Annotated in this window: 35 protein-coding genes (2 of these 35 cut by a window edge); 8 read left to right on the top strand and 27 right to left on the bottom strand. The window is 45.3% G+C overall.

Annotation, left to right across the window (positions count from 1 at the left end):
* The 6 genes from BN3912_RS09805 to aspS form a co-directional block, all read right to left on the bottom strand.
* Positions 1 to 114: the 5' end (the start) of a GDP-L-fucose synthase family protein gene (locus BN3912_RS09805; protein WP_023983423.1), read on the bottom strand. 1,056 nt of this gene lie to the left of the window's left edge; only the first 114 of its 1,170 coding nucleotides appear in the window; the start codon lies at positions 112 to 114; the stop codon falls past the left edge of the window.
* Entirely contained in the window at positions 115 to 1,200 is a 1,086-nt protein-coding gene (gmd, locus tag BN3912_RS09800) for a GDP-mannose 4,6-dehydratase (RefSeq protein WP_023983424.1), read from the bottom strand.
* 9 nt (positions 1,201 to 1,209) lie between these two features.
* Positions 1,210 to 2,277: a mannose-1-phosphate guanylyltransferase gene (locus BN3912_RS09795; protein WP_064972307.1), complete on the bottom strand. Its 1,068-nt coding sequence runs from the start codon at positions 2,275 to 2,277 to the stop codon at positions 1,210 to 1,212.
* A gap of 403 nt (positions 2,278 to 2,680) precedes the next feature.
* Complete coding sequence (locus BN3912_RS09785) at positions 2,681 to 3,037, bottom strand: hypothetical protein (protein WP_023983427.1); 357 nt, start codon at positions 3,035 to 3,037, stop codon at positions 2,681 to 2,683.
* 66 nt (positions 3,038 to 3,103) lie between these two features.
* On the bottom strand, positions 3,104 to 3,412 hold the full coding sequence (locus BN3912_RS09780) for a winged helix-turn-helix domain-containing protein (protein WP_036858986.1): 309 nt from the start codon (positions 3,410 to 3,412) through the stop codon (positions 3,104 to 3,106).
* 138 nt (positions 3,413 to 3,550) lie between these two features.
* Positions 3,551 to 5,320 carry an aspartate--tRNA ligase gene (gene aspS, locus BN3912_RS09775; protein ID WP_036858987.1) on the bottom strand — a complete coding sequence of 590 codons (1,770 nt, stop codon included), beginning with the start codon at positions 5,318 to 5,320 and terminating at the stop codon, positions 3,551 to 3,553.
* Between the two features lie 357 nt (positions 5,321 to 5,677).
* On the opposite strand from aspS, the gene BN3912_RS09770 reads away from it, so the two are divergent.
* The 3 genes from BN3912_RS09770 (at position 5,678) to BN3912_RS09760 (ending at position 9,082) form a co-directional block, all read left to right on the top strand.
* Positions 5,678 to 6,073 carry a DUF1573 domain-containing protein gene (locus BN3912_RS09770; protein WP_004370116.1) on the top strand — a complete coding sequence of 132 codons (396 nt, stop codon included), beginning with the start codon at positions 5,678 to 5,680 and terminating at the stop codon, positions 6,071 to 6,073.
* Positions 6,074 to 6,403: 330 nt separating this feature from the next.
* On the top strand, positions 6,404 to 7,204 hold the full coding sequence (locus tag BN3912_RS09765) for an EFR1 family ferrodoxin (protein WP_023983430.1): 801 nt from the start codon (positions 6,404 to 6,406) through the stop codon (positions 7,202 to 7,204).
* Positions 7,205 to 7,300: 96 nt separating this feature from the next.
* The gene (locus BN3912_RS09760; RefSeq protein WP_023983431.1) at positions 7,301 to 9,082 is read left to right on the top strand and encodes a M6 family metalloprotease domain-containing protein; all 1,782 of its coding nucleotides are present in this window, start codon (positions 7,301 to 7,303) and stop codon (positions 9,080 to 9,082) included.
* 200 nt (positions 9,083 to 9,282) lie between these two features.
* On the opposite strand, the gene BN3912_RS09755 is transcribed toward BN3912_RS09760, so the two are convergent.
* Both BN3912_RS09755 and BN3912_RS09750 read right to left on the bottom strand, forming a co-directional pair.
* Entirely contained in the window at positions 9,283 to 9,957 is a 675-nt protein-coding gene (locus BN3912_RS09755; RefSeq protein ID WP_023983432.1) for a YggS family pyridoxal phosphate-dependent enzyme, read from the bottom strand.
* Between the two features lies 1 nt (position 9,958).
* Positions 9,959 to 10,480 (bottom strand): DUF4494 domain-containing protein, encoded by a 522-nt coding sequence (locus BN3912_RS09750; RefSeq protein WP_023983433.1) that lies wholly within the window; start codon positions 10,478 to 10,480, stop codon positions 9,959 to 9,961.
* Positions 10,481 to 10,592: 112 nt separating this feature from the next.
* Between BN3912_RS09750 and BN3912_RS09745 the strand changes: the two genes are divergently transcribed.
* The 4 genes from BN3912_RS09745 (at position 10,593) to BN3912_RS09730 (ending at position 16,809) form a co-directional block, all read left to right on the top strand.
* Positions 10,593 to 11,798 carry a pyridoxal phosphate-dependent aminotransferase gene (locus BN3912_RS09745; RefSeq protein ID WP_023983434.1) on the top strand — a complete coding sequence of 402 codons (1,206 nt, stop codon included), beginning with the start codon at positions 10,593 to 10,595 and terminating at the stop codon, positions 11,796 to 11,798.
* Between the two features lie 44 nt (positions 11,799 to 11,842).
* Positions 11,843 to 13,090, top strand: a complete 1,248-nt coding sequence (locus tag BN3912_RS09740; RefSeq protein WP_023983435.1) for an ABC transporter permease — start codon at positions 11,843 to 11,845, stop codon at positions 13,088 to 13,090.
* A 323-nt stretch (positions 13,091 to 13,413) separates the two neighbouring features.
* On the top strand, positions 13,414 to 15,087 hold the full coding sequence (locus BN3912_RS09735) for an AMP-binding protein (RefSeq protein WP_023983436.1): 1,674 nt from the start codon (positions 13,414 to 13,416) through the stop codon (positions 15,085 to 15,087).
* A gap of 48 nt (positions 15,088 to 15,135) precedes the next feature.
* Positions 15,136 to 16,809, top strand: a complete 1,674-nt coding sequence (locus tag BN3912_RS09730; protein WP_023983437.1) for an AMP-binding protein — start codon at positions 15,136 to 15,138, stop codon at positions 16,807 to 16,809.
* A gap of 93 nt (positions 16,810 to 16,902) precedes the next feature.
* Here BN3912_RS09730 and BN3912_RS09725 read toward each other — a convergent pair whose 3' ends face one another.
* Together BN3912_RS09725 and lepA are read right to left on the bottom strand one after the other, a co-directional pair.
* Positions 16,903 to 17,499 (bottom strand): Crp/Fnr family transcriptional regulator, encoded by a 597-nt coding sequence (locus tag BN3912_RS09725; protein WP_004370107.1) that lies wholly within the window; start codon positions 17,497 to 17,499, stop codon positions 16,903 to 16,905.
* A gap of 49 nt (positions 17,500 to 17,548) precedes the next feature.
* Positions 17,549 to 19,330 carry a translation elongation factor 4 gene (lepA, locus tag BN3912_RS09720; protein WP_023983438.1) on the bottom strand — a complete coding sequence of 594 codons (1,782 nt, stop codon included), beginning with the start codon at positions 19,328 to 19,330 and terminating at the stop codon, positions 17,549 to 17,551.
* A gap of 535 nt (positions 19,331 to 19,865) precedes the next feature.
* Here lepA and BN3912_RS09715 point away from each other — a divergent pair.
* Positions 19,866 to 20,264 (top strand): hypothetical protein, encoded by a 399-nt coding sequence (locus BN3912_RS09715; protein WP_004370056.1) that lies wholly within the window; start codon positions 19,866 to 19,868, stop codon positions 20,262 to 20,264.
* Positions 20,265 to 20,277: 13 nt separating this feature from the next.
* Here BN3912_RS09715 and BN3912_RS09710 read toward each other — a convergent pair whose 3' ends face one another.
* The 17 genes from BN3912_RS09710 to BN3912_RS09625 all read right to left on the bottom strand — a co-directional run.
* Positions 20,278 to 20,997: a LytR/AlgR family response regulator transcription factor gene (locus BN3912_RS09710; RefSeq protein WP_023983439.1), complete on the bottom strand. Its 720-nt coding sequence runs from the start codon at positions 20,995 to 20,997 to the stop codon at positions 20,278 to 20,280.
* 15 nt (positions 20,998 to 21,012) lie between these two features.
* Positions 21,013 to 22,215, bottom strand: a complete 1,203-nt coding sequence (locus BN3912_RS09705) for a sensor histidine kinase (RefSeq protein WP_023983440.1) — start codon at positions 22,213 to 22,215, stop codon at positions 21,013 to 21,015.
* Positions 22,216 to 22,312: 97 nt separating this feature from the next.
* A complete protein-coding gene (locus BN3912_RS09700; RefSeq protein WP_023983441.1) occupies positions 22,313 to 24,145 on the bottom strand; it encodes a carbohydrate-binding domain-containing protein in 1,833 nt (610 codons plus the stop codon).
* Between the two features lie 253 nt (positions 24,146 to 24,398).
* Positions 24,399 to 26,648 carry a GH92 family glycosyl hydrolase gene (locus BN3912_RS09695; RefSeq protein WP_023983442.1) on the bottom strand — a complete coding sequence of 750 codons (2,250 nt, stop codon included), beginning with the start codon at positions 26,646 to 26,648 and terminating at the stop codon, positions 24,399 to 24,401.
* Between the two features lie 115 nt (positions 26,649 to 26,763).
* The gene (locus tag BN3912_RS09690; protein WP_023983443.1) at positions 26,764 to 28,341 is read right to left on the bottom strand and encodes a RagB/SusD family nutrient uptake outer membrane protein; all 1,578 of its coding nucleotides are present in this window, start codon (positions 28,339 to 28,341) and stop codon (positions 26,764 to 26,766) included.
* A gap of 24 nt (positions 28,342 to 28,365) precedes the next feature.
* Positions 28,366 to 31,506, bottom strand: coding sequence for a SusC/RagA family TonB-linked outer membrane protein (locus tag BN3912_RS09685; protein WP_023983444.1), 3,141 nt, complete (start codon positions 31,504 to 31,506; stop codon positions 28,366 to 28,368).
* 751 nt (positions 31,507 to 32,257) lie between these two features.
* Complete coding sequence (locus BN3912_RS09675) at positions 32,258 to 35,725, bottom strand: alpha-L-rhamnosidase (RefSeq protein ID WP_230204688.1); 3,468 nt, start codon at positions 35,723 to 35,725, stop codon at positions 32,258 to 32,260.
* 431 nt (positions 35,726 to 36,156) lie between these two features.
* Positions 36,157 to 37,227: a thiamine-phosphate kinase gene (gene thiL, locus BN3912_RS09670; RefSeq protein ID WP_004370047.1), complete on the bottom strand. Its 1,071-nt coding sequence runs from the start codon at positions 37,225 to 37,227 to the stop codon at positions 36,157 to 36,159.
* 96 nt (positions 37,228 to 37,323) lie between these two features.
* Positions 37,324 to 38,133, bottom strand: coding sequence for a purine-nucleoside phosphorylase (locus BN3912_RS09665; protein WP_074025018.1), 810 nt, complete (start codon positions 38,131 to 38,133; stop codon positions 37,324 to 37,326).
* The gene (lpxK, locus tag BN3912_RS09660) at positions 38,018 to 39,193 is read right to left on the bottom strand and encodes a tetraacyldisaccharide 4'-kinase (RefSeq protein ID WP_023983448.1); all 1,176 of its coding nucleotides are present in this window, start codon (positions 39,191 to 39,193) and stop codon (positions 38,018 to 38,020) included. Before lpxK ends, BN3912_RS09665 begins: the two co-directional genes overlap by 116 nt.
* A gap of 104 nt (positions 39,194 to 39,297) precedes the next feature.
* Entirely contained in the window at positions 39,298 to 41,067 is a 1,770-nt protein-coding gene (sppA, locus tag BN3912_RS09655; RefSeq protein WP_023983449.1) for a signal peptide peptidase SppA, read from the bottom strand.
* Positions 41,068 to 41,409: 342 nt separating this feature from the next.
* Positions 41,410 to 45,192 (bottom strand): endo-beta-N-acetylglucosaminidase, encoded by a 3,783-nt coding sequence (locus BN3912_RS09650; RefSeq protein ID WP_064972306.1) that lies wholly within the window; start codon positions 45,190 to 45,192, stop codon positions 41,410 to 41,412.
* A 140-nt stretch (positions 45,193 to 45,332) separates the two neighbouring features.
* The gene (locus tag BN3912_RS09645) at positions 45,333 to 48,380 is read right to left on the bottom strand and encodes an endo-beta-N-acetylglucosaminidase (RefSeq protein WP_023983451.1); all 3,048 of its coding nucleotides are present in this window, start codon (positions 48,378 to 48,380) and stop codon (positions 45,333 to 45,335) included.
* A gap of 231 nt (positions 48,381 to 48,611) precedes the next feature.
* Positions 48,612 to 51,644 (bottom strand): T9SS type A sorting domain-containing protein, encoded by a 3,033-nt coding sequence (locus BN3912_RS09640; protein WP_023983452.1) that lies wholly within the window; start codon positions 51,642 to 51,644, stop codon positions 48,612 to 48,614.
* A gap of 113 nt (positions 51,645 to 51,757) precedes the next feature.
* The gene (locus BN3912_RS09635) at positions 51,758 to 53,569 is read right to left on the bottom strand and encodes a SusD/RagB family nutrient-binding outer membrane lipoprotein (protein WP_023983453.1); all 1,812 of its coding nucleotides are present in this window, start codon (positions 53,567 to 53,569) and stop codon (positions 51,758 to 51,760) included.
* Between the two features lie 20 nt (positions 53,570 to 53,589).
* Positions 53,590 to 57,135, bottom strand: a complete 3,546-nt coding sequence (locus tag BN3912_RS09630) for a SusC/RagA family TonB-linked outer membrane protein (RefSeq protein ID WP_023983454.1) — start codon at positions 57,133 to 57,135, stop codon at positions 53,590 to 53,592.
* Between the two features lie 185 nt (positions 57,136 to 57,320).
* Positions 57,321 to 57,671: the 3' portion of a FecR family protein gene (locus BN3912_RS09625; RefSeq protein ID WP_036858997.1), read on the bottom strand. Its footprint extends 633 nt past the window's final position; the window shows 351 of its 984 coding nt (coding positions 634–984); its start codon lies beyond the right edge, outside the window; the stop codon is at positions 57,321 to 57,323.

The raw sequence follows: 57,671 nt of genomic DNA, 5'->3' as shown, positions 1-57,671 counted from the left end.
GTGCGTTCTACCCACGAGATTGCTATACCCGCGCTGCTCGAGATTGTTCCATATCGCAGAGCCTACTAACCCACGGTGCCCTGCAATGTATATTTTATCGTTCTTATTTAACATCTATTCCGGTAATTGAGCTTTGAGATACAACTTCCTAACGAACTTCATATCGTGGGCGACCATCAGTTTTACCAACTCTTCGAACGATGTCTTACGCGGGTTCCAGCCCAGTGTCTCCTTGGCTTTCGTAGGATCTCCGAGCAATTGTTCTACCTCTGCCGGGCGGAAATATTTGGGATCAACCTCAACAAGCACCTTGCCTGTCTTCGCGTCTACGCCTTTTTCGTCTATTCCTTTGCCTTCCCACCGCAGTTCGATGCCCGCTTCTTTGAAAGCCAACGTACAAAATTCACGTACCGTATGCATCTCTCCCGTAGCTATAACGAAGTCTTCGGGCTGCTTTTGTTGCAGGATAAGCCACATACACTCCACATAATCCTTGGCGTACCCCCAGTCGCGGCGGGCATCCATATTGCCCAGATACAGCTTATCCTGATAACCTTGCGCTATTCTGCAGGCTGCCAATGTGATCTTTCTGGTAACGAAATTCTCGCCGCGACGCTCGCTTTCGTGGTTGAAAAGAATGCCGTTGCAGCAATACATGCCGTAAGATTCGCGGTAATTCTTCATAATCCAAAAGCCGTAGAGCTTAGCCACAGCATAAGGAGAGCGGGGATAGAAAGGCGTTGTTTCGCGCTGCGGAACCTCTTGCACCTTGCCGAAAAGCTCTGAAGTAGACGCTTGATAAATCTTACACGTTTTGTCTAAGCCGCATATCCGCACCGCCTCGAGCAACCGGAGCACACCCACGGCATCGGTATCTGCCGTGTATTCCGGCACATCGAAGCTCACTTTCACATGACTTTGTGCCGCCAGATTGTAAATTTCCGTGGGCTTTACCTCGCCTATAATGCGAATTAGCGACGACGAATCGGTCATGTCGGCCCAATGCAGGTCAATCAATCGCTGTTTCTTCATATCGCGTACCCATTCGTCGAGGTACAAATGTTCGATACGACCGGTATTAAACGACGAACTGCGACGCAGCAATCCATGCACTTCATACCCTTTCTCTCCGAGGAATTCGGCCAAATAACTTCCGTCTTGCCCTGTAATTCCTGTTATTAAAGCTACTTTTCTTTCCATATTTTCAATTTATTCTTCTCCGCTGTATTGTTTGATTTTCTGTTCTTCGCTCAACTTGCAAATGAGCAAAGCATCATCTTTCTCGGCAACAATGTAGTTATCCAATCCCTGTATCACTACTTTCTTTTCCTGCGTGGTATGTATGATACAGTTGTGAGAATCGAACAATAGTATATTTTCGCCTATGCAACTGTTGCCGTAGATATCGCGTTTGGTTTGCGCAAGCAGCGATCCCCATGTGCCGAGATCGCTCCATCCGAAATCGGCAGGACATACGAATATCTCTTCTGCCTTTTCCATAATGGCATAATCCACCGATATATTTTCGCACTCAGGATAACGCAAATCGATCATTTCCTGCTCCCTGTCGGTGCCGTAAAAGTCTTTCAAGCCCTCGAACACCTTGGATATAGAGGGGTGATAGATACGGAACGCGTTGACTATCGTACTCACACTCCAGATAAAAATCCCCGCATTCCAGAAATAGTTGTTCTGTCTGATATAGCTCTGTGCCGTGGCTGCATCGGGCTTCTCGCGGAAAGAATCCACACGGAATATCTCTCTGTTGCGTGGAGAGCTGGTGCTTAGGTCGGCTTGAATATACCCGTATCCCGTTTCGGGGCGTGTCGGACGCATGCCCAAAGTCACTATAGCGTCGGTTTCGCTTGTGAATTGCAGACACGAAACCACCACCCGTTGAAACTCGTTGGGACTCGTAACAATATGATCGCTCGGAGTTACTACGATATTAGCATGCGGATCGATCATCTTAATACGCCAACTGACATAAGCGATACATGGTGCTGTGTTCCTTCGACATGGTTCTAAAAGAATATGATCTTGGGGTATTTCGGGTAATTGTTGCTTAACTAAGTCGGCATAACGTCGATTTGTAAGCACCCAAACGTTGTTCGAATTGCAAATACCCTTAAAACGATCGAGTGTAAGTTGTAGCAGTGAGCGCCCTACACCCAGTACGTCAATAAATTGCTTGGGCCGTTCGGCAGTGCTCATCGGCCAAAAGCGACTGCCTACACCACCGGCCATAATAACTAAATGATTACTGTTTTGCGCCATAAGTATATTTCATTTTTCATACAGTATGCTGACAAAGATACAAAAAATAACCGAGTTAAAGTTAAAAAAGACGTTTTTTAAAACTTACCGACCGAAGCTGTTGCACATAAACAACCGAAATTTTCATATTAAAGAAAATAAATCTTTCATTCTTACATCGTTCGAAAAAATGCCTTTTCCTAATATTATTTTATCGACGGCAATAAAGTTTCTATCATACATTCAGCACATTCAGCATTCTAACAATCTATTTCTCAATACATTATATAAACAAGAAAAAGAATATGTACAATTTAGCAAATCAGATAACAAGGATATTTCATTGGGGCACAAGGGTAAGAATGACCGATAAAGATACTTTTGATGATTATTATTAATTGGAGAGAAAAGAATTATTATAGCCTTAATTATTATCTGAAAAATTATCGAACAGCAGCAAAGAATTGTCTTCCTGTCCACGAGAGGTATTCTCATCATCATCGATAGCATGATCGGCAAACTGCAACATCAGCTGCATGGTTTCCTGCGAATTATAGTTCAAACGGTACATACCCCGCCGTTCTGTTCGTTCTATAATCGAATTGCGATTTTTAGAGTTGCGCAAAAGATATTGCGTAACATAAACATGCACCTCTTCAAAATCGAGTATGCAAAACAGCGAATTGCACGCATTGAACACATGGCGTGCAACCTTTTGTACAGACAGGCCTTCACTACCGGCCTCGCAAAGTACTTTGATTATCTCCTTATCGTAATTCATTATAAATAAAAAGAGAGCTGTAGACTTGTTCTGCAGCTCCCTTTCGAATATTCTTAACAATCTTTGTCAAGCCAATACGATGAGATTGTTCTCGCCTTTGACCTTGCCTTCTTTGAAGAGCCAGCCAATACCCAGATAAGCTTCTTCGGTGCTTATCTTAGCCGTTTTAGCAATCTCAGCAATGCTTAGAGCCTTACCTGCTGCAGCTAAAGTCTGATAGACATCGCCTGCACGGAAACCTACGTTCTCTGCATTTACAACTACTTCCGCTTTCGTTGCTACTACTTTCTTCGCTGCAGTGCTCGCTTTTTTAGGAGCAGACACTTTCTTTACCGTAGCGGAGGCCTTCTTTTCTGTTGCTTTCTTTTCTGCCATAACTTGAAAAAAATAAATTCCTTTTAACCTAAGTGGTTTCATTCTCTTTATAGAGACATGGCAAAAGTACTATATTTTTTCTTAATAATCTAATATTTATTATAAAATGTAACCATCGCAGAAGCAACAAAAAGGATTTCAAGCTTTTTCTTGATGTAGGTCAACCTTTATCTGCAATTCGTCGAGTTGCTTATCGTCGATTTCGGAAGGTGCATCAAGCATCACATCGCGTCCGCTGTTATTCTTCGGAAAAGCGATACAGTCGCGAATGCTATCAAGTCCGGCCATGATCGCTACAAAGCGATCCAACCCGAATGCAAGTCCTGCATGAGGCGGCGCACCATACTTGAAAGCATTGATAAGAAAGCCGAATTGCGCCATTGCTCGTTCGGGCGTAAAGCCTAATATATTAAACATCTTTTCCTGAAGTTTACCATCGTGGATACGCAAACTGCCGCCTCCCACTTCTATTCCGTTACAAACAAAGTCGTAGGCTTTAGCTCTAACCCTCTCGGGATGTTCTTCCAACAACGGTATATCGTCGGGATTAGGCATCGTAAAGGGGTGATGAGTAGCCATCAAACGCTGTTCTTCATCGCTCCACTCGAAGAGCGGGAAGTCTACAATCCACAGACATTCGAATTTGTTCTTATCTCTGAGCCCGAGACGTTCTCCCATTTCCAAGCGCAGAGCGCAAAGTTGCGTACGCACCTTATTAGCATTGTCGCCACAGAGTATCAGCACAAGATCGCCATCCTTGGCACCTGTTTTCTCTTTCAAGCTCTCCAGCACCGCTGGAGTATAAAACTTATCGATGCTTCCCTTTACTGTACCATCGGTATTATATTTAACAAACACCAGTCCTTGGGCACCTATCTGCGGACGTTTTACAAAATCGGTCAGTTCGTTAAGCTGTTTACGGCTGTAATCGGCACCCCCGGGCACACAAATTCCGCCGATATATTCGGCATTGTTGAACACACTAAACTCGCCGGAACCTTTGAGTATATCCATCATTTCGACAAATTCCATCCCGAAACGTATGTCCGGTTTATCGCTTCCGAAGCGTTTCATGGCATCATACCATGTCATTTGCTGCAGTTTATCGGGCAAATTCACGCCACGTATCTCCTTAAAGAGGTGACGGGCCATATCTTCAAAGAGACTGATCACATCTTCTTGGTCTACAAAACTCATCTCGCAGTCTATCTGAGTGAACTCCGGTTGACGGTCGGCACGCAGGTCTTCATCGCGAAAACACTTGGCAATCTGGAAATAGCGATCAAATCCGGCAACCATCAACAATTGTTTCAGCGTTTGCGGACTCTGCGGCAAAGCATAGAATTGGCCGGGGTTCATGCGCGAAGGTACCACAAAGTCGCGCGCTCCTTCGGGCGTACTTCCGATCAAGACCGGCGTTTCAACTTCGATAAACCGATGTGAGTCGAGGAAATTACGTATCAAAATCGTCATACGGTGGCGCAGTTCAAGGTTCTTACGAACGGCAGGGCGTCGCAAATCCAAGTAACGGTATTTCATACGGAGATCGTCTCCGCCGTCGGTATCATCTTCTATTTTAAACGGTGGAGTGGCACTCTCGCTCAACACAACGAATTCTGTAACGAGTATTTCTACGTCGCCCGTCTCCATTTTAGCATTCTTACTCTGCCGTTCACTCACAGTTCCACGAACCTGAATACAATATTCTCGCCCCAATTTATTGGCATTGTCGCAAAGTTCTCTGTTATCTGCTTCGTTGAAAACAAGTTGGGTTGTCCCATATCGGTCGCGCAAATCGACGAACGTCATGCCGCCCATTTTCCTCGTACGCTGTACCCATCCCGCCAATGTAACTTGCTTTCCGGCATCAGAGAGGCGCAACTCTCCACATGTGTTTGTTCTGTACATAATCAGTGTTTTGTAAAACAAGGCCCCGGCCGCGATACATTTATCACGACCACCACACCTTAATATATATTATAAAATTACCGCAAAGGTACATTAAATCGGGCGAAGTGCAAAATATATCAGTATTTTTTTAAGCCTCAAACAAAGCGACTTCAAAACACAGAACCATAATAAAACCCACCCGAACAGCAGCCCCGTTTACCGTTTACAATAGCAGCAAAACCATTGGTTCAACTCCCCAACAGCCATAACCGCCTCAGCTCCTTCCGCAACAAATGTTTAATATTTCTTAATAATAAGCCATTCTCATGAATTATTCCTTATCTTTGCACCGTCTTATACTAAACAGAACAGATTATGAAAAAGATTCTTATAATGACAATGATGCTCTTGTTTGTAGTCAACATAGCAAGTGCACAGCAGAAATCTTCCGAAATTAAGTTCGATAAAACATCGCACGATTTCGGTACTTTTAGCGAAGATAATTCCGTACAGAAGTGTACTTTCACCTTTACCAATGTAGGAAACGCACCGTTGATCATCAATCAAGCGGTGGCATCATGCGGATGTGCGGTGCCTTCTTATACCAAAACGCCGATCGCTCCCGGGCAGAAAGGCGAGATAAAGGTTACATATTCGGGTGCCGGAAAGTTCCCCGGGCACTTTAAAAAGACCATCACGGTGCGCACAAACGGCGTTCCGGAAATGACACGCCTTTACATCGAGGGCGATATGACCGAGAGCAAGAAATAACATGCCTTAGGCATAAAGATACAAAAGCGGGCAATCTTCGTTGTAGATTGCCCGCTTTTTCATTGCCATATCGCAGCTACAAAGCAGAAATCTCTTACCCCTACTACCAACAGGCATACCCTCTAAGACAGACATATATAGTTTCTATGGCAGATACTTCTACCGTTTGATCACAACAGACCATACATCTGTTTCCGCCGGCCCTACCCTCAGAAATAACACTCCATATTTTGTAATCTCCTTATTTTAATGTAACTTTGCCCCTCGACAGGCAACATTCGAGCAATCGAAACCGCTTTTGTTGCTTACGAGTTATACGAAATCGGGCAAATGATATTTTATTTTTCGGGAACAGGAAATACGCGTTGGGCAGCTGAAAGTCTTGCCCATGCCACATGCGAGCAGGCGATATTCATCCCCGATGCCCTTACGGGCGACTGTCATTACATGCTTAATGCAGACGAACGCATAGGCTTCTGCTTTCCGGTGCACGGTTGGCGCCCGCCGAACATAGTACGCAAGTTCATCAGCCGGCTCACATTTTCCGCATGCAAGGCTGGCGATGCCGTAACAAACCACTACTGTTATGCGCTTATCACGGCAGGCGACACCATTGGGAAGACGGCTGAAATCTTCGAAAACGACCTGAACGAACGTGGTATATCGACTTCTGCCGTGTGTACGCTTATCATGCCGGAATCGTATGTAGGCCTCCCAACGATGGATGTAGACACACCCGAGAAAGAAATACAGAAGAAAGAAGCGGCACGCCTGCAGTTGGCAGACTTCACAGAAGCTGTACAAGAGCGGCGCAAGGGCTACTCCCATTTGGTCAAGGGTCCCGTTCCGGCATTCTTCAGCGGCCCTGTAGGCGGGTTCTTTATCCGTCATATCATCAGCGACAAGCCTTTCCGTGTAGAGAGCAGCCGCTGTGTAAAGTGCGGTATTTGTGCAGATGTATGTCCTGTGCACGATATCAAAGGCGGATTGGGCTACGAACCGCAGTGGCTGCACAACGGTTCTTGCCTGTCTTGTTTTGCCTGCTACCACCACTGTCCGCACCATGCCATCGAGTACGGCGGGCGTACCAAGCGCAAAGGGCAGTACTTTTTCGGAAGAAAGAAGCGATAAATCGAAGGCCTACACACTCTCCCATCCCACAAAAGAAACGATGTATAAGACAGCATTTACAGTACATTAATATATTAAAACAGACAGAATTCGAATATGAAGAAACTATTACTCATGCTCTGTATGGTGCTCACGGCATCGGCAATAAGGGCAGGCAAAGCAGATACCCGCCCCGTAATCGTTACACAAACCGACGGCTCGAAGCTCACGGTACTGGGGTTCGGCGACGAACACCATAGCTGGTACACCACTACCGACGGCGTTATACTTGCCCATGTGGGCTATTCTTATTACGTTGCAAATATCGACAATGCAGGCAACATCACCCCCTCATCGCAGTTGGCCCACGAGGCCGCCGAACGTTCTGCCGCCGAACAAGCTCTCGTAAAGGCACAAAATCGCGAGGCATTCTTCTCGCCTGTAGCCACAAGAGCCCACAACTCGCGCATGCGCAGGATAAACATAGACAACAATTCCATACCTTATTTTCCCCATATGGGCAGCCCCCAAGCGCCCGTTCTGTTGGTTCAATTTGCCGATGTAAAGTTCTCTTCCGCCGATCCGAAGCGTTCTTTCAACGATTACATGAACGCTGAAGGCCCGCTGACCGACTATGATATGGCCGAAAGCCGGAACTATGGCAGCGTCAGGCAGTACTTCAACGACATGAGTAAAGGTGCTTTTACACCGCAATTCGATGTAATCGGCCCAATTACGGTAAGCAAAAAGTCGGCTTACTACGGCGCAGGAGAAAAAGAAGGCGGAACCCGTATCCACGAAATGATCAACGAAGCGTGTACACAGGCGCAAGCTCTGACCGATTTAAGTCAATACGATGCCAACCACGATGGGCTGATAGATGCAGTGTACATTATTTATGCAGGCTACAGCGAGAGCATGGGTGGCAACTCTGCAGACGACATCTGGCCCAAGGCGGGCTATATTCCAAGCAACGTACAAAAGACTTTCGGCACGGTTAAAGCCGTGCGCTATGCCATCAGTAGCGAGCTTAACTACAATCCGAGCTACACTTTTAAAGAAGCACCTTATAAGCGTATCTGCGGCGTCGGGTTGTTCTGTCACGAGTTTTCACATACTCTCGGACTGCCGGATACCTACTCTGGCTTATACGAAGACAACCAAGAAATGGAATACTGGGACCTGATGGATAACGGAGAATATACCGACATCGGCTATACCCCTACTCCCTACACGCCTTGGGAAAAGGAAACAATGGGATGGACCAAGATAGATACACTTACAGAAGCGGCAAAGGTGACGCTTAACGAGGGCGACTATCGCAAGATTGTAAGCGACGTGTCGAAGGAATATCTTATTGTCGAGAACTTTCAGAAGACGGGATGGGCAAAGAAAATGCGCGGTCATGGTATGCTGGTTTACCGTATCGACTACCCTTACGATAAGGTTAACATGAGCGATTTCCCCAACTCAAAGAAGGGAAAGCCCGCCATTACGGTGGTTCCGGCCGACGGATTGCTCATGTCTTCCTATAAAGTACATGGCAATAATGCTCCTCCTACTACTCTTCAACCCTACAGTCGAGAAGAATATTTAAAGAGTCTCGAAGGCGATCCTTACCCGGGCACCTCGAACGTAACCGAGATATTGAGCGTTCAACTGAACGGAAGTAAGCTGGAAAAGCCTATGTATTACATCAACGAAACGACAAATGGCGTAATTACTTTCAACTTCTTGAAGAAAGACATACCGGCAGGAATAGCACCGATCGTAAAAGAGAATGGCGATACAACGGATAACCGTGTGTTCACCATCGACGGTCGGTTTGTGGGAACCACCACAAACGGTCTGCCTAAAGGTATCTACATCATTAACAAGAAGAAAGTTGTTATAAGATAAGGTGTCGTCGGCAACGGCGCCGCACCCAAGAAACAAGTAAAGCCACCGGCCGTCCCGACAAGGGTAACCGGTGGCTTTACCTTTTACATATGCCTCTTCAGCCACTAATAGAAGTAACGTCTGCTACGGATAGATATGCCATCTATCGTCGATAAGCATGCCGTCTACAGCAGACACATGCCCCGCCTATCTGCCGCAGACTAATAAACCCGCGGGCCGAAGATGCCCGTTCCCACGCGCACCATAGTACTTCCGTGCTTTACGGCTATACGGTAATCGTGGCTCATACCCCAGCTGCGTTCGCAAAAGGCATCGTCGTCGGCAAAGAAACGTTGCTTAACTTCGCGGAACAGGTCTGCCGCCTCGTCGAACTCTTTGGCGATCTGTGCCTCATCATCCACATTAGAAGCCATCATCATCAGCCCGCATATCTGCACATTATGCAGCTCGCGCCACGCTCCGCCGGCCAACATATCCAAGCAACCTTGCCGAGAAAAACCGTATTTAGTTTCCTCCTCGGCGATATGGAGCTCGAGCATAACGCGGATAACACGCCCGCATCGGGCAGCTTGTTTATCAATCTCGCGCAAGAGTTTAAGGCTGTCGACCGCATCGATCATCGAGATGTACGGCGCAATATGCTTCACCTTGTTGGTTTGCAGATGGCCGATAAAATGCCATTCTATATCTTTCGGCAGCGTTGCCGCTTTCTTGGAGAGTTCTTGTTCGTGGCTCTCGCCGAACACGCGCTGCCCCTCTGCGTAGGCCGCTTCTATGTATTCGTCGGGATGGAACTTGCTTACAGCCACCAACTTTACGCCTTCCGGCAGACCGGCAAGTACCTCGTGCAGGCGTTTTGCCACATCTATGTCCATGTTACTCGCCCTCCTTGTTTTCTTTTTCCGGTTCGTCTTGCATGTATTCCGGCTTGTCGTCAACCGGCTGATTGGCCTTGGCGTGATGCTCGAATACGTCCATAATCTGCGTTTCGGCTACCGAAGCGATCACATAATCTATCATCGTACCGCCCATAACCTCGTCGATATGCTTCACTGCACCGTTCAAAGTACCGGCCTGCACAAGGTAAGTAACGGAAGAACGTTTCTCCTTTTCGGTCTTTTCATCAATGGTAATGAACTGCAATTTAGCCTTATACCAACGGTCATCCGATGCTCCATCGCTGAAAAAAATCTCGCCGTAAGCCGCCTTCTTGATATCTGTAACGACGAATTCTCCACTGATGTACGACGACATTTCATCGATAATCATGTTTTCGGCCTCGGTAAAACTCAAGGAATCTACTACATATAACTCGGTTACTTTCTTCTGTAAACCGTCTTCCATCGTCTTTTCGTAACGTATCTTTGTCTCAAACCACGTTGCTGTTCTTGTTCTCATTGTCTGTTATGTTTTAAATTATAGTTGCAAAAGTAATAAAAACATGGCAGACAGAAGTATAAAATAAAAAAAATGAGTACCTTTGCCACGCTAATAAAATAGATAAAAAAACATGCCCGAAATATCTGTCCGCGGCCTTGAGATGCCCGAATCACCAATCCGAAAGCTGGCACCTCTCGCGGCTGCAGCAAAGAAACGTGGTGTGAAGGTCTACCACCTGAACATCGGACAGCCCGATCTTCCTACGCCTAAAGTGGGCCTCGATGCGCTGAAAACCATCGACCGAACGATATTGGAGTATTCTCCCAGCCAAGGTTATCTGTCGTATCGTCAGAAACTTATAGGCTATTATAATAAGTTCAACATAGATGTTACCGCCGATGATATTATCGTAACGTCGGGCGGGAGCGAGGCTGTACTCTTCGCATTCATGTCGTGTCTTAACCCCGGAGATGAGATCATCGTGCCCGAACCGGCCTATGCAAACTACATGGCTTTCGCTATATCGGCAGGAGCCACTATACGTACCATCGCTACAACTATCGATGAAGGCTTTTCGCTGCCCAAGGTAGAGAAGTTCGAAGAGCTGATCAACGAGCACACGCGTGCCATCATGATCTGCAATCCCAACAATCCGACGGGCTATCTTTATACACGTAGGGAGATGAACCAGATACGCGACCTCGTGAAGAAGTACGACCTATACCTGTTTTCCGACGAGGTTTACCGCGAATACATCTACACCGGATCGCCTTACATCAGCGCTATGCATCTGAAAGGCATAGAGAATAACGTTATATTGATAGACTCCGTATCGAAGCGATACAGTGAATGCGGCATCCGTATAGGTGCGCTGATCACCAAGAACGAGCAGGTTCGACAGGCCGTAATGAAGTTCTGTCAGGCACGTCTTTCCCCACCCTTGATCGGGCAGATCGTGGCCGAAGCGTCGTTAGATGCACCGGAAGAATACTACAGAGATGTGTACGACGAGTACGTGGAGCGTCGTAAATGCCTGATAGATGGCCTTAACCGTATCTCGGGAGTATACTCTCCCATCCCTATGGGGGCATTCTATACGGTTGCGAAGTTACCTGTAGACGACTCAGAGAGGTTTTGCAGGTGGTGTTTAGAGACTTTTAACTACAATAACGAAACCGTAATGCTGGCTCCGGCAGCCGGTTTTTATACCACACCGGGAGCAGGTATCAACCAAGTGCGCATAGCCTATGTGCTTAAAAAGACAGACCTTGAGCAAGCACTTGTAGTGTTGGAGAAAGCTCTTGAGGCCTATCCCGGGCGCAAAAACGATATTTAATCCCGCCTGCACCTGTGACGTAAAAAGACTATCCCAAGATTAAAATGAACCTACCTTTATTCATTGCACGGCGTATTTACTCCGACAACGGCGACAAACGCAAGGTGTCGAAGCCGGTAATCCGCATCGCTACGGCCGGTGTTGCCATCGGATTGGCGGTGATGATCGTATCTGTATGCGTGGTATTCGGCTTTAAACATGCCATACGCGATAAGGTAGTGGGCTTCGGAAGCCATATTCAAGTGGCCGATTTTATGACGCTGCAGAGCTCGGAGATGTTTCCTATCGAGATGAGCGACTCGATGTTGAACGTATTGAGACACATACAAGGCGTGCAACACGTGCAGCGCTTCGCCATGAAACAGGGCATATTAAAGACCGACAGCGACTTTCTCGGGGTGATGTTCAAAGGTGTTGACGAGGATTTCGACACCACTTTCATCCATCAGAACCTTATAGAAGGCAGCATCCCCCGCTTCTCCGGCAAGGTTTCTCATAACAAAATCCTCATTTCCGAGGCAATGGCAAACAAGTTAGACCTTAGGTGCGGGCAGCGTATATTTGCTTATTTCATCGACAATAACGGCGTACGCATGCGACGTTTTACCATTTCGGGCATCTACAGAACCAATCTTTCTCAATACGACAAGGTGATGTGTTTCACCGACTTGTACACTGTAGTGAAGCTAAACGGCTGGGAAGCAGACCAAGCCACGGGGGCCGAGCTCACCGTTCGCGACTTCGAGCAGGTGAACACGACCGAAGATATACTGATAAACAAGGTGAACCGCACCATCGACAAATACGGAGAAACCTACTCTTCGAAGACTATACGCGACATAAACCCACAGATTTTCTCGTGGTTAGACCTGCTCGATCTCAACGTTTGGATTATTCTGGCGCTGATGATTGCCGTGGCCGGCGTTACCATGATATCGGGATTGCTCATCATCATCCTCGAACGAACCACGATGATCGGCATACTTAAGGCCCTCGGAGCGCGAAATGCCACCATCAGACGCACGTTCCTTTGGTTCGCGGTGTTCATCATAGGGCGCGGACTGCTTATAGGCAACATCGTCGGAATAGGCCTCGTGGCCCTGCAACATTATACGGGATTGGTGAAACTCGATGCCACTACTTACTACGTAAGCACCGTTCCGGTGGAACTGAACGTACCTCTGCTCCTGCTGCTCAACATTGCTACACTCGTTATCAGCATCGTCGTGCTCATTGCTCCAAGCTATCTAATCTCGCATATCCATCCGGCTAAGTCGATGAGATATGAGTGATAACAAGATTAATCCTACGTTCTATCGGCCTTATACCTATACTTTATCGGGCTTACTCTCACCCCCTGTCGCATCTTCATTTTAAATGTTTATCTGTAAAAAATATCTTTTTACACATTTGCTCTTATGCCCTTTCACTCCTTTACCTTTAGATTTGCCCTTTTACCCCTTCAGTTTTTTACCTTTGTACCTTTATCCCTCCACCTTTATCCAAACCACATGAAAACTCAAAAATATATTTAATTACCCTAAAATACTGCACAATATTTTTTGAATTGTGCAAATAAGATAGTACCTTTGCACACAAATTTGGATATTGTGCAATGGAAACGATACTAAGCTTCAACACATATATTGAACAAAGCATCATCAACAACTGGGACAACGATGCCCTTACAGACTACAAAGGAGTTACTCTTCAATACCACGATGTGGCAAGAAAGATTGAAAAGCTGCACATACTATTTGAAAACAGTGGTGTGCAAAAGGGCGATAAAATCGCAGTATGCGGGCGAAACAGCAGTAATCTGGGCGTTACGTTCCTTGCAATTCTCACCTACGGAGCCGTGGTCGTTCCCATTCAGAACGAGTTTACACCCGATCAAATTTATAACATTGTCAACCATAGCGACTCCCGTCTGTTGTTCGTAGGCGATGTAGTTGCTACCACCATCGATGCCGAACAGATGCCCTCGCTCGAAGGTGTGGTCTACATACCCGACTTTTCCGTAATCGTTTCGCGCAGCGAGAAACTCACTTATGCCCGCGAACATTTGAACGAAATCTTCGGACATAAGTTCCCTAAATATTTCAGAAAGGAACACGTACATTATTATATAGACGAACAACCCGAAGAGATAGCGATGATAAACTATACAAGTGGCACCACCGGATTCTCTAAAGGTGTGATGATTCCCTATCGTGCGTTGTGGGGAAACATAGACTTTACCATACAAGACATAGGTTCGAAGCTGAAACAGGGCAGCAAAATGCTGAGCATACTCCCCATGGCCCACATGTACGGACTGATGGTTGAGTTCTTTTTCGGCTTCTGTTCAGGCTATCATATTTACTTCCTAACCCGCCTTCCAAGCCCGACTTTTATCGCTGAAGCGCTTGCCGAAGTGAAACCGGCCATAGTTGTATCAGTGCCGTTGGTGGTGGAGAAGATCGTCAGGAAGCTCGTCTTTCCCACAATACAGACCAATAAAGTGCGCTTATTGATGAACATGCCCGTTATTAGCAAGAAGGTGAAAGAGAAGATATGCGAACGGGTACGCAACATATTCGGTGGAAATATGTACGAAGTAATCGTAGGCGGAGCCGGTCTCAATCCCGAAGTAGAAGGCTTTCTTTGTAGTATCGGCTTTCCCATCACTATGGGCTACGGCACCACAGAGACGGCTCCGATGATCACATTCAGCGATACATTCGACTTCCAAGCAGGCTCTTGCGGCACTCCTGTACGCCATATGGACGTGAAGATATTAAGTGATGATCCAGAAAATATACCGGGCGAAATCGTTACGCGCGGCATCAACGTAATGAAAGGCTACTACAAAAATGAGGAAGCAACAAGAGCCGTACTCGACAGCGACGGCTGGTATCACACCGGCGACCTTGCTACAATGAGCGCAGACGGACATGTCTTCATCCGTGGACGTATCAAAAACATGCTTTTGGGCTCTAACGGACAGAATGTATATCCCGAGGAAATCGAAAACAGACTTAACTCCATGGCCATGGTAAACGAAAGTCTAATCGTACAAGATGGCGATAAACTGGTGGGACTTGTACATCCTGACATGGACGAAGCTCAATCTATGGGCTTTACAAATAAAGACTTAGAAGACATTATGGAACAAAACAGACTGGAACTTAATGCCTTATTGCCTCCTTTCTGTAAGCTCTCGGCTATCGAACTGCGCGAAGAAGAGTTCGAAAAGACACCCAAAAAGAGCATCAAACGCTACCTGTACCAGAACATTTACAAGTAAACGCATTACATAAAATAGACAAGAACAACTAATTTACGGACAAACATTATGGAGAAAATTCCAAGTTTTAACGCGCTAATCGAAAAGAGTATCGTGGATAACTGGGAACTCGACGCCCTTACAGACTACAAGGGAGCCACCCTACAATACCACGATGTGGCACGTAAAATAGAGAAATTGCACATCATGTTCGAGAATAGTGGCGTGCAAAAAGGGGATAAGATCGCCCTTTGCGGGCGCAACTGTTCGGCATGGGCGTGCGCTTTTCTTGCCACGCTTACCTATGGTGCCGTGGCCGTACCTATACTCCACGAGTTTACGGCAGAACAAATACACAACATAGTAAACCATAGCGAGGCTAAAATATTATTCGTCGGCGACGTAGTGGCTACCACTATAGATCCGATAAAGATGCCGAATTTGGAAGGTATCATATACATTCCAGACTACTCTTTGGTCGTTTCACGCACAGATAAGCTCACTTTTGCACGCGAACACCTTAATGAAATGTTCGGTAAGAAGTACCCCAAATACTTCCGGAAGGAACATGTAAAGTATTATCATGATGAAGATCCCGACGAAATGGCACTGCTCAATTACACCAGCGGCACTACTGGATTTTCGAAAGGAGTAATGATTCCCTACCGTGCCATGTGGAGCAATGCCGACTTTGCACGCAGTGTACTGGCGCCAAAGATCAAGAAGGGCGATAACATCATCAGCATCTTGCCCATGGCCCACATGTATGGAATGGCATTCGAGTTTATATTTGAGTTTATTTCAGGGTGCCACATCTATTATCTTACACGTATCCCAAGTCCGGCAATCATAGCACAAGCCTTCGCTGAAATAAAGCCCTCGGTCATCATCGCGGTACCTCTGATTATCGAAAAGATCATAAAGAAGAAGGTTCTGCCCAAAATACAAAACCATAAGATGCGCTTGCTGCTCAACATGCCGGTTATCAACAAGAAGGTTAATGAGAAAATCTGCGAACAGGTGGTCAGTGCTTTCGGCGGCAAATTCTATGAAGTTATCATCGGCGGAGCGGCATTCAATAAGGAGATAGAGGCATTTCTATATAAGATAAACTTCCCTTTCACAGTGGGATACGGTACTACCGAGTGTGCTCCGATCATCGCCTATTCCGATTACACCACATTTGTACCGGGCAGTTGTGGCCGTGCTGCGCTTCACATGAAGGTAGAAATCGACAGTAATGATCCCGAAAATGTGCCGGGAGAAATCCTTGTAAAGGGCCCAAACGTTATGCTTGGCTATTATAAAAACCCCGAAGCAACCGCCGAGACCATAGATAAAGAAGGCTGGTACCATACGGGTGATCTCGGTACGATGGACAGAAACGGCAATATTTTTATAAAAGGACGCTCGAAAAACATGCTGCTCAGCGCTAACGGCCAGAACATCTACCCCGAAGAGATAGAAGATAAGCTGAACTCGATGCCTATGGTTAGCGAGAGTGTAGTAGTACAAAACGGCGATAAGCTCGTAGGTCTTGTGTACCCAGATTACGAAGAAGCGCAGGCTATAGGCCTCTCCAACGAAGATTTGGAGAAACTTATGGAGCAGAACAGAATGGAACTTAACGAGCAAATGCCGGCCTACAGCAAGATTTCTGTCGTCCGTTTACACGAAGAAGAGTTTGAAAAGACACCCAAAAAGAGCATCAAACGCTACCTCTATCAAAACCGAGAAAGTTAGATGTAATACCGATAACGGCAGCCTATGCCGCCTCTCTGTAGCTGATACCGAAGCCCCCGAAAGCCAATATTTTTTAGGGGCTTCGGTGTTTTATCAATCGATCAGCGTAGACGAACGCACGCGACTCAGCGTTTCGGGCGTCATCTGAAGGTAGTTAGCTATATAGGTCAACGGCGCCCTCAATATTACCTGAGGCGCCAACTTACACATTCTTTTATATCTGCTCTGTGCCGATTCGAACCTTATAAGGTCGGCATGTATCTGAGAGATAATAAGACTTTCTTCCAAAATCTTACGGTATAACATCTGTATATTGACATTATGCAGCGCTACACGTTCCAAGTCGGCCTTAGGAAGGGCATAGATAATCGAATTCTCCAGTGCTTCTACCTGCAAACGAGTGGGCTCTTCCTTAAATAAACTCTCTATACACATGAAGATAGTGTGGTCTTCACCGAGATGTTCGGTTACCTCTTTTTCGTTTTTAAAGTAGAACTGACGTATCAATCCGCGGTCTATATAATAGATATTCCGGCATATTTCGCCCTCACGCAATATCATTTCACCCTTGGCAAACTTTAGGGGAATAAGCACTGCTTCCAATGCATCGAGCTCTTCGTGCGTCATTGTACTGTACTTACGTGCCAGTTCTCTGGCAATATCGCGCGGTGTATTTACAAGTTCTTTCATACAAGGAACCTCCTTATTATAATAGTTAGATTTAATTTCTTCTTATCTATCAATCCAATTTAAGTACGGCAAGAAACGCTTTCTGCGGCACTTCAACGTTACCAATCTGCTTCATTCGCTTCTTTCCTTTCTTCTGTTTCTCAAGTAATTTACGCTTTCTGCTTACATCACCCCCATAACATTTCGCCGTTACATCCTTGCGCACGCACTTCACTGTTTCGCGGGCAACGATCTTAGCTCCTATGGCTGCCTGAATGGCAATGTCGAACTGTTGGCGCGGAATTAGGTCTTTGAGTTTCTCGCACATGCGGCGCCCCAGCGCTACGGCATTATCCTGATGTGCCAAGGCCGACAGTGCGTCTACCGGTTCTCCATTGAGCAAGATATCTAATTTGGCCAACTTCGACGGACGGAACGAATCTATATGATAGTCGAACGAGGCATATCCTTTGGATATAGACTTCAGCTTATCGTAGAAGTCGATCACTATTTCGCCCAAAGGCAGCATGAAATGGAGCTCTACACGGTTGCCGCTCACGTATTCTTGGTTAATAAGTTCGCCGCGTTTATCCAAACATAGCTTCATTATGGGGCCGATATAATTGGCATCAGTGATAATGGTAGCACGGATATACGGCTCTTCGATATGCTCGATCATGGTCTGATCGGGCAATCCCGAGGGATTGTGTACCTCTTTCACATTACCTTGTTTATCGTAAACCATGTACGATACGTTGGGTACGGTGGTTATCACGTCCATATTGAACTCACGGTCGAGACGCTCCTGCACAATCTCCATGTGAAGTAGACCGAGGAAACCGCAACGGAAACCGAACCCTAAAGCCACGGAAGACTCGGGAGAAAACGTTAACGAAGCGTCGTTTAGCTGCAGTTTCTCCAACGAATTACGCAGATTTTCGTAGTCGTTAGGATCGATAGGATACACGCCTGCGAACACCATGGGCTTCACTTCTTGGAAGCCGGCAATAGCTCTATCACACGGGCGATCGGTATGTGTAATCGTATCACCTACCTTCACCTCCTTGGCATCCTTAATTCCACTGATGATATATCCCACTTCTCCGGTAGACAGTTCCTTACGGGGTATCATGTCCATCTTTAGAACACCCACCTCATCGGCATCGTATTGCATACCCGTATTAAAGAACTTCACCTTATCTCCCTTGCGGATAGTACCGTTTTCTATCTTGAAATAAGCAATTATACCACGGAAAGAATTGAACACAGAGTCGAAGATAAGCGCCTGAAGCGGTGCCTGTACATCGCCTACAGGATGTGGAATGCGCTTGATCACAGCCTCCAGAATATCGGCAACGCCCTCTCCTGTCTTGCCTGAAGCACGGATAATGTCGGACCGGCTGCAGCCTATAAGGTCTACGATTTCATCTTCTACCTCGTCTGGCATGGCCGAAGGCATGTCTATTTTATTAATAACAGGAATAATCTCAAGGTTGTGATCGATCGCCATATATAAGTTCGAGATGGTTTGTGCCTGCACTCCTTGCGTGGCATCCACTACAAGTAACGCTCCTTCACAGGCCGCTATGCTCCTCGAAACCTCATAAGAAAAGTCCACATGTCCCGGTGTATCAATCAAATTAAGTATATATTTCTGCCCTTCAAGTTCGTATTCCATCTGTATGGCGTGGCTCTTGATCGTGATACCTCGTTCACGTTCCAGTTCCATATCGTCGAGCATCTGCCCTTCGGTCACCTTTATAGTGTCGGTATATTCCAGCAATCGGTCGGCAATAGTCGACTTCCCGTGGTCTATATGGGCAATGATACAGAAATTTCTTATATTTTTCATACGAATAATATGCTTTAAGTCGCAAAGTTACAAAAAAGGAGTTGAAAAATCAAGCGAATGGAGCAGAATATCTGTAAGAGCCAACCGTGAAGCATAGGTGCTATACGCATCGGCAATAGCCCCTACACCCACCTATGCCGCAGGAAATAAGTATGGATGAGACATGCATAAGAACTTATACAAACTACGCTTATGCAGCTCGGTTAGACCGGTTATCTATCGGGCATACTGGTTACGTCTATTGCACATAAACCATACATTTAATAAAAATATTTTGTAACTATATCTCGGCCTCCCCTATCTTCTTAGGAGGTTGCACGCCGCACCGAAATGCCACCGATCCCCGCTCTGTCTCCCCTTTCCAAGGGGAGAAGTATCGCCATTCGTGAAGCCTGCAGGGTATATTCTCCCCCTACAGGGTGGAGTCAGAAGGGAACCGCAACCGCTATCAGGCAGCCCCGTTCATCATTATTCATTCATTTTTCATCCGTATATCGCATCTTTTATATATCTTTGCCCTACTAAAAAATGCGATATGAGAAAAGTTTTATTGATGATAACGGGCATGCTGATGCTCGCAGCCTGCCAAGAAAGCCTCGAAGACCGTGCTGTACGCGAGGCCAAAGAGTACACGGAAAAGTTTTGTCCCACACCGGTTGTCAACTACACACGTACCGACAGTATGTCTTTCGATAAGCCTACAAAGACTTATCATTACTATTGTTCGCTCACAGGAAAGATGGATAACGCCGATATCATTAACAAACATAAGAACGAGATAGAACAACAACTGGTGCAGGCCATTAAAGACGACACGTCTATGAAGCTGTATAAAGAGGCGAACTTCAGCTTTGCATACCTGCTGCGTTCGGCTAAAAATCCCCGAAAAGTGTACTTCCAAACCACCATAACGCCCAAGAAATATAAGCAGTAAAGGGCAAATAAAATTACTTGCCCAAGAATTTACCGTTGATATATTTGGTAAACTTCTCTTTATACAAGTCGCCTATGGGCAGATAGGTATTGCGGTCCAAGATGATACGGTTCTTGTTTACCTCCACAATCTTGTGCAAGTTTACGATATAGGAACGATGGGTACGCATAAATAAGTGCAGGGGCAACTGCTCTTCAAGTTTCTTCATGCTCAGCAAGACGATAAGAGGACGCTTGTCGTCTATATGTATTTTGAGGTATTCACTCATGCCCTCAATGTATCGTATCTTATCTATTTCTACACGAACCACCTTGTGTTCCGTCTTAAAAAATAAGGCATTATCCGTGTCGACCTGCGAAACTTCCGCCGTTAGTTCAAGGTCGTACTGCTTCTTCACCTTATTGGCAGCACGCATAAACTCATTTAATCCGAACGGTTTAAGCAAGTAATCCACGGCATCTACCTTATATCCTTCGACAGCATACTCGCTGTATGCGGTGGTAAACACTATGATGGGACGCACGGCAAGCGACCGTACAAAATCCATACCATTAAGGTCTGGCATGTTTATATCCAAGAAAATGGCGTTTACTTCATCCGTTTCTAACACCTTCTTTGCCTCGATTGCACTCTGACATTCACCTATGAGTTCAAGAAAGGGCACCTTTTTAATGTAAGCGGCAAGCTGCTGTAATCCCAACGGCTCATCGTCGATAGCTATACACTTTATCATGATTTATGTTGTTCTTTATACGACAGGCTGCGATATAACCGTCAAAGGAGCATCTAAGGACACCTCATAAGCGTCTTCGTTATCGCTGATTGTCAAAGTAAAATCTTCTCCGTAAAACAGGTCTAACCGCTTCCTAACGTTCTCAAGTCCTACCCCTCCGTTCTGCATATCGGCATTTTTATGCTTGCTGTTGCGGCATACGAAAGTGAAACGCTCTTCGGTAAACGTCATCGCAATGCTGATAAACGACTCCTGCCGGTAACTCACGCCGTGCTTGAAAGCATTTTCTACAAAGGTTATGAGCATCAACGGCAGTATTCCTTTATCGGGTATGTCATCGGGAATGGTTACGCTTATACTCACTTTATCGGTAAAACGCAGCCTCATAAGGGTAATATAATTATGTAAAAACCGTATTTCGTGCTGCAACGGCACAATGGTCTTGTTGGCTTCGTAAAGCACATAACGCATCATCTTCGACAGTTCCAAGATGGTTAGCTTTGCCTTGTCGGGATCGATATCTACCAACGCATGAATATTGTTCAGCGTATTCATGAAGAAATGAGGGTTGATCTGATACTTCAAATACTCCAGTTGTTGTTCCAAATTCTGCTTCTCTAACAGCGCCATTTCTTTCATGTCATCGTCTGATTTGAAGTAAAGTTTCACACCAAGATTCATTCCTACCAGCAATATGAGCATAACGGAAGGGATGATAGGTCGTTCGCCCAATATCAACGGAGGATGAAAGAACGGAGCTTCGCCTGCCGGATGATGAGGCATTCTCTTTCCATCCGGCCCATACGCCTCGCCTTCGCATGTCTTCTCCCCCGCCATCAGAGGTACCTCGCCTCTTCTGTCAAACGGATCTCCGGAATACATCTCTCTGTCGTGAATGCCCCGCATATCCCGCTCGTCGGGCTTTTGCAGGCATTGTACAACGAAGAACAATACCACCAAACAGCCCACCGAAGAGAGATACAATGCCCTCTTGTGTCGATATACCAATATGGGTGCGAGAATATAGTTATGGAGCAAAAACACAAAGAGATAAAGAGCGAAGCTTTTCCACACGTGAAATATTTCATACCAATCGAACTGCATGGCTGCATTCTCCTCCATCCTGATGTACATACTGAGTATGGGCGAAAGGAAAAGAGCCAGCCAAAGAATGAGGTAGGTAAGGTTTTCTTTGTAATTACGTGAATGTGTTGCCATGCTTTTTCTTTAGAGTTGACGATTACAGATGGGTAGACCGGCAGTCGTACAAATGGTGCAAAAGCAAAAAACAGGCCGTTCGGAACGGCCCGTTCTATTACCATCGTCTGCCTCCGTTTCCTCCCATACCGCCCGTAGAACTGCCTACCGAAGAGTATGGAGAGGCAAGCGAAGAGACGGTGGCAACTGTACTTCCGGCAGAAGACAGTGTGGCTTCCGTAATCAAACCGTGCCAATCTGTGCCCGTTGCAGTAGCTCCGGAACTGATAGTGTAGCTATTTCCCGTGCTCAAACTCGGCGAAGAAATGAGGAACACTGCCGTCCCGTTATAAGAACGCCCCATTTCGAAAGTCAGAATATTGGCACTGCTGCTGTTGAGAGCCAACGTTGTACCGCTGGCAACACTGCCTCCATAGACAATTGAAGGCTGCTTACTGCTGCTCGCAGGATAGGTTGTACCGCCGCCGACAGCTACAAACGTTCCACCGTTAACATAGAGATTGTAGCCTTCGGCAGCATCGAGACCGACCTCAGGAGCCGCAGCTCCGTAAGCTACAGTAGTTCCCCCTTCCATATACAAATTCTTATTAGCATCGAGACCGTCATTGTTTGTCGAGAACGCATATACCCATCCGCCCTTCATATAAAGGTTTCCAGCAGAGTTCAACGCATCATCATAGGCATATACTTCTATGGAACCGCTCGTGATGGTCATATCTCCTTTGCTCTCAATTCCCTCGGCTCCTTCGCCTCCAGTGGCCCTTACCGTCACACTTCCGCCATTGATAGCGATGTCGCCATCGGCTTTTATGCCTTTTGGCTTAGAGTCGAGACTGCTGTTATAGGTATAGGTGCTGCCCGAAGTAATAACCTTTACGGTTCCATCATTGATGATAATCTGCTGATCTCCGCTAATTCCTTTACCTCCAGAACCGGTACTTTTACAATATAGTTCGCCCCCATTCATCGTTAATGTGCTGTCTGCTTTCACGCCGGCACATGCACTTACGTCGTTATCACTGCTGTCGTATTCTCCTCCGCCTGTCGTAATAACGGTAGTACGCCCGCCGTCTATCTGTACATAACCGTCGGAAGAAAGTCCCTTAGATGCCGTTGCCGTCGTCTCTACATTGATAACACCGCCCTTAATGAGAATACCGTCGTTAGCCTTGATACCGTTCCCTGCGGTAGACATTACATAGATATTGGTATTCGGACGTATCATTATATAATCGTCAGACGCTATACCTGCCTTCGCATTAGCAGAGACACGTAGCTTTCCGGTGCCGCTGAAAAGGAGCTCACCCTCGCTGAACAGCGTGCCTTTTTGGTCTTCGGAACTCGATGCATACGATGTTCCGTCGCTGATAGTATTGGTAGTTCCGGCCGCAAGGTTTACGTAGCAGCGCTTGCCTACTTGTATATTAATGGCGGGACCATCGCTGTTTTTAATGCTTACACCGTTGAGAGTCAACTCGAATTTCTTATCGTTATCGCCCGTAGACATCTTAAATGAGCCGTCAGAAGTACTGCCACTCAACACATAGTTTACTCCCTTAGCCGTGGAATTTACCGTTACGTCGGCCCCATTTATATCTACCGTCACTCCTGTTACACTGCCCGAATAAGACGCGGAGGTACCGTTATACACGATACTTATCGTAGAAGTAAAGCTATTGTTTTCCAAGTAATCCTCGTCATCGGAGGGAATAGTTTCCGTTTCCGACAGGTCCGTAGAGTCTACAGCTATAGTAAATGTGGCGAGATCGCCGGCTGTAGTAGGGGTACTGCCAGATGATGAGGAATTCGTTCCCGTAGAATTCGTAGGATTTGTACTATTGCTGTCGTCGTTCAAAATATCGTCTGTAGAGCATGATACCAATGCCAATATGCTAATGGTTATCATCCATAACTTGCTTCTTTTATTCATACTTCAATGTTTTTTAATGTTTATGATCGTTGTTCTGAGCTCTCCACAAAGGTATACATTAACGATAGAGACGCGAAAAATAATCAATCAACACCTTTATTTTATCAGTAAATAAAAGAATAGACAGAAAAACTGTCTCCGAAACAGGTGACGAAATCGGATGAAAAAATAAAGGGAAAAGAGTGCAAGACAGACCGTATATGGCTGACAGTTATAGCTTGATACGATTCTACTTGTACTCTCTTCGCCTTTTTTATTTTGCACTTACGGGACGATTTTTAACTGCCTTTCCGAAGTTTTTGTTAGGCTTGCTGCCCATAGTGAAGTCGAGCGTGCCGCCTTTCATGATGTCCTGATAGGTAACGAAGGCCTTCTGATAGGGCTTCCCGTTCAGCTTTACCGACTGTATATATACGTTCTGATCGCTATTGTTGGCCGCATTAACGACGAACTTCTTACCTCCCGGCAGGTTAATCGTTGCCTTTTTGAACGACGGACTGCCGAATACATACACACCGTTAGACGGGTTTACCTGATAAAAACCTAGTGCCGACATGATATGCCATGCCGACATCTGGCCACAGTCTTCGTTTCCGGCATAGCCATCCGGTTCGTCTTTATAGAACATATCCTGCAAAGAGCGCACACGAACGGCCGTTTTGTACTGCGCACCGGCATATACATATAAATAAGGTATATGGTGATTGGGTTCATTACCCTGTGCATATTGGCCCACCATGCCCGACACATCGGGGGGAGCCCCTTCGCCTAAGTCGCCTTCAGCTACGAAGAGTTCGTCGAGGTTCTTAATAAAAGCATCGTCGCTCCCATGCAATGCCGCGAGTCCTTCGGGGTTCTGTGGCACCATGAAGGTATATTGCCAGCCGTTACCCTCGGTAAAATCGCCCACATTATCGCGGTGATTGGCAAGGAAGGGATTATATGGTTCGTACCAACTTCCATCAGACATCTTCGGATGAACCTTGTTTATCTTCTTATCGAAAAGCAGTTCGTAAGACATACCCCGTTTGATGAAGGTATTATAAACGTCTGTTCGTCCCATCTTCTTAGCCATCAGAGCGAGCCCCCAATCATCGGCTGCGTACTCAAGGTTTATGGAAGTGGCCTCTCCTTTCTTATCTGCAGGGATGTAACCATACTTCATGAACTCCGGTATACCGTTCTGCTTGCTGTACGTTGCAGTAGCTATCATGCGGTCGAGTGCCACGTTTGCGTCAAATCCGCCTATGCCCTTCAGGTAAGCATCGGCAATGATAGGCACCGAACTGTAGCCGGGCATGCAGTTTGTTTCGCCTGCATAAAGCGGCCAGATGGGTAGTTTACCGTTCTGATCGTATATACTTAACATGGCATTAACCATATCCGGAACTCTGTCTTTGGCAATGATAGTGAACAAAGGATGCAGGGTTCTGTAAGTATCCCATGTGGAAAAAGTGGTATAGTTAAGGAACTTGTTACCGGTATATATCCTGTCATCTATGCCACGGAAATCCTTATTGACATCGCAATATAGGTTAGGTGCTATAAATGCATGGTACATAGCGGTATAGAAGATACGCTTTTGCTTATCGTTACCCTGTATGTCTATCGTCGATAGAACACGGTTCCATTTATCTAAGGCAGTACTTCTAACGGCATTAAAGTCCCATCCTGTCAGCTCAGCCTCCATATTCATCTTGGCATTGGCACAACTTACAGACGAGATAGCCACCTTTACAAGCACGTCTTTTACACCGCTATCAAACGTTACAACGGCCTTTACATCGCGCCCCTGAAGCTCGTCTTGTCCCGACGGAGTATCGTTATAGAATGTATCGAGGCGCTTGATGGGACGGTTAAACTTGGCATAGAAGAACACTTTATGGCGCGGTGCCCAGCCGTTGACGAAACGATAACCCTCCACGGTGGTATCGTCTACCTTGCGCACGTAGGACTCGTAAGTGCGGTTGCCGATACCGTTGACAAGATCGATAAGCACACGTGCATCGCCCTGAGCCGTATACTTGTAATGGTGCATGCCCACTCTTTCGGTAGCAGTAAGCTCTGCTTCTACCCCATTATCGAGCTTTACGGCGTAATATCCGGGCATAACTTTCTCGTTATCATGCCTGAAATACGATGATGCAGCGCCCTCTATATTGCCTTGTTCGCCACGCGCAGTACGCAAAGAACCCGAATACGGCATCAGACTTACGTCGCCCAAATCGGCACATCCCGTACCGCTCAGGTGATTATGACTAAAGCCTATGATGATGTTATCGCTGTAATGATAGCCTGAACACCAGTCCCACCCTTTATAGATATTAGAAGGACCGAGCTGAACGGCACCGAATGGCACATTTGCTCCTACGAACACGTGGCCATGACCACCCGAACCGATGTACGGATTTACATAAGATGCGTAGTCTTTTTGGGCAGACATGTGCAACGAAAACATACACATAGCACCCAAAAACAACGCAAAGAGTTTGATTTTCTTCATGCGTTATGGTTTATAAGTAATAAAAATAGTCTTTTAAGAGAACCGGAAAAGGGGCGATATATTGTATTCGCCCCAATTCTGTTCTTATATTATATGTTAAATCTCACAAACAGGTTTAATTGTGATCTGCATAACCTGTGTTCTGCGGGCGCAGGTTCTTGTTGCGCTGCATCTCGTTCAAAGAGAGCGGCCACAGTAGGTCAGACTCTTTAAACACGGCACCTGATCCGTTCGTAGCGCCTACAAGATTTTCGTAGGTAACCGAACCTTGGGTGGTAGAAGATACGTTCGGGAACATCTTCGTGCGCAAACAATCGTCCCAAATCTTATACTCTAACGGGAATTCACGCAACCTCTCCGTCCAACATGCATGAATAAAATCATCCTTAGAGAGGCTTTGTAAACTCGTTGTAAGCGTTGCTACAGACTGTCCGAGGGCACGTGATTGCACCTGAGCCAAGTAACCTGCCGCCTCTGCAGTTACACTTCCGCCGCTCTGAACGATACATTCGGCGGCATCGAGCAGCGTCTCCGCATACCGATAGATATTCCAATCTTTAGTGCCTTTACCTGTACTTAAGTTGGCTTCTTCGTCGAAATAATACCAACATCCCTTGTGATCGGCATCGGGAGCTGTCCATGTTTTGCCATTATTAGGATTGGTATAAGTCGTTGCGAAGAACTGTTTTTCCTGTCCGCGAAGGTCGTTTGCTGTGTACACATTAAGGAAACGTGCATTCGGTCCGTACACTCTTTCGTAGATAGAATAAAGACTGAACACAGCTGTAGCCGATGAAGTGAACGCGTAAGTAGGACGCCAATCGCTGGTACTAATCGAAGCATTGTATTCAACTGCATAGATTACCTCGGCCAGATCATCGGTAGTACGCAGTTTGTTGTATGCACTATTCAAGGCATTATCCGTATTTTGCGTAAGCGAATACAGCCCCGAGCCGATGATATCCTTAGCTGTAGCGGCGGCCTCTGCATACTTTCCTTGCTGCATATAGACTGCTGTGAGCGTTTGTTCGGCCACATACTTCGTAATTCTGTGGCTTGTAGCCTGCCAAGTTGCTGCGGGTAGCACGGCTATAGCCTCGGTAAGGTCTTTCTCTATCTGCGTGTAAACATCGGCAACCGACGTACGCGAGAGCTCCATGTTATTCATGCTTTCGTAAGGTTCCACAGATAAAGGAATGTCGCCGAATATCTTTACAAGGAAAAAATAGTTGAATGCACGGAAGAACTTCGCCTCTGCAACAAGCGTATTCTTTACAGATTCCGTCATCGAAATATCGGGAATATGCTTGATAGCGCCGTTGGCAATGTTGATAGCCCCATAACATCCGTCCCACACACCGTCCATTGTGCTCGATACATTGTTGGTCTGTTCCTGACGGGTAAGCAGTCTTGAATACATACAAACCGACTCTTGCCCCTCATAAGAGTTGCTGAAATAACCGGTAAGCATGCCCGGAACCGTTGCAAAAGAGCCGATATAAGCACTCGGAGCGCTTGATATTTGAGTAACAGCGCCACTTCTATACAAGGTATTTACATTGGCTGTCGCCTGTGCTTCTGTCTTATAAAAGTCTCCCATCGTACGTATAGACTTAGGTTTTTCCTCTAAGAAGTCGCTACAAGATGCCAAGAGAACACCTATACAGACTGAAAATAAAAATATCTTTTTCATAATGTATAATCGGATTAAGATAAATTAAAATGTTACATTTACGCCTAATGTGAACGTTCTTGCTCTCGGATAAGAGTAGAATGTCATGTTCTGACCGAACTTACTGCTCTGAGATGTAGACTCCGGATCGTAGCCCTTGAAGTCTTTCGAGCAAATCAGAAACAGGTTATTCGCACTCACATACAGTCTCAAAGCATTCAGTCCGATGCTCTTCATAGCCGTCGGAGTAAAGGTATAGCCAAGCTGAAGCATGTTGCAACGCAAGTAAGAACCGTCGCAAATCCAACTTGAATCTATGGTAGTATCCTGACCTGCATGGCCGCTATTGCAGAGATAGATCATTTGTTCCATAGTTCCGGGGTTGCTACCATTATAAGCATCGTATAGTATACTGGTAAGTCCGTTGGTGATACCAAAGCGGTCATAGGTCGGATGATAGAACTGCTGCATGGTCTCTACACCCATTACGAACTGCATATCGAGTGTAAGATCCCAGTTTTTATAGTTGAAAGTATTGGTCCAGCTGCCTGTCCAATCGGGAATACCTTTACCGAGTATCGTCTTTGAATCCGAACGATGCGGACGACCTACTTGGTTAAGATTGCACTTACCTGCCGCATAGTCTTCTTTCGTCCATATGCCATAACGCTCATAACCATAGAAACTACCCATGCTTTCACCTACACGTAAGATGCCTTCAGAGCCTCCTACCCAGCCTAAAATCTCTATATCCTCGTCGTTATCGCCAAGGTGAAGAATCTTATTCTTATTATAATTCAGGTTTAGAGTAGAATTCCACGTAAAGTCTTTACTGCGTATAGGATAAGCATTGATCATAATATCGAGTCCTGAATTCTTCACCGAACCGATGTTCTTGTATATGCTTTGAAAACCAGTTGAGTGAGGTACGGGGCAATCAAGTAACAAATCGGTGGTCTTCTTATAATAATAAGAGATGTCGAAATTAAGGGCATTGTTCAATAAACCCAATTCGAAACCGATATCGAACTGCCCTGTTTTCTCCCATTTGAGGTTAGGATTAGGCATCGAACTCAAATATGCATAAGAGGAACGTGCATCATTTAAGAGCAACGTACCGACCGACAAACGTGCCAAAGACCTATAAGTACCGATCTCAGAATTACCTGTAAGACCGTAACTCGTATGGAGTTTCAGGTTACTAAGCCAGCTCACGTCTTTCAAGAAGTTCTCTTCAGAAGCAATCCATGCCAGACCTGCCGACGGAAAAAAGGCATATTGGTTATCTTTACCGAACTTCGAAGAACCGTCTACACGCCCTGTAAGGGTAGCAGAGTAACGGTCATTGTACGTATAAGCTAAGCGGAGGAAGTAAGAGTTCATATACCATTCGTCGAAATTCGAATCGGGCGGGCTCGGTACTTTGCCTGCTCCCATGTTGTTGTCTTCGAAGAAATCATCGTCGAACCCTTTGGTTTCCGAATAATTACGGCGCGAAGTATAGCCTTGCCAAGACATACCGAACATGCCATTCAAACGATGTAGCTTGTTTAGAGTCCTATTATAAGTAAGGTAGGTCTCCTCCTGCCAGTAAAGGTTCCTATAACGATCGTTCTCGGCAATACCCTGATCCGACTGTGCAATGTTGTTCAAATCGCGCGAAGCATAACGCCTGAGTTCGATATTGTGCCAGTCGAGACCGAGTTGAGTTTTCAAATCGAGCCCCTGAAGCAGATGGAAAGTAAAGGCGGCATTGCCGAACATCTGCGTATTGTAGTACAAACGTTTCTGCAAATCCAATATCATAACAGGGTTCGACATTCCCTCGAAACCGAAAAGTTCCGACATCTGCGACGGCGAAGTAGACGTTGTATAGTTACCATCCGTATCACGTACGGGCAACCAAGGGAGCATTTCTATCATTGTTCGGCGTGCCTCCTGTCCTCCGCTGGTCTCATCAGTATAGCGACTCCACATGTGATTTACCATTAGGTTTACGTTCGTGGTAAGCCAATTGGTAGGGTTAGCATCGTAAGCCAGCTTGCCACTCACACGTTTAGACCATGTGTTGAGCATTATTCCCTGATAATCGCTGTAGTTAAGGAATGCACCTACGGATGAAGTTTTGCCTGCCTGCTGAATGTTGATCTGGTGGTTGTGCGATACAGACGTGCGGGTTGCCTCGTCCTGCCAGTCGGTATTATACAGCGGATTACCGTTCGAATCGAAGTAACGGGTATCGCGGAACCAGTACGTACGGTCGAGACTCCAGTTCTTCCCCTGATAGGTATTCTCGTTCTCCAGACCTTTCATAAAGGCATCGCACCACTCCTGAGCATTCAGCACATCCATCTTACGTGCAATATGGCGTAAACTTATCGATCCTTGATAGCTCACCTTCGTACCTTCTGCACCCTTCAAACCGCGCTTAGTTGTTACCATAATAACGCCATTGGCCCCTCGGGCACCGTAGATAGCCGTGGCAGATGCGTCTTTCAGCACCTCCATAGATTCGATGTCGTTCGGGTTCACAAGGGCAAAATTATTCATCACTACGCCGTCTACAACATAGAGCGGAGACGTAGAGGCATTAATGGTAGCCATACCACGTATAATAACACGCGGCGCTGAAACGCCCGGTTGATCGGAATTGGAGAACACATTAACGCCCGAAGCCTTACCGCGAAGGTTATCAAGAGCACTGAAGTTCTGCGCTTTGAGCATATCGGAACCCTTGGCAACAGCAATTGAACCGGTGACATCCGACTTGCGCATCGTACCGTAACCTACCACAACAACCTCATCGAGCATAGCTCTGTCTTCGCCAAGCGTTATAACCATTGCCGGACTATTGCCCACCGTAACGGTCTGCGGGGTATAACCGATGTAGGAAATCTGTAGCTTATCGCCCGGATTAGCATGGATAGTGCACTGTCCATCGGCATTCGTAGCACCGCCTTCTTTCGTAGATACCACCAATACACTTGCACCGATGATGGGCTCGTTATTCTGATCTACGACCGTAACTGTAACATTATTTGCCTGTTGGGCAACCTGAGATGTTGCCAACAGTTTCGATCCACCGCCCGTTGCATACGCAGGTACTGCATGAACAAAGGCACATGCGGAAAGAAACAAAAGCGAACTACGTATCGCTTTCTTAAGTTTCGTTTCTTCTTTAGTCATGGAATTTAAGTGTTAAAAATAAATATAAAGATTTGTAGACTTAATCGACGAAAGGTCGAAAAAATAGATTTATTCATTCATAAGCGTGCAATTTATAATGATATTCGAGGTATTCAAAGTTTTTAGTTACGGTGGTGCCAGCCGGTAAATTATTTGTTCGCTATATTTGCTCTCTATTCATAAATAGGTTATAGCATATCCATTCAGCAAATGTAACAAACTTTAATTATTAAAAAAAATATTATGCAAGAAAAACGATTGCATAGCACATTTTTAACAAAAATAAACTCTTTATGCAGAATAAAGACTGTCTGAAATGTTTACTAAGCAACTCTCACCTTATATTATATACAAGGTATATGAGATAGACGTATCATTTTGTCGGGTTCCCTGTCCGCAATTCTTCAGTTATGATTATATTCCGGGGGTGTTAAAGCATCAATGTATCGCTGTTATGATGCCTGTCTACCGGCATTATCAGGCCGTTCCGTCCGAGATAAAGCGGCACTCTATCCCGAATATAGCGACATGCCGTATTCAACAAACATTTCCGACAATCGAACATAACCATAGAAACATGCGGTGCACAAAACGTTCGCACCACGAACATACGAGAATAAAAACGGGGATATGCTCTATTCGCATAGGGCATTCCCCCTCAAACCAATGTTATATAAACTAAAATCCATATCGGCCACGACTGGCCTTTGTCTAAACCATTAGTTAACTTTAGTGCTAAACAATTGACTAACTATTCTCTCAATATCATATTTGAAACTTTGAAATGATAACTACCCGAACCGAGTTCATAAACGGCCTTTCCCTCGTAGAAGCCCTTAAAAGACACGCCTTTTGCCCTTTCAGCTGCGATACCTCCCTCATGTATGACGCTCGAAGTGCCCGCAGGGAGATACAAGGTGGCCGTGGTATTGGCAGGAACCGTAACGTTATACGTCGCTACATTGCCGTTCTGGGCAGACCACTCCGACACGATTTCGCCATAATTCGACGTGTACGATGCCCTTGCAGAGGTGATACGTTCCTGCCCGCTCGGCAGTGTAGTACGGGTATCCGGCGTAGGTTGCAGCACTATATGCCTGAAGCCGGGCTGCTGTTCATCGGTTTCTATACCCGCTACAAAGCGGTATAACCACTCTCCCACGGCCCCATAGGCATAATGGTTGAACGAATTCATCTCGATAGGCCCGAAACCTTTGTCTACCGTGTACGAATTCCATCGCTCCCACACGGTCGTGGCACCCTGATCGATACTATAAAGCCACGACGGACAACGGCGCTGCAAAAGCAGATTATAAGCCTTATCGTTGAGCCCGAACTCCGAGAGTGTCGGGCTTATAATGCCCGTTCCAACGAAACCGGTGCTCAATGTTTCGTTATTATCCGTAATAAGTCGGCGCAGTCTTTCCACCACATCTTGCCGCTGGGCGGCATCTTTACAAAGATTGAACTTCAGCGCAAGCAGGTATGCAGTTTGGCTCTGCTGGCTCGGAACGCCCTGTGCAAAATAGCGATTTTGAAACTCTGTCTTAATTGCCTCGAAGAGTTGTTCGTATTTCTTTGCCTTCATGGCGTATTCATCGCCGGCACGCGTGCTTAACACCCGCGCCATCTTTGCCATCAATAAGGCGTCGTAAGCGTAATAGGCCACACTTATATAACGCAAATCCGTAGGGGCAAAGGCCAGCCAATCGCCAAACGCCGTGCCTGAACCCTGATACTTATAACCGTCGCCGGCCTGTGCAGCAAGAAAATCCATATAGCGTTCCATCGATGCAAAGTGTTCTGTCAGCATTTCTTTGTCGCCATACATCAGATAGAGGTTCCATGGAAGCACGATACCTGCATCGCCCCACGCGCCATTACTATTGTTGAACTGCCAAACAACGGGTGCCACGTCGGGATAACCGCCCTTATCTGTCTGCCCGTCTCGCATATCTATCAGCCATTTACGGTAGAAGTTCTCGGTATCGGCATTATACATACCCGTGCGAGAGAATATCTGCGTGTCGGCTGTCCAGCCCAGACGTTCGTCGCGCTGCGGACAATCGGTAGGCACAGAGAGCAGGTTGCTGCGCTGTCCCCACACTATGTTGCTCACAAGTTTATTCACTATATCGCTGCTTGTCGTAACGTTTCCCACATCTATAGTAGACGAAGTAACGGGCTGCCCCACAACCGAAACGAGCGTAACCGGTGCTGTTGCCGTAATTTCACAATAGCGGAAACCGTAGAAAGTAGTCAAGGGAGAATAGGTTTCATAGCCCTTTTCGCCCCGAAGAGTATAATAGAGTTCGGCACGGGCGGAACGAAGATTGGCGGTATATAGACTTCCTCCCGGCCCATCATTGCCCCTCTTCAGGGTTCCGTCGTCGTTTATCATCTCGCCGAAACGTAGGTGCAGGCGGGTTCCCTCGTTGCCCGAAACCGACAACACAACCCATCCGGCAAAGTTCTGCCCGAAGTCTATCACCGCCGTTTGCCCTTCTTTCAACGTTATTCCGGCCGCTCCGTCTACCTTGTTTATTACGTTTATCATGCCATAATCGGCACCTGCGTTCTTCACACCTTGATATATCGTGGTAGTTTTAGCCGGCACCTTCAAGCGTTCGAGTGCCTGCACATACGGCCCTTTAAAGGCTTCTACGGCTATTTGAGGTTCGCTTTTCGCCTCCACGGCATGCCATCCGTCGGCAGTATATCGAGCTGTAGTCCAATCAGACTCCTTGCGCGCATCATATTGTTCGCCATTGTAAATGTCGGAATAGCGCAGTGCACCGTCTTTACTCCATGCCCACGATCCGTCCGTAACGATGGTTTCGGTAGTTCCATCGGTATATATAACAAGTAATTTAGCCATAAATTCGGGTGCCCGATAGCCATACACGCCACGTGAAATGTAGCCCTGCCACCATCCGGAGCCCACTACAGCGCCGATAGCATTACCACCTTTGTCCAATAAATGGGTAACATCGTGCGACGAATAGAACACCCGTTTGCGATAGTCGGTCCATCCGGGCTTGAGTTCTTCATAAAGTACGGTACCATCAGCCTGCAGATGTCCCACTCGTTTGCCGTTCACAAACACATCATACACACCGAGTGCGGTCGTATAAAGTTTAGCCTGCCTTACCTTTTTGCCAAGTATGAAAGCCTTACGAAACATGGGTGCCCCTTGCATAGGTTCCTGCATCATGCGCTTTTCGCCCTTTCCGGAGTGCATATAGCACTTACGGTTGCCGCCTACCTCCCTGATGTCGGCAGCATAGAAATTATCGGAAGGCCCGTCGAACGTTTCGTTCAGCGTAATTGTTTGCCTGCCCTGCTTATCATATTCGGTAACTGTAAGGTTGTCAAAATAAGCTGTTTCGTCGATAATGCCGTTGTTATCTACTCGCAGACCTATCTCTCCTTTGGCGATCCTGCCGCCTTTATCGGTGTAAGAATCTGCGAGTACATTATCTATATAGGTGTCTACGCGCGAACCGTCGATACTTATTTTTACATGATGTTCACGGTTCATCAAGTCTGCCTTGGTCAATTGTAAGTAAGGACCGTTGCTTATTTCAGGCTTACCATTTATATATATGTAGCGACGTATTACCGGATAATCGCCTTCGAGGTCGGTATTGACCTGCCACATACAATAATCGCCGCCCGAAACCGCACCGAACACGATGCCTGCATTCCCGTTTAAAAGCGTGAGGTCGGCCTCTATAGTGTATTTATCAGCAGGATGCGTTCCTGCAACAGCATCGGTATGAGGTGCGTCGGGTGCCTTGATCCAACGGGCACCGCTCCATCCTGAGCCCATCAAACCGGTTTCGAAATAAGCTTTTTCTTTAGATTTGGCTTTCTTACCTTTGTTGTCGGTTACGGTTACAGACCAATAATAACGCCTCGAAGGCAATAACTTAACGCCGTTAGCCGGCACTCCGACCGACTGATCCGATGCAACTGTGCCCGAATCCCATACGATACGTGTGCCTTTGACATCAGATGTAATCACGATACGATAGGCTGTTTGCATCGTTCCACGCTCATCCGAATGCAATATCCAGCTGAACCGCGGCACGGAAACATCTATTACATCGGGGTTTTTCATAGCTTCTACACGCAGTCCGTCGACAGTTAGAGCACATAGAGGCAGGCTCCACAGGCACGAGATGAATAGAATTAGAAAGAGGTTAAATCGTTTCATAAGTTTTAGTTTCATAACTTTGCCGCGTTACCGACCGTAAATAGCCCGCGACAATATGGTATATTTTTAGTTTAACTGTTGCAAAAGTAAAGAAAAAAGAAACGGCCTTATTGCCTTTTTTGATTTATTTAATCAAGTTTTTGACAGCGGATAGTCGTTACAGGTTGGGCACCCACTCCTCGCCGATCCCTTGTCTTCCATTCACAGACAGACCGTTTAAGGCACTTAGACAGACTATATAACGAGGACAGAAGTACTATGTAAGAACACCGGTTGCCAAACCTTGCAGAAACAGGTTATTGAAAAAAGACATAAAATCGGCGGGCAGAACTGTAATAAGAACGCAGCTCTGCCCATTGTTATTCAGTTTCTATCTTTATTAAAACTGCTTTCCCCGAGAAATAAAAAGGAAATCCGTCGGATTTCCGCCGTTACTCTTTCAGCAACGGATCCCAACCTTGCGCCTTTAGGTCGAACTCCTGACTGTCTCGGCTTACAAGAACAGCACCGAATTCCTTACGGGTGATGTGGCCTATCATCTTCACCCCTTCAAGATTTTCTATCTTTTCGTGGTCGCCGATAGGCACGGTGAACAGCAGTTCATAGTCTTCTCCGCCGTTGAGGGCGCACGTTGTAACGTTCATATTGAACTCCTCTGCCATCACTGCAGTTTGGTAATCGATGGGGATATTCTGCTCATAAATGCGACAACCGCAACCGCTTTGCTTACATATATGCAACAGTTCGCTGCTGAGTCCGTCGCTGATATCCATCATAGCCGTGGGATGTATGTTCGCCTGACGCAACAGTTCGACCACATCTCCGCGTGCTTCAGGCTGCAATTGTCGCTGAAGCAAGTACTCTTTACCGGCAAAGTCGGGCTGGAAACTCTTCAGTTCTTCGAGTGTACGCGTATCGTTTTTCTGTCGCGCCTCGTCTACCTGCTGGTAATAAACCGTTTTCTCACGTTCGAGAAGCTGCAGGCCCATATAGGCAGCACCAAGGTCGCCGCTCACACAGATGAGGTCGGTTTCCTTGGCACCATTGCGATATACGATATCTTCTTTGGCCGCCTCGCCGATACAGGTTATACTGATAGCCAGACCAGTGTACGAAGATGTTGTATCTCCCCCCACAATATCTACCTGCCATTTGTCGCATGCAGCACGCAAACCTGCATAAAACTCTTCCGTATCTTCTACCTTGAAACGCTTGCTTAAGGCCATGTTCACCACGAGTTGGCGCGGTGTACCGTTCATAGCGAATATATCGCTGATGTTTACCATGGCCGACTTGTAGCCCAAGTGCTGCATGTCGATGTAAGTAAGATCGAAATGTACGCCCTCCATCAGCATATCGGAAGTAACCAACACCTCCTTGTCGGGATAATGAAGCACGGCACAGTCGTCGCCTACACCGTAAACCGTAGAACTGTTTTCCGGCTTAATGTTTTTGGTAAGGCGGTCTATCAGCCCGAACTCACCTAACTTAGATATTTCCATTCATTGCTTTTTAATAATGCAAAGCTACACGAATATCGGTCTTATACCATGCTCCAATCCCCGCGTAACCCGCTTTTCGTTTCCGTTAACCGCTACTTACGAGCGGCTTATCATCTCGCGCATAATCGCCGTCATAAGCGGTTGAGCGCGGTTGGCAGCCTGTTGTACCTCCTCATGAGATACCTCCACGGCTGCGTTTTCGATACCCAAATCGGTAATAACGCTTACGCCGAACACCTTTATACCGCAGTGACGTGCCACGATAACCTCAGGCACAGTGCTCATGCCCACAGCATCTGCCCCCATCCGATGGTACATGCGATACTCTGAAGGCGTCTCGAAAGTGGGCCCTTGAACGCCCATGTACACGCCGTGCATCACGCAGATATGCTTCTCGGCGGCTATTTTATCGGCCATAGACACAAGACCTTTGTCGTATGCCTCATGCATATCGGGGAAACGGGGGCCTGTAGGAAAGTTCTTTCCACGTAGAGGATGCTCCGGAAAATTGTTGATATGATCGGTGATAATCATAATATCTCCTATCTTGAAATCGGGGTTCATACCTCCTGAAGCATTGCTCACGAACAGCGTTTCTATACCTAATTCGTACATAACACGTATGGGGAAAGTTACTTCTTTCATGCTGTAACCCTCATAGTAATGAAAACGGCCTTCCATAGCCATAATGTCTTTACCTCCAAGACGGCCGAATATAAGCTTTCCGGCGTGCCCCTCGACGGTCGAAACAGGGAAGTTAGGTATATCGGAGTAAGGAAATTCGTAGCTTTCAGTTATCTCTGAAGCTAATTGTCCGAGGCCTGTTCCCAGTATGATTGCCGTTTTCGGACTTGTTACCATTCTTTGTTTTAGCCAAGATGCTGTCTCTTGAATTCTTTCGTACATAACTTATAATTTTGGAATTAAATTCTTCTTCTCTGTTTAACATGAACTTGATATCGACGGGCAAGGCATATATATTCTGCCTGACCTCATCGCTCAATCCCTCGATATGGTACAATCTTGCAGCATCTTTCTCGGTGGTAACGATGATCTTCGGTGCAGGCATCGCTGCAAACCTACTGTTAATCTGCCCTATTTCGGTTGGTGTAAAGCGATGATGATCGCCGAACGCCATCGTTACAAGATGCGTTTCAAAGGGTTTCAAATCCTGTATCATCTGCTCAGGCGATGCTATGCCCATAAGCAACAATACGTTATAGCCGCGCAAGGAGGTAAGTTCAACCTGCTTACCTCCAAAAACCGGCTGTAACGAACGGTAATCTAACGTGGTAAAAAACAACTCCTGATAAGGATAGAGGTCCATGGTTTTAGTGAGAACCCTAAACTCCATGGGGTTTAGGTCTTTCGGACATTTGGTGATGATTACTATATCGGCACGGTTCTTTGCGTTTAACGGTTCACGCAGACGGCCTGCCGGAAGCAACTTGTCGTAGATTGCAAGCCTGTGATAATCTATCAATAATATGTTTATACCGGGCTTTACGTATCGATGCTGGAACGCATCATCTAATAATATAACGCCTACCTTGCGCGTCTGTTCATCGGATGTGAGCCTGTCGATACCGCGAGTTCGTTTCTTATCCACCGCCACATATGCAGTGGGGAACTTACGTTTAATCTGGTAAGGTTCGTCGCCTATATCGCGCACCTCTGTGGTATCGGTTGCCAACACATACCCCCTGCTCCTGCGTTTATAGCCACGCGACAGCACTGCCACCTGCACCTTATCCTTCAAGAGCTTTACTAAATATTCAACATGCGGCGTTTTTCCCGTTCCTCCCACCGTAATGTTTCCTACCGAGATGATCGGGATACTGAACGAATGTTGTTTGAGAACGCCCATTTCGAACAGCAGATTGCGCAACCATACCGCCAAGCCATAGAGCCAACTCAGCGGAAGTAACCACTCTTTAATATGGATGAAATCTCCTTCTCTTCTCATCTTTCCTTCATTAGGGCGACAGTCAAAACCGGCTGCATGATGCAGTCGTGCCCCTTCACCGCCCGATACGGTTATATCGTCTTACGAATTTACGCCCGACAGGCTTACTTCATATTCAGATAGAACGGCAGCTCTGCCTGAATTGCCTCGCGCTGATTGAGCTTACGAATCAATGCAAAAGGCTCATAAAAGTCACCAAGTGTGGTGCGTAACTGTTCATCTAAGTAGCTTCCACGCGTCGCAGAAGAGAACAATTGATCAAGTATACTCGGGGCAGCAGGATACTCTGTTGTATGATATTCTTTCACCTTGGCCAGTTGTGCTGCCTTCGTAACGGCGGTAGAAAGCCCTCCAAGCTGATCGACCAGCCTATTTATCAGCGCATCTTGGCCAAGCCATACATGTCCTTGGGCGATCTTCTCCACTTGGGGCACAGACATACGCCTACCGTCTGCCACACGTTTGCGGAACAGCTGATAGCCACGATTGACGTAGGCAGTAAGATAACCGATCTCATCGGCATTGAGCGGGCGAGCCAAAATATTGCCGAAGCCGCTGTTCTTGTTGGTTTTAACCTCGTCGAACTTCACGCCTAACTTTTGTGTAACCAATCCGCTGTAGTCCGGAATGACACCGAAAATACCGATACTTCCCGTAAGTGTCGTCGGTTGAGCTACTATCCAATCGGCCACGCAGCTCATATAATAAGCTCCGGAAGCCGCATAATCGCCCATAGATATAACAACCGGCTTCTTTGTTTTGAGCTTTGCCACCTGATGCCATATCTGTTCGGAGGCATAGGCATCGCCTCCGCCGGAGTTCACCCGAATGACTACGGCCTTTACATCGTCGTCATTCATCAGTTGTTCCAAGTCTTTACAGACCGTGGTAGATACTATTTGCGCACTTTGAGAGAAAAGTCCCGCCGCTGCATTCTGCACAATCGTGCCTTGTGCGAAGTATACGGCGATCTCGTCGCCTGCTTCTTTTTCCGGTACATTCGCCATGTCGGCCAGCGACAGTTGTGCTATAGCATCGTCATCGTCTATCTTGAGCATCTTTTTTACTTCTGTCTTTACGTTGTCGGCATAGATAAGACCGTCTACAAGTTTATATTTTTTCAGGTTTTCAGTACCCTCGAAAACAAGCAATCTGTCGGCATAAGCATTCAAAGAATCTACACTTACCTTGCGACTTTGCGCCACTTCTTTGCACACATTCCGCCATGTACCGTCGATAAATGCCGTAACTTGCCGGCGATTGGCATCGCTCATGCGCTCTTCGGTATAGTATTCAGTGGCGCTCTTATAGGCACCTACCTTCACTACTTGGTAACGTATGCCGAATTTGGCAGCCACATCTTTGATGAACATGGGCTGTGCAGAAAGGCCACGCCAGTCGAGCATGCCCTGCGGATTGATAAAAATCTTGTCGGCAACCGACGATACGTAATAGGTACCTTGCGTATATGTGTCTGCATAAGTCACAATCCACTTGCCGTGTTTCTTAAAATCAAGCAGCGCATTCCGTATCTCTTGCAACGTTGCATAGGATGTTTCGAGCAGTCCGGCCTCGATATATATGCCTTTGATGCGGTCGTTATCGCGGGCCTTACGTATGCCCGAGAGTATCTGGTCGAGCCCCAAATTGTTCAAGGTGTTACCCGTAAGCTGGCCAAGCACATTATTTTCCCCTTGTTCTTGTATCGTTCCTGCCAGATTAAGTACAAATACAGAATTCTCAGAAACGCTTTTAGTAGAACTATCGGCGGCAACCATTCCCACAAGACTCATCACACAGAGAATCGTTACCACGATGCTAAACACGAAAAGCCCCACAACTGTGGCAGTTACATACTTAAAAAATTCTTTCATATTATATAGATTGTGATTTATTCGTTTGCAAATATAATGCTTTTTATTTACAAAACGCTAATTACGTTACCATATTTTTTACATTACAGGCATAGGGAGAAGCCGAGCCGAAAGAATAAAAGAGCTGTGGCATACGGTCGTTCTATCGATACCAGACCATACTTCTACGGGCAACAGAACATATATCTATCGGCAATAGACACGCTCCATGCAGTTGCAGCCTGCACGGGCAAGAAAAAAGACCATGCCGAAGTATCAATCACCCCCAGCATGGTCATAACAAACAGTTTGTGCGGCATGCCGCTACATGCCCATTCTAAATCCTGTCAATCAACCTTATATTCACTTTTTAATAACCTTTATTGTCTTGTACGTTTTGCCGTTCTTGACGATTTGTACAAAATATACACCGTTGGCACCGTTTACGGCTACGTTTACAACTTGCCCTGCCGAAACATTGAAGTTGTTACGCTGGAGCAAGGTACCTGTAGAACCAAGTATGTTTACAGTGTAGTTTCCGCCCTCTGCAAAGCGCAAGTTGACGCTTTCAACAAACGGGTTAGGATAAACAGACAGGCCGGTTTCTGCATCTACAGAGCCGATGCCGGTAGTCTTGTCGCTGATTTCAACGATTTCGGAAACCATCTTCGTTCCTTCTCCCCAGCGGTTTTTCAGCGTTACACCAATGTTCTTCTTGCCTTGTGAGCCATACTTCACGATGGTGCTATGGTCGTTCTTCGAAACGAGAGTAGCATCTTCGAGAGTCCAATCGGCAGTGGTAATAACTTCCAAGGTGCCGGTTATGCCCGGATATCCCAATTCTTCGTTGCTGCCTTTCTGCGGTTCGTAAGAAGCGTTACCAGTTTGTTCGCCTCCACTACTTACCATGGCAACCACTTTACCGGGCTGTGTACCGGCCTTGCCAAGGCTGTTGAACGTACCGTCTTCTATCTTTTCTTCGAACGTGTAATATGCTTTCAGGCCGGTAGGCACTTCATTTTCCTTAAATCCTTTCATGGAAGAAAGTACTTCTTCCTGCGTTAATTCGTGATCCCATACCTGAACTTCGTCTATCCAACCATTGAAGCCGGCCTTATAAACACCGCCTCCACCGATGAAAATATTGGCAGGTTCGTGCCACTGAACACGAGGATCGCTCTGTCCTACATCCTTACGACGCTTCGAGTCTGTAAACACAGTTTGGGCTACTTGCTTACCATTAAGATACATGGTTTGCCTGTTACCGTTATTATGGGTTACAACCAAGTGGTACCAAACGCCCGGTGTGATGCTGTAACCGGTAGACATCATGTTTTCATTCGGACTGTCGTGTGCCGTCCATCCCATGGTGTTGAACGATACTTCGTTAGCAGCATGGAGTTTATCGCCTTTCCATTCCGGACGGATTTGCACCCATAAATCGCCCCAGTTGTTATGAGGCCATGCATCTCTCACCGTGTTCTTGTTGATTAGGTTCGTGCCCTGCTTGTCGTGAGAGAAACTTTCGGCCTTGAACCACAGTGCATACGAATAGTCTTTACCTTCTTGTACCTCGGCCGGTATCATAAACATATTCGGATCTTTCAGATAGAGTGCGCGCGATACTTTGCCCGTGCCGTCTTTCGAGGTATAGGTATATTTCACCTCTTCTCCTTGGTCTGCTTTCGCTTTATCTGCCGTAATGCCCGTAACTTCGGGCACTGCACCGGTCTCGAGCGGACTGATTACCACCTTTCCGCGGATGGTGGTCTGAGTTCCTTTGCTATCTGTAAACTGGAGATCGTACACACCTTCTTTATCTATCTTCGTAGTAAACTTGGTTACACCGGTAGTGCTTGCCACTACAGCGCCCGTCTGCGAGTCGAGTATCTTCCACTCCTGAGCCGGCTGTTGCAATACATCCATAAAAGATAACGTAAAGTCTTCGTTCGGTTTAATTACCTGCTTATCGCATACGACCTCGCTGTTAGGCTGGTCGTAAGGAACTTCTGTCATCTCCGACCATACGATTTCGGAGCCGTGAATGCCATCGGGAGATACGGCACGCACGCCGAATTGGCCTTGCCGGTTGTCTAAAGACGGCACCATAGGAGCATCTATAACGTAAGCAGCCCACGATGTAGTGGCGGTAAGCAGCTGCTCTTTCTGGCCTTTCTGCTTGAAGTAAATTTCGTAATACCACGTTCCGACTTCATCGTTATAAGTCTTTTCGCCCTTTGCTTCTTCCTTGCTGGCGTAACGAATCTTAAAATCGCAAGCATTGTAACGGCCACGCAGCACCTTAACCTCTTTGATTGCAGGCGCCTTGGTGGTACTGAATACATCGGAAGGATTACGCACCGCCATCTCTCCTACGTACATATCGTAATCTTCGGGAGCATTCTCGACAGCAATACCCAGCATGGCTATCTCATCATCAGCACCGAGTCCGAGCTCCGAAACTTTAACTTTAGCGGTTGTCCATTGGTCCTCTGCAGTTGCATTGGGCAATATATACTCCTTATATTCATTGGTCTTACCCTTTAAAGCCACAAAAAGTTTGGCATGAGTTTGCGTGCCTTTCTTCAGTTTATAGACTAAAGAAAGCTCGTAATCGGGCTGTACTTTCAAAAGAGTTTTAAAGAGTTTCACACGCGAGAAGGCTGTCTTTCCATGCAAACGCAGGCAAGAACCGCCCCAATATGCCTCATCGAAAGTTAGTTCGGCCTTAACGAAATTCGCCAAATCGGCCTGTGTAACCTGATCGTTCTTATCGGTTATCCACCATCGCCATGTAGGCATGAAGTCTTGTGTATTGAGGTTGTACCACTTATGATCGAAAGCTACCTTACCTTCATTATAGAACTTCAACCCGTTACCAAGGTTGAAACGGCTCACAAACGGTACGCTTTGGATGGTCGACTTGGCCGAAAGGAAGGTTGCCAAGCCATGGAAATTCTTTAAACTTGCATTGGCAAGCGTGCAATGAGTATTGATGTCGGGCAGCAAGGCAGGGGTATGATTACCGCCGCTGAACAGGAGTTCCTGCTTCAACAAGTATGCCTTTTGGATGGCAATATCGGAGGTACCGTCGTCGGTAGCACTCTGATGGATAAGACTTTGTGCATGTGCGCCCCAGAAACCGATAGAAATAGCGTTATTCTTCAGTGCAGACCAATAGTTATTACGCAATGCCCGTCCCTGAATGTCGAAACCTGCATAATAATCATAGCTATTTCTTCCGAGTTCTTTTGCTTTGGTTACAGAGTTCTGAAGCGTACCATCTCTCCAATTATAGTTGGCAAACATCATGTCTACACTGATGTTATCTTTGTCGCCGAACATCTTTTTATTATGATCGCCTAAGCCTGCATCGAATCGAATACTACCACTTTCATTGGTCCCGTCGTACCAATGTACTTGGAATTCCCAACCTATCTTCTCTGCTTCTTTGTGGCAGGCAACAAAGAAACCGATTAACTTTTCAATGCCTGACTGACTGGTATAGAACTCTGAATTTACACCTATGGCATTCACACCATAGTATTTCATCATCTTTACAAGTAAGGGGGCATATTTATAACTGCCGTCGCTTGTTTTTTCAATCAGTTTAGATAACACTTTCGAGTACTCACTACCCCAATAAAGACCATCCTGAATATACACGGTATTTGCCCAAGGTATCGACATTACACATCCCACGGTTACGCCATTCTTGTGTGCTACATCAGTAAGACCTGCGGTAGATCGAATCCATGGAGATGTCCAGTTGCCGTGGATATCGATATAAGACCACATGCTGAAGTTATCGCCTTCGAAACAATAACGCGGCAAAGATTTCCACTTGGTGGTAGGATCGTCGAGCGGAACCCATACGCACATCTTACGTTTAGGATCGACATCACTACGAACTTGATAATCTCCGTCAGAGATACGTTTTAGCGGTCTGACACGCGAGATGTAGAACTGATCGTCCATTTCGCTTACTCCTTCGGGGCGATCAATCGTACCGCTGAGCCACTGATCGAGGTAAGTACTCAGATTACTCTCCGAGTCTTTGATGTCTAACGGGTGCGAGGGTGAACGCTGGGCAAACAAATTTGTTGCACAAAGCAGTACACCTGCCAATAATAAATGTTTTCTCATAAATTAGTAGTTTTTTGTTAGAAAAATTAAAATTTAGGGAACTATAATTCTTAGTTTTTAGTAAAAGGTCTTTATGGTATTCTCTATTAAAAAGCAATATAGAGTATCCCCCTTATGAGAGATACCCTATAAATTGTGCTTTATCTAATGACAAGTTTCTTAGATTGAACGTTATTTCCGCTTTGCATCTTCACGATGTAAACGCCGTTGCCGAAGTCTTTCAGACTTACAGATACGGGATTAACCAATACTTTTACAAGACTTCCATCGACGGAGTAAATCCATGCCTTATCAACATTACCAAAGTTAACAGCACCATTACTTATGTTCACCGTTGATGCACCACCACTTACACCGTTGATACCAGTTGTTGTAAGTCCTTCGGGCTCATCGGCAATGCCTTGATCATGCGAATCATAAGGAACACGCTGACCGGTCTCGTTGCCTGTAATCATCACGTCGAAATCAATAGAGAAGCCCTTATTGTGCAGACCTACCGGTAGGAATTCACCAGCGAACCATGCATCTGAGAATACAATACGTAGACGACTCTTGCCTACATGGGCATCCTGTGGTATCTCTATCTCGGCTGTAACGCCATTACCTTGTACAAATGTCATTGTTTTAGCTTTAGAAGCACCGAGCTTAAATATGCGTTCACCAAGCGGATCGGTACCATCACCTACCGTTTCACCAGTTAGTAACTGAGGTTTCACACCCAACGGATGATTGAAAGTACCACTGCCATCAAAGTCTATCCAGCCGCCTGCAAAGCACCAACGCAGGTCATCTTCGTTCCCATCAGTAGCCTTTGTTGCCTCATAAGCCTTGAAAGTCAGAGTGAACTTCTGACCTTGAGCAACCTCAAGCGTCTGGTTTGCAACCTTTACATACTGCGTACCGTCGGTTTGCGGGCCACTGGCGGTATAATTGATATCTTTCGATGCACCGGATGTTTTCACAGAAGTCAGATAACGTACTTTACGCGCAACAGCAGCGCCTTCACAATTTGGGTTCATCTTGCTTACACCGTAAGTATCTTCTTCTTCAACCACAGGTAACTTAGACTGATCACCACGTTCAACATTATACCATACAACAGGAGAATAGGTCTTCAGATCAGTAGAAACAGCACGTACGCCTACTACAGGTTTCTCGTCTGCCTTCAGAGGAATATTGCCTATATATGTTGCCCATTGAGTAGTACGTGCAATCTCTGAAACTTTACCATTTTCGCCATTTTTATAAAGTATCTCGAAATGGTCGATGTTAGCATCGTCATTGAAAATCATACCGTATTGAGCACGAGCTCCGGTTGTGGCATCCACACTCCAATTCAGTTTAAGAGACATAGAAGATGTTGTTTCTTCTTTTACATCTACAGACAAATCTTTAATATTGGCAGGAGTTTGCTTATGATCATCATTAATTTCGAGTTTTCCTACATACATATCATAGTTTGTCTCGCCACCTTTTACACGCAAACCGATACGATCTATTACATCTGATGCTGAGATACCGGTGAGATCGATCTTGTGTTCTTGCCACGTTATTCCGGTATTATCAGATACGGCATATTCTTTCCACTGGCCATTCTTCAAACGTATAATCACATAAAGATTAGAGCGTTTGGTATCTGTACCGGCATATTTGAGTGCCACTTTTGCATATACATTGCTACTGTTAGGAGTAAGTTCTGTTCTGTAAAGTACGATATCGGTAGCCTTTGTTGCATCTCCTTTCAATTCAAGGCAAGAACCTCCGATATAAGAATCCTTATGAGAGAAGCCGACTTCGATAGCACTACTTGCAGTAGTAGTACCTTCATTGCATACTAACCAACGATAAGTGGGAACGACATCCTGCGATGACATGTTGTAATAAGAACCAGCTGTCTTTTTTCCCTTATAATTATAACGTTCACCATTACCAAGGTTAAAATTCGTAACAAAAGGCAATTTGCCCTGTACAGTAGAACGTTCGGGAATCCAAGTGGCAAAACCCGGAAAATTACTTAACGGAGTTTGCGCCTCCCAATTGTGCCCCTGATTCGTCACAGCAGGTAAATTCATCGGATTACGATTGCCTCCACTGAACGCACGTTCCAACAAGTATTGGTAATTCTTTTGCGCGTCAAGAGCATCGGTTCCTTTATTATGCTGCCAAAAGCGGCTCATCTTATGTTCACCCCATAGGCAGATACCTATCTCTTGAGTGGCACTAAGATTACTCCATGAATGGTTCATACCACTTATCCAATACCCTTGATACAAACCATCAGCAGTACCCAAAGCTCTTTTAGCTTCCTGTACGGAAGTGCCCATACTCCATCCACCATAATTAAGCATAAGGTCTGCTGTCCTTCCATTAGAATCACCAAACAGATAACGTGAGTTATAATTCGACAAACTTGAACTCATTGTATATAATCCCATGTGAAAGTTATTGAAACCTATGGAATTGGCATATTTATAAAGTGCCTGATGAAACTTTACCACATCATTGTCATTTGGTGATCCGTCTTCCCAATTGATGTTAATACCATCATGCCCAAGGAACAATAGTAAATGAATGAAAGGCTTTACATATTTAAATCCTTCGTATCCTGTTGCATCCTTTGTGATTATCATTTCTTTATAAGCATCTGCTGTTTGCCCACGTCCACCGGTTGTATCGAAGAACTTAATACCGGTCATCATATCTGTACCGTTCTTGTGTGCGGCATCAACCCAAGCTCCGGGTGCTTGGAATATTCCATGATTCCACGATCCCCAAAGGTTAGTATAGTTCCATAAAGAGAACACATCGCTTGAGAATACAGATGAAGGATAGCCTGCATCGCCACCATTACCCGATCCCATCGGGGTATTCATCCAAAGGTTTCTGTCTTTAAAAGTATTAGTAAGAAGACGCCCCTCGCGATCCAAAATCTGATGTTTGCGTACATGTGAACGCACGAAAGCAAGGTCAGCCTTGCTTATTCCTATTCTAACGAAATCTTCCTCAGACGGAAACATCTTGCCGGCCTTAATCGCATCGTAAAATAGATCAAGCATTTTCTTGTCTTCGAAGTTCTTAAAGTCGTAAATCTCCTTACTTGCTGTAGGCGGTAAATCCGTCTGTGCATGCAAGGGCATCCCCATTAAACAGGTAAATGCCAATACTGTAAGCGTAAATTTCTTTTTCATGTGATTTGTTTTAATTATTGATAATACAAAGATTTATAAACGATATAAAAATATTCTGCCATCATGGTAACATTATCTATAGAATAATATTTTCATGATTAGAAGCAAGATAAAAATACTTATTATTTAGGTTCGTTTAAAATATTAGGTTAGAAAGATTCGTCTCCGGATAATTATATCGGGAGACGAACCCGAGTATAAACACATCAGACCATATTGCCTAATGATATCTTATTGCACTGTTATCTTCTGTGAACGTATTACGTTCTTATTTTGCATCTTCACTAAATAAACGCCTTTAGCAAGTTTATTAGTGCGATAAGATTGTGGCGAAGTTAAATACTCTACCAGCCTTCCGTCAACAGAGAATATCCATGCTTTTTCAACATTGTTGAAATTGATAGCTTCATTCGTTACCTGAAGAGCAGAAGCTGCACCTACAACCTCGGTAACACCTGTTGTAGTAAGCCCTTCGGGCTCTGCTGCTTCACCCTGATCATGGGTGTCTGTCGGAACCGGACGTTCTGCATTATCGCCAACAATCTCTACTCCGAAGTCAATAGCAAAGCCTTTATTGAATTTTCCAATGGGTACCAAAGAGCCTGCAAACCACGCATCAGAGAAAACGATACGTAGGCGACTCATGCCTTTACGAGCGTTTTGTGGTACTGTGAAGCTATGAGAAACCAGCCCTTGTACCTGTTCAGGTGAACCTGCACGTACTTTTCCAAGATGGAAGAGACATTCTCCGTGATTAGGATCTGCAGTAAGATCAGCCGGATTAAATAAGTGATCGCCGTCCAAATCAAGCCATCCTTTACCCATACAATAGCGCAAGTCATCATGACTTCCATCTACATTATCCTTAGCTTCGTAGCCTTTAAACTTCACAGTAACAGTTTGTCCCTGCTTTACTTTTATCACCTTATCGGTTGCATCCACATAGTTTGCGCCACCAATAGCCGTATCTGTATGGTAATCAATATCCTGTTCTGCACCTTCCGTCTTAAAATCAGTGATGTAACGTATCTTCTGTGCTACTTCTGCACCATTAGCAACCATGTCGAGTTCAACAGTTCCATAAGGGTTATCCTTTGCAACCGGAAGATCCGACTGGTTTGCCCGATCGATCTTCGTCCACACTACAGGCGAATAAGTTTTAAGGTCTGTACTTACCGAACGCACGCCAATATAAGGCTCATCTGCAGTATTCGGCAACTGAATATTTCCGACATAAGCTGCCCACTGCGTTGTACGAGCCACTTCAGACACACGACCATTTTCACCGTTCTTATAAAGAATTTCGAAATGATCGATGTTTCCCTCATCGTTATAAACCAGTCCTCCTTGCGATCCATTAGCACCCTGTGCATCGATACCCCACGAAGCTTTAACAGAAAGCGAAGTTTTTGTCTCCTCTTTTACCTGTATGGTAAGGTCTTTTATATTAGAGGGCGTGGCCTTAACGCCATCGTTTATTTCAAGTTTTCCTACCAAAAGCCTGTAATTCTCGTTACAATCTTTCACACGAAGCCCTATGCGTTCGATAGCATCTGTTGCAGAAATTCCATCCAATTTGATACGCTTCTCAGTCCATTTCTTATCTGTCGTATCACCAACAGGATATTCTTTCCACGTGCTGTTGCCAATTCTTACAATGAGATACAGGTTAGACGGGTTCGTTCCATCCTTGCCACTCTTAATCGCAACATTAGCATAAATATCGCCCTGTGTACCTTTCAGCGAGGTTTTATAAAGCACAATATCGGTTGAAGTTGCCGTACTAAGACCATTTAGCTGCAAACATGCACCACCTGTGTAGGCATCACGGTTGGTCAATTCGGGCTGAATAGCATTACTTACAGTATTAGTTCCGCTCTGAACAACAAGCCAACGATAAGTAGGAACTATATCCTGATTTGCCATATTGTACCACGGTCCGGCCGTTTTCTTGCCCTTATAGCTATAGCGATCACCATTCCCAAGATTAAAATAAGTAGAGAACGGCAGCTTTCCTTCTATAGCAGAACGCTCGGGGATCCACGTTGCCAGACCTGTAAACTTAGATAACGGAGGAGTTGTTCCGCTCCATTCCCAGTCATTGCCACTATTACTAATGGCTGGACGAGTAAGAGGGTTGCGGTTTCCACCAGAGAAAGCACGCTCCAAAAGCATTTGATAATTGCTCATACGTTCATTGGGATCGCCACCCGTATTATAGCTCCAAAAACGGCTCTCGCTATGTTCTCCCCAAAGACATACACCGCATTTACGAGCATTATCATTAGCATTTAGCCTATTCCAACTACGATTCATGCTGACAATCCATACGCCTGCATACAATCCTTTAGATGTTCCAAGAGCTTGTTCTGCAGCTTGTACAGACGTACCCATAGAATGTGTGAAGTCACTGCTGCTGTAATTCAACATCAATTCGGTAGTACGAGCTCCATTCTTTCCCCAAAGTGCCCCACTATTCCATGTCGATAAAGAACTGTTTGAAGTATACATCATGATATGGAAATTATCGAACTTCTCTTGTTTAGCTATCTTATAAAGTTCTTGATGGAACTCGATAACATTTTCATCATCATATCCTGATGCCTCCCAGTTATAGTTGATACCATCTAAACCCAAGAAACGCAACAGATTTATAAGTGCATGAGCATACTTAAAAGTACCATCGGTATTCTTTGTTGTTATAAAGTTTTTCCAATTTCCAGAGCCTTCCTGTCTGCCTCCGGTCGTATCGAAAAACTTCATTCCACTCAACATATCGGTACCGTTCTTATGTGCTGCATCGGCCCAAGAACCCGGGGCTTGGAAGAGTCCATGGTTCCATGCACCGAATAAGTTGGTATAGTTCCACATGGAAAAATTATCGCTCATGAAGTCATGAGATGGGTAACCGCCGTATGTTTTGCCCGATCCACAGGGAATATTCATTAAAAGATCGCGCTCTTGATACGTATCGTTTACCAAACGATCGGTGCGTGACATAATGTTACGTTTACGCACGTGCGAGCGTACAAATTCCAGTTCTTCATAAATTCCCCAAGTTTTGAGTTCCTCGTTTGTAGGATATTTACGTTTTTTCTCTACGAGTTCCGCAAAACGGTCCAAGAGTTCAGTGTCTGTAAAACTCTTGAAATCGTAGACATCTTTTGACGCTGACGGCACAGTATTCTGCGCCTTCGCCTTACAGGGGGCCATTCCCATAAAACAAGCCAGTGCCAATGTCGTTAAAGTAATGTTTCTTTTCATTTGTTTTTAGTTATTGAAAAATTGCTTTTAGTAATGGCATCCTGCCACTATATATAATATATAATACAACTGTATATAATATATAACGTGGCAAGACTTACCATGTATTTATTTTAGAAATTAGGTCTATCTGTATCCCACCATATACGTGTAGCCTGCACATCGGGTCCTCCCAAGGCTTTCAAACCGGAATTAAACACATCTTCTGCAGTGGCCGGCTTCGATGTATCAGGGAATGGAATGCGCCTGATTAAGTCTCCAGCTTTCAAACTGCCATCACCTTCTTCCGGATTCAATACGGGGAAAACCTTAGGATAACCGGTGCGACGCATATCAGTCCATGCCTCGAAGCTATATGGATAGCCGGCAATATACTTCTGTGTAATGATCTTTTCCAACTTTGTTTCATTATCATCACCTTCATTCCACTTAACACCTATCTTAGTTACACTCGGCATATTGGGGGTAGCTCCGGTAGGATCAACGTAAACATAGTCTACAGGGTTATCACGTTGCAGGTATTCATCCACCATATTAACATAGTAATTTTTCCCGTTAGCTTCTGTAGAACCCATCATTCGATCTTCTACACTGGCATAACGGATGCCCTGCTCATAGAAATCTTTTACACTACCTTTCATGTCCCATCCACGTATAACACCTTCGGCACGAAGGAAACATACTTCTGACAGTTTCATCAAATAGAGCGGCGCACTATAGAATTTATCAGGATTGATACGACTGAAACGGATATATTGATTACTGCCTGCACCTTGTCCTTCACTCACATGAGAGCCGGAACGAATGCCAACAAGACGACTTCCGGCAGCAAGACTTTCGTTGGTAGTGCCATTAATAATCGCATCTGAATTAGGCATAAATAGATTTGAAGCGAAAGGATGTCCCAAACTCATTAAGATACTTTCAAAAGAAGCGCTCAAACGTGAGTCTCCCCAATCCATAATCTGAATGAGAGGAGGAGTGAAACCACGATTGGTAAACAGTGCTACTTCACTTTGAGTATCCTCTATCACGCCGTCGCGAACAGCTTCTTCAGCCCATTTCTTTGCTTTATCCGGTTCTACTTTTACTATGTGCATGGCCATACGGAGCTTTAAAGAATTTGCGAAGCGTAACCATGTATCCCATCCTTCTTTGGCCGACATCAGGTCGTTGGTAATCCAATCATTAGAGTTTTTCAAGTTTTGTACGCTTTTCTTATACCAATCCGGCTTGCTATCAAAATACTTCAAACACTTGCAGATGGTATCGATATTAGCTTCCACCGTCATATAAATAGAACGTACTTCATCGTAATTATAAGGATTTTCTTGCTTATTGACCTTATATTCCGAATAAGGAAATGGTCCGAATAGATCGGCTACCTCAACTGCAGCGTAATCATAAAGCAACAAATAGATTGCTTTTAATTCGGGAATTGAGTCTACTGCCGGATGATTAAGCAATGGCACCACGGAATTCTTTACCAATGTAAACGAGCCCATCGGTCCTCCATACGCCTTTTGATCAAGAGCATAAGTAGACGACATCTCGATTTTGCTATACGGGAAATCATGGTGAGGTATTACATGATATTGTGCATAGTTGTCTGGACCAAGGCAAAACTGATACTGATAAGCATGAGTTCCGGGTAAACCTCCATCCTTACCTCCACGCAAAGCATACTGTCCGCCTAACGCGGTATGCAATGGAGTACTCAATTGTGTAGCAACTTTCTCAAATTGTTGTTGCGTAATCGTCGACATGTAAGGTATACTGTCCACCTTCCCATGATAGACAACATCGTCTATCTTTTTCTCTGTCTGTTGAAATTCATCGGAAGGAGTATCAAAATCAAAACAAGATTGAAGTCCTGTAACAGCCAATGAGATAGACAATATAACGAAAATTTTCTTTGTATTCATATTTTTGTCTATTTGTAGTATTATAGATTAAGTTTTAAGGAGAAACCATACGAACGAGCTGAAGGCATATTGAACAATTCAAATGCTCCCAGACCATTACCAGTAGCAAGAGACACATCCGGATCTACAGGGCTATCCTTATATAGGAAAAACAAATTACGCGCAATAAACGAGAGCGACAAATTATGACTTTCTCCTAAAAGATTACGGAATGTATATCCTAACGAGAGTTCACGCAAATGGAAGTTGGTTGCGTTGTAGATGTATTGCAATGGATTGGAAGAACCACCAACTGCCAGATAATATTCCTTAATAGGAACGATACGACCGCTACCATCTGGAAGTTCAATACCGGGCTGATTACCGTAATCTTTTGCCACGATATTTTTAGCCTCGGCTGCAAGACGAGCTTTTCCTGTACGTTCAGAAAGCCCGAGTTTATCCAAATAAGATTCAGTAATAGAAATAACTTTTCCGCCTATCCTTCCATTAATAAGGAAGAACAAATTAAAGTTCTTATAATTAATTGTATTACTCCATCCCATTTGCCATTTTGAGTTCATGTTGCCGGCATAAAGAGTATATTTCTTATTTGCCTCGGTCTCGAACTGCGGACGTCCGGACTTGGTAAGTTGGATATGACCGTTTGCATCACGTTTAAAGTCGGTTACATACATATCGCCGATAGAGCCACCTTTCTTATATAATACACGTGCGCCGGCAACATCTTGAGATACGAGGTTTTCCTTACCGTTTTCATTATACGAAGTCTCTAAAATCTTATTATCATTATAGGACAAATTGTAAGATGTTCTCCAACGCCAATCCTTGCCAAACCTGAAGTCATAGCTAATTGTAGACTCGATACCTTGGTTACGTACCTTACCTGAATTTACCGGTTCTGTTAATCCTGCAGAGTTAGTAGACAACAAGTACAAATGTTCCATTATGGAATTATAATAAGTAAGGTCTACATTCAGACGGCTACCAAAGAACGACATTTCCAAACCTGTCTCGAAAGATTTCGTCTTTTCAGGAATAGGATTTTTAAAACGAGCGAACTGATTAGGAGTGATAGCTCCAGTTTCAAGGTTCTCTGTTCCTTTTGCAAACACGATATTAGGGATGGAGTTTCCTACTTCAGAATAAGAAGCTCTATATTTAAGATAAGATATCCATTCGGGTAATTTTGCCAAAGAACTTACGATTGCATTGGCACCAACTCCGAAATACGAATAATGTTCGGGCGTTCCACGGTCTTTAAACTGACGGAACGGACGATACCAATCCTGACGGAATGAACCATCAACGTAAATCTTATCCTTCCATCCCACCTGTCCAGTAAACAAAATAGCCTTATCCCAATTAGAAGATTTGGCGGTAGTTGTAGCACCACCCGAACCTGCATTTGTCATAAAAAGGTTTATCCTTGTAGAAGGTTTGTTTCTATCGGGATAATCATAAGTAGCCGTCACACCGGTTTTCTGCGACTCGCCTTTAACTGTATGCGCCACCCATCCCGCTGTTGCAGAAACCGTCCAATCTTGTATTTCCTTATTATAGCTTAGCAAATAGTCCGCATAAATTTCGTTTGTACGTGCATTTTCTAACCAATAACGACCGAAATCCTCTATTCCAGAATCGTTGAATGTGGTTGCATAACGACGACTTTCGCTATTATATTTGGTATGGTCTATACCGATACGAGCTTGAAATTTCAATCCATCATAAATATCGAAAGAACCTGAAACAAAACCATATACACGGTCTTCCTTATTCTTATTACGGTTTACATTCGTAAGCCAATAAGGATTGTTTTGAGTTTTCTCCATAAACGCCCAATTCTGCATCATGCCAGAAAGCGGAACTCGTACGGTTCTATTGAATTTATATGTTCCATCGCTGCCCAATTCATAAATCTTTTGATTTCCAGATAGCCATGTTCCCTTAGGTGTACTGTAGTTATCTCTATAATAACCTAAATCGATATTACGAGGCATCGTATACAAATGATAGATCGGATTGAGGAGCGTACCGCCACCTACACGGTTATTAGTAACCGTCTGTACATAATTCATAGATGCGTCTATATGCAGACGATTATTGAACAAGTTATATGTCTGGCGGAAAGCAAATGTATTACGGTTATACGTATTGTTGCGCATCATGCCTTTTGCATGCGAATTGGCATAGGAGAAATAAGTACGTATCTTCTCCGTACCTCCCGAAATCGAGAAAGAATTGTTTGTTGTAATACCGGTACGGAAGAAGTTTTTGATATCATTAGCAGTTCTATTTCGCAAATGAACATCATGACTTTGACCGGGACCGAATATATTACTATCAAGAATATTATTTACAAGAAGATCGTTGTCGGCCCTATCGGCCAATTTATTTCCCCAGCTCGAAGGCTGCAGAATACCTGATTGTATATCAGCTCCATACGTATTTTGAAGCTTAGGAGTAAGAAGCGTATTATCAAATGTTACATTCGATGTAAAGTTGATGTCGAGTTTGCCCTCACGACCTTTCTTTGTCGTGATCATAATAACGCCATTGGCAGCGGCCGAGCCGTAAAGGGCAGCTGCATTGGCACCCTTAAGTACGTTCATCGACTCTATATCATCGGGATTGATCTGCGACAACGGATCGCTCCCTTCCGTAGCTCCTGTAAAGCCGAAACCTTCGGCATTCGTAATTTGTCCGCGAGTTCCGTTTGACATGGGAATACCGTCTACCACAATCAACGGCGTACTGTTTCCGAGAATAGACTTATTACCACGAAGTATTATCTTCGATGCACCACCGGCGCCACCGGCACTCGGAGTAATTGTAATACCCGATATTTTTCCCTCTAAAGAGTTGGCCACGTTAGGATCTTGTACTTTCATAAGGTCTTCAGCCTTTACGCGTTGAGTGGCGTAGGTTAGTGAACTCTCCTTACGCTGAATACCCATAGCGGTAACGACCACCTCTTGCAGCTTGTTTTCTTCTTCGCGCAAAGTAACGTTAAGCACACTTCTTCCGCCGGCAAGCAGCGTTTGCGGAGCAAATCCTATGTATGAAAACTCTAACGCGGGGTTACTTTCATTGGTGGTAATTGCATATTCACCGTCCACATTTGTTACCACAGCGATACCGGAGTTCCGCACTTTTACGCTCACTCCGATAAGAGGCTCCCCCGTTGTATCTACCACCTTTCCCGAAATCTTCCGCGTTACGCCTTGTGTACTCCTTGGCTGTACACTGCTTTCTTGGCCTTCCAAGCGCTTACGAATGGTAATCATCTTGTTCTGAATGTCGAAACTATTACCGGTTCCGAGCACTCTTGTCAACACTTCGCGTACGGGTGTTTGCTTGAAAGACGCTGTAATTTTTCTGTTTGTGTCTACTTCATCCACATTATAGATGACCGACATTTTTGTCTGCCGTTCCACTTCTTTCAGCACTGTCTTCAACGACTCGTTCTTAAATGTCTTCGTTACAGTCTGTGCACTTGCACCTACCGAGAAGAATAGTGAAACAGCAAAAATCAACCATAGCAAATAAGTTTGCTTTTTGTTCATGGTGAGTTTCATTTTAGATTCGATGTTTTTAATTAATTATTATTTAAGTTTGTTTTTAAGCAGTATTATTTTCAGGTCTCGCGTTTGTACCGGTCGACCGTAATATTGAGTATTAATTACTGATTATAAGCTTTGATTTGTAATAGTAGATTGGTTTATAAGTAGTTTATTTTCAGGATAGAAAGTCAGCGCAAACGTATATCCTTACCGTGCCGACTGACGCGTATGGGCGCCGTTTTCTGCAACCCCGAGAGCACTTCTTCTATTGTTTCGCCGTTATGCAGCGACACTGCAAAACGCTCGGATCGCAAACGGGCGCTCTCAATCTGTATATTTACGTCGTATTTACGCGATAACACCTTGGCTAAATCGGCCAATGTAATATTATCATATTCGGTGGCATCGACTATCCATGCGCTCGTATTCCTCTTCGAAACCGATTTGGTAAGCTCGCCCGACTGTTTGTCCAACGTTACCGTTTCGCCCGGTTTCATCACCAATTCGCCTGCCTCGGCATGAATAGCCACACTGCCTTC

Source organism: Prevotella phocaeensis, from assembly GCF_900065875.1.
Classification (GTDB): Bacteria; Bacteroidota; Bacteroidia; order Bacteroidales; family Bacteroidaceae; genus Prevotella; species Prevotella phocaeensis.
Note: the sequence above shows the minus strand (reverse complement) of the source record. Positions and strands in the feature narration are given on the sequence as shown.

What these genes read in the sequence shown, in the direction of transcription:
- sppA (WP_023983449.1), bottom strand. Translation starts at nt 41,067, where the DNA reads ATGAAAGAATTTTTTAAGTATGTAACTGCCACAGTTGTGGGGCTTTTC.
- gmd (WP_023983424.1), bottom strand. Translation starts at nt 1,200, where the DNA reads ATGGAAAGAAAAGTAGCTTTAATAACAGGAATTACAGGGCAAGACGGA.
- BN3912_RS09645 (WP_023983451.1), bottom strand. Translation starts at nt 48,380, where the DNA reads ATGAAAAAGAAATTTACGCTTACAGTATTGGCATTTACCTGTTTAATG.
- BN3912_RS09765 (WP_023983430.1), top strand. Translation starts at nt 6,404, where the DNA reads ATGATATTTTATTTTTCGGGAACAGGAAATACGCGTTGGGCAGCTGAA.
- BN3912_RS09715 (WP_004370056.1), top strand. Translation starts at nt 19,866, where the DNA reads ATGAGAAAAGTTTTATTGATGATAACGGGCATGCTGATGCTCGCAGCC.
- BN3912_RS09665 (WP_074025018.1), bottom strand. Translation starts at nt 38,133, where the DNA reads ATGTACGAAAGAATTCAAGAGACAGCATCTTGGCTAAAACAAAGAATG.
- lpxK (WP_023983448.1), bottom strand. Translation starts at nt 39,193, where the DNA reads ATGAGAAGAGAAGGAGATTTCATCCATATTAAAGAGTGGTTACTTCCG.
- BN3912_RS09760 (WP_023983431.1), top strand. Translation starts at nt 7,301, where the DNA reads ATGAAGAAACTATTACTCATGCTCTGTATGGTGCTCACGGCATCGGCA.
- BN3912_RS09685 (WP_023983444.1), bottom strand. Translation starts at nt 31,506, where the DNA reads ATGACTAAAGAAGAAACGAAACTTAAGAAAGCGATACGTAGTTCGCTT.
- lepA (WP_023983438.1), bottom strand. Translation starts at nt 19,330, where the DNA reads ATGAAAAATATAAGAAATTTCTGTATCATTGCCCATATAGACCACGGG.
- BN3912_RS09725 (WP_004370107.1), bottom strand. Translation starts at nt 17,499, where the DNA reads ATGAAAGAACTTGTAAATACACCGCGCGATATTGCCAGAGAACTGGCA.
- BN3912_RS09785 (WP_023983427.1), bottom strand. Translation starts at nt 3,037, where the DNA reads ATGAATTACGATAAGGAGATAATCAAAGTACTTTGCGAGGCCGGTAGT.
- BN3912_RS09780 (WP_036858986.1), bottom strand. Translation starts at nt 3,412, where the DNA reads ATGGCAGAAAAGAAAGCAACAGAAAAGAAGGCCTCCGCTACGGTAAAG.
- BN3912_RS09695 (WP_023983442.1), bottom strand. Translation starts at nt 26,648, where the DNA reads ATGAAGAAAATCAAACTCTTTGCGTTGTTTTTGGGTGCTATGTGTATG.
- aspS (WP_036858987.1), bottom strand. Translation starts at nt 5,320, where the DNA reads ATGTACAGAACAAACACATGTGGAGAGTTGCGCCTCTCTGATGCCGGA.
- BN3912_RS09690 (WP_023983443.1), bottom strand. Translation starts at nt 28,341, where the DNA reads ATGAAAAAGATATTTTTATTTTCAGTCTGTATAGGTGTTCTCTTGGCA.
- BN3912_RS09745 (WP_023983434.1), top strand. Translation starts at nt 10,593, where the DNA reads ATGCCCGAAATATCTGTCCGCGGCCTTGAGATGCCCGAATCACCAATC.
- BN3912_RS09735 (WP_023983436.1), top strand. Translation starts at nt 13,414, where the DNA reads ATGGAAACGATACTAAGCTTCAACACATATATTGAACAAAGCATCATC.
- BN3912_RS09795 (WP_064972307.1), bottom strand. Translation starts at nt 2,277, where the DNA reads ATGGCGCAAAACAGTAATCATTTAGTTATTATGGCCGGTGGTGTAGGC.
- BN3912_RS09650 (WP_064972306.1), bottom strand. Translation starts at nt 45,192, where the DNA reads ATGAGAAAACATTTATTATTGGCAGGTGTACTGCTTTGTGCAACAAAT.
- BN3912_RS09675 (WP_230204688.1), bottom strand. Translation starts at nt 35,725, where the DNA reads ATGAAACGATTTAACCTCTTTCTAATTCTATTCATCTCGTGCCTGTGG.
- BN3912_RS09640 (WP_023983452.1), bottom strand. Translation starts at nt 51,644, where the DNA reads ATGAAAAGAAACATTACTTTAACGACATTGGCACTGGCTTGTTTTATG.
- BN3912_RS09705 (WP_023983440.1), bottom strand. Translation starts at nt 22,215, where the DNA reads ATGGCAACACATTCACGTAATTACAAAGAAAACCTTACCTACCTCATT.
- BN3912_RS09700 (WP_023983441.1), bottom strand. Translation starts at nt 24,145, where the DNA reads ATGAATAAAAGAAGCAAGTTATGGATGATAACCATTAGCATATTGGCA.
- thiL (WP_004370047.1), bottom strand. Translation starts at nt 37,227, where the DNA reads ATGGAAATATCTAAGTTAGGTGAGTTCGGGCTGATAGACCGCCTTACC.
- BN3912_RS09770 (WP_004370116.1), top strand. Translation starts at nt 5,678, where the DNA reads ATGAAAAAGATTCTTATAATGACAATGATGCTCTTGTTTGTAGTCAAC.
- BN3912_RS09755 (WP_023983432.1), bottom strand. Translation starts at nt 9,957, where the DNA reads ATGGACATAGATGTGGCAAAACGCCTGCACGAGGTACTTGCCGGTCTG.
- BN3912_RS09730 (WP_023983437.1), top strand. Translation starts at nt 15,136, where the DNA reads ATGGAGAAAATTCCAAGTTTTAACGCGCTAATCGAAAAGAGTATCGTG.
- BN3912_RS09740 (WP_023983435.1), top strand. Translation starts at nt 11,843, where the DNA reads ATGAACCTACCTTTATTCATTGCACGGCGTATTTACTCCGACAACGGC.
- BN3912_RS09630 (WP_023983454.1), bottom strand. Translation starts at nt 57,135, where the DNA reads ATGAACAAAAAGCAAACTTATTTGCTATGGTTGATTTTTGCTGTTTCA.
- BN3912_RS09710 (WP_023983439.1), bottom strand. Translation starts at nt 20,997, where the DNA reads ATGATAAAGTGTATAGCTATCGACGATGAGCCGTTGGGATTACAGCAG.
- BN3912_RS09635 (WP_023983453.1), bottom strand. Translation starts at nt 53,569, where the DNA reads ATGAATACAAAGAAAATTTTCGTTATATTGTCTATCTCATTGGCTGTT.
- BN3912_RS09750 (WP_023983433.1), bottom strand. Translation starts at nt 10,480, where the DNA reads ATGAGAACAAGAACAGCAACGTGGTTTGAGACAAAGATACGTTACGAA.